Raw genomic sequence first — 56,342 nt, 5'->3', positions numbered from 1 at the left:
GCCATCTGGACCAGCAGCCGGGCGGTGGAGGCCATTGACCAGCGTCTCCAGTACCTGGCTGAGCAAGAAGGAGACGAACACCTTCCCGACCCGGACGAGGCACTGGCTGCTGAACTGCAGCGGCAGCTACGGGATCTCGACCTCATCGCAGGCTACTCAAAAGATCTTCGCTACTCCCCTATGGGACTGGGTGTCGACACGTCAATCCGACTCCGCGTCGCGCTACGCGCTCCCCTCTCCAGCCAGTCGACGGAGCGAGGTGTGGCTGACCACCCAGGCGTGGTTCCAGTTCGAAACGCTGGAGCCGCCGGACCAGATCAATTGAGACAGCACACGCCGTACATCCCTCCGGGACCAGATCACCTGAGGTTTCCGACCGTCAGACGTCTCAACTGATCAGATCGCCACAGGTCACAGCACCATCAGAAGACCAGATCCTTTGAGATGGGACACGAGACTGGGTCAACCGACGTAACCCTGTTGAAACGTGGCTTGGGCAAAGTGAGAGTCCCGCTAAGGAGTGTGGAGTTCCCCGCAGGATCGCGGTACATCGGTCTGGAGAGCTGTGACTTTGCTCGACAGGTGTCGCCTGATCGAGCTTTCTGTCGCTTGGAGTTTCGGCGTGCGTGGATGAGCTGCCGGGGGCCCGGCCGACCACTGCGCGCCGCCCGCTACCATCCCTTCGTATGACGAGGCGGGGGTGGCGGCTGGGTGCCGTGGCGGGGGTGGCGGTGCTGGCGGCGATCTGCGCCTCCGGTCCAGAACGCCCAGAGGTCATCCGCACGGCGTCGGACCTCGGCCCCCTCCCGGCCGACCGCTACGGCTACACGCCGCTGGACTACCAGCGATCGCAGCGGGCATCGGCGTTGCTGATCCGGGAGTGCATGGCGGAGCGCGGCCACCCGGACTTCCCGCTCGACCCCCGCTACCCCAGCGACCCCGTCGTCGCCACCGCGGTCAGCACCGACTACGGCGTCCTGGATCTCGCCACCGTCCGCCGCTGGGGCTACGGCTGGGACCCGGAAAAGTCCCTGGCCCTCCGGCCGAAGGGTCGCCGGATGACCAACGCCGAGTATGCGGACTTCCCCGCCTGCAGCGCCGAGGCGAGCCGGCGGCTGATGCGCGGCATCGACCTCAAGCGGGACTGGCTCTACGCAAGCACACGGGCGATCGAGGTCGACAAGGCGGTCAAGCGCGACTCGCGCCTCCGCGCGGCCTGGGATGTGTGGTCCCGCTGTGTGGCAGAACAAGGATTCACCCGCTATCCCGACCCCGTCGCGGCGTACACGGACACCGCCTGGCAGCGGGGCGGGGACGGTAACACCCGGCATACGCAGCGGGAGCGGGCCACCGCCGTCGCGGACGTCACGTGCAAGCGCCGCCACCATACGGCCGAGCTCTGGCACTCCGTACGGGCGCAGAAGCAGGCGGTAGACATCACACGGCACCGCGACCGTTACGCCGCCGGGCTGCAGGCGCTGCGTGCGTACCGGGCCAACATCGCCGAGGTGCTGCGGAAGCTCGGCTAGCGGGGGCGCCTACGCATTACGGTGAGTCCCGCGAGCGCCGACGAACACGCGGCAGCCGCCCAGCGCACTGGTCTTGTGCCCCGCGCATTCCGTCACCCCGAGCACCGCACTTCGTCGGTTCCCCGACTGGCCACGGGAGTTCCCACAGCACACTGCCCTTGCCCGCCTGCGCAGGCTCGTGGTCGGGGTCATGGATGGGGCGACCACGAGGCAGCTCGCGAGACTGTTTCGACTTCGTGGCCATGGTCGGGGCTCCGCGGTCGGGGGTTTGATCGGGGCCCACGGGTTTTCTGATCAGCAGACGAAGACCGCCACGGCTCAAGGATTTGCATGACCAACCCCGCTCTGAGCACCCTGGCCCCCAGCCCTGCTGAACCCCTGCGTCACCAGGTGCTGGCCGGACTCGCCCAGCACCGCATCGCCACCACCAGCCAGTTGCGCCGGATGCTGCGACCGGACGGCACGCGGCAGTTGCTATCCCGCGTGCTGAACGGACTGCGCTCCGACGGTTTCATCGACTGCACGGTGCTGCCGGACGCGAACCGTGCCCGTACCAAAGCCTGGTATCTCACGCAGGAGGGCGCGCGGTTGCCCCCGGGACCTGCCGGTCCTGCGGGGGCGGCCGCCCTACCCCATCACCTCGGATACGGCGGCGTCGCTGAAGACCCCGCACACGCTCGCGGTCGTGCGCACCCATCTGGCCTTTGCCACAGACGCCCGTCGGCTCGGGCACGAGCACGGCCCCTGGGACTGGGCCCCGGAGGTGTCTCACTCCATCGGAGAGGACGAGCAGCTCGTGGCCGACGCTGTCATGTACTACGCCGTCATCGAAAGCGAGCAGCGTCGAAAGCTGCGCGCGTTCGTGGAAGTCGTCCGCACCACGATGAGCAGCGAGCGGCCGGCCGTGAAGTAGATCGAGTACGCCCGTCTGTTCCAGTACGAGGCCCAGCCCGTCGGCCGCCGCAGGCCCTGCCTGGCTCCGCTGGTATCCGGTCTTTCCGCGCGTGCTCTTCGTGCTCACTGATGCCTCCCGGGCCAGGCTGGACGATCGGATGAGCGATCTGCAGGCGATGGTTGCTCAGCACCCCCTCGTGGCGGCCCTCGCCCGCGAAGTTCGGCTCGGAGCCGCCGTACTGGAAGACATCGAACAGCACGGTCCCGCCCAGGCCGTGTGAGTGCCTCTGGCCGGCGGCAAGCCGCGTCCACGGACCGACCTGCAACATCTTCGCTGAGTCTCCTACGCGAACGGGAGGCGCTGAACGGCCGGGCCGAATGAATGCGAACAGCGCACGCGAGGTACACCTGATCTAGAGGCCAGCCATTGAATGGCCACTCGCTACATGTTCATCTTCTGCACGCCCTCCACCCGACCGATCCGCCGGAGGGCGTTCCCATGCCCGGTCCTGCCGGCCATGGGGCGAGCCCGCCGAACTGATGGAGGCGGACACCGACCAGTGGTGGGTCTGGAGGTAGTTGCGGGACTAACTAGTGCCGCATCAGGCAACGTTCGCCCTCACCAGGGAGAGCTAGCCTGGCCCACCCATCGCAGGGAGTGTCAGTAGGCAGTGCGATGCTGACGCCAACAACTCCGCTCATGGTGATCAATTGGGGAGCCGATGCTTGGCGAACGCTCAGGGTCTGACTTGTCCTCGGTCGGCTTCGACTCTGCTTGGTGTGCCACCGACCTGGGTGAATACCGATCCTGCCGCTACACCTATGAGTACTACCCCTACGAGAGCCTGCCACCTCTCGACTCCACCGAGTTCACGGGCGCCTTTCAATGGCTCGGTGGTACCGGCGCACCTGTTCCCGAACAGGTCATGGCGCTCAATCGCTTGGCAGAGAACCTTGCAGCCAAGGGCTTGACGCTGCCTCGGGACTTCGTCACCTTCCAGTCGGACTCGAAACTGCACTGCTCACTGGATGAGGTCTCGGTCACCTGCTGCTGGACCGATATCTCAGAGCCCCTGCCCAGTCCGGTCGAGCCTGGTGCCTTCCTCGTGCGATTCCTGCGGGATCAACAGGACTGCGTCATCTGGTACCTCTACCTCCGTCCTTCGGGTGAGGTGTTCGTGGTGCACTCCTATCTCGACTACGAATACGAATACGAGGCACGGCGCGATGGGGAAGAGACGGAGACCGATCTCGACGATCCGGAGGAGCAAAGGGCCGTAATCCTCTGGTGTGCACCTTCGTTCGAGGAGTTCGCCCGTCGGTTCTGGATCGAGAACCGTCTCTGGCACGCCCTCAACGGCAATGACCTGTCCGGACTCGAGCCTCAGGTGCGTGACTACTTGCGCCACTACGCGCCGCCCGGGATACCCGCATGACCGTGCATTGAACGAGATCATGTGCGGATGGCAGAGCGGGTACGCGTTCGCGAGATCGAGGGCGACGAGGGGCAGCGCCTGCTGCGGATCATCCGTAGAGGCACTGGTTCGGTGGTGATCTGGCGGGGGCCACAGATGGTGCTGTTATCAGCGCAGGGCATGCCCGTGGCAAAGATCGCCGAGGTGACGTTCACCAGCCCGGACCGGGTCCGGACGTGATCCACAACTTCAACGCCGACGGCTTCGACTCGCTCTACCCGAAGTACAGGGGCGGCCGGCCCAGAGTGTTCAGCCTCCCGGAGCGCAGGGAGATCAAGAAGATCGTCAAGTCCAGGCCGGCCGAGCACGGCTTGCCGTTTTCGACCTGGAGCCTGGCCAAGCTGGCTGACTTCCTGGTCGCCGAGGGAGTGGTCGACGACATCAGCCACGAGGGCCTTCGGGTTCTGCTCCGCGAGGAGGGCGTCTCGTTCCAACGCATAAAGACCTGGACGACCTCCCGCGACCCGGACTACGCCGCCAAGAAAGCCCGCGTCGAGCACCTGTACACGATCGCCGATGACGAGGTCATACCCGACGACGGCGAGCCCGAAGTCATCTTCTGCATGGACGAGTTCGGCCCACTGAACCTCCAGCCCCATCCGGGACGGCAGTGGGCCGAACGCGGAGGACTGCACAAGGATCCCGAGCGGGAACCCGGCCCCGCCGACGGGCGACCTGCACTCGCTCGCACGGGGTCAGGTATCTGCTCGCCGCCTACGACTTGGGCAAACACAAGCTCTACGGTCACATCAAGCCGAAGAAGAACCGCATGAGGTTCCTGGACTTCTGCCGCTATCTGCGCAGCCTCTACCCGCCGAAGATCCGGATCGCGATCGTGCTCGGCAATTTCTCCCCGCACCTGACCACGAAGAAGGACACCCGGGTCGATGACTGGGCCACGGTCAACAATGTGGAGCTCGCCTACACCCCGACCAACTCCCCTGGCTGAACCGTATCGAGGCCCGGTTCACCGCTCTGTGTTACTTCACGCTGGCAACCACACCATGGCAGCCGCGGCACGTGCCCGGGACGGCCGGATCGTCACCGCGGTGAACGCCCACCACTTCGCGGGAGGACCGTGCGCTGAGCTGGTTTGCATCGGCGCGGCAGCCGCCCAGGGCGCCTACGAGCTGGACACAATCGTCGCCGTGGGCGACCGCGTCCGAACTGTGCGAATCACCGACTTGCTGCCCGAAAGCTTCGTCTGGGCCGACCACCAGCTCGAGGCCGAGTAAGCCGCGCCACTCAGCCCGAAGTGACAATGCTGGTCGAATGGCCCGAAGGCGCGGAAGCACCCAGCGACTACTGGCTGTCCAAACTGCCCGCCGACCACCCGGTGGCTGAACTGGTCCGTCTGGCCAAGATCCGCCGGCGCATCGAGCACGACTACCGGGATCTCAGGCACGGCCTCGGCCTGGACCACTTCGAGAGACGCTCCTGGGCCGGATGGCATCACCACGTCACCCTGGTCACCGCCGCCCACGCATTCCTCACCGAACAGCGCCTGGCCCCAAAAGCCGATACGGCGGACTCACCCTCTACTAGACCCTCGATGCACTCCAAGACCTGCTGAACTGCTGGACCGGCACCTGCACCTGCACCACCTGCCACCAGTCCCTCCTCCGGGCCAGACGCCAACCAGCAAGATCCACCTCAACTTAACGGAGTCCTACTAGTGGGTCCGGCTCGAGCCGCCCGGGTGGGGGCCGTCGAACGACACTGCAGCCAATGACACGTACGGGGGTGTGGGCCGGTTGCGCCTCAGCTGAGGGCCTTGTCCCACCGCGAGCCGGTGGGGATCATTACCGCGTGCAACACCGAGAGGAACTCCACGAACTGCTCGTACGCGCCGGGCTCACGGTCGTCGAGGACGTGCGCCCGGGCAGCCTGTTCCCGCCGGAGGCCGGCTGGCGCATCGCGCAAGGGATCGCGGCGCCGGGCGGCGCGGCCCGGGAAGCGCTCGACGCCACGTGGTGGCGCCGCCTTGCGGATGCCGACGGCGGGTTTCTGGTCGCCGTCCTCGGGCACCGGGTCGGCGGCAACGACTCATGGTGGACCCGGGTCCGCTACGTCGGTGGCGGTGTGCCGGAGTTGACCGGCAACCTCGGGTTCGTGGCGCTCTCCCTCGACGGGCAGGTGCTGCTGGCGGAGGTGCCCGGCGCGGACGGGCCTCGGGTGACGGCCCTCGACCGGCTGCCGGAGCGGCTGGAGGAGGCCGCGGCGGCCGCCGGGCGCGAGACGGAGGTCGAGCGCGCCGAGGTGTGGGCGGCGGTGCCCGGCCGGCCGGCGTGGCCTCTGCACTGGGCGGAGGGGATCGGGTCCAATCCCGCCGCGCCGGACGAGCTGCTGATCCGGCTGCTGGATGTGGCGGAGGGCTTCCTGCACGGCTGCGACCGGCCTGCCGTCCTCGAAGCCGCCGTGGCGCACCCCGATCCGCGGGTGCGGTCGAGGCCCGCCGACACCTTCCGGCCCAAGCTCACGTCCGATCAGTGGGTACGCCTGGTCCGCGCCGAACCGTCGTCGAGCCGGCGCGTGCTCTGGGCCGAGCATGCCTGCGCCTGGGGCGTCGAACTCCCCGTGGACCTGTACGACGACCTCCTCGCTGGCCCGTCCCGCGCCCAGGCCGCCGAACTGCCCGGGCTCCCCGCCCACCATCTCCCCAGCCTCGTGGCCGATGCCGATCCCCGGGTGCGGGCGACTGGCTGCGCACGGTGGGACGACCTTGCCGCGCCGCTGCGGGAGCAGCTGCTGGCCGACACCGACGACGCGGTGCGTACGGCGGCGCTGCTCGCCCATCACACCGGCGTCCCCATGCCTCGCGAGGTCTTCACCGCGCTGCCCGCGCCCCGACGAGCGCTCGAACAGTGCCGTCTCGCGCCCGGGTTGGAGGCGGAGCTGGTCCGAGGCGGGGACGCGGAGGTACGCCGGGCGCTGGCCGCCAACCCACGGCTCGGCGCGCACAGTGTCGCCGTCCTGGCGCAGGACCCCTACGACGACATCCGCTCGGTGGTGGCGCTGCGACCTGACCTCACCGAGGAGCAGCGTGCCGCGGTGCGCTACGACTTCGACCCGACGTCGATGTCGCGCACTGTGCCCTGGATCGAGAGCCTGCACGGCGACACCGACGCAATGCGCCGCCTGGCCGTATCGTCCCATCCGCTCATCCGCCGCAGCGTGGCCCGTGCCCGGCATCTTCCAGCGGACGTCGTGGAGCGTCTGGCCAGGGACGAGGACCGGACGGTCCGCCTGTTCCTCGCCGAGTCGTGCGACGACGCGCCGGCCGAGATGCTGCTGGAGGTCTGGCGCTGGTGGGACGGCAGCTTCAGTTACCCCGGCCGCCCCCGCAGCCACCCCAACTTCCCCCGCACAGGCCTGCTGCGCTACATCGGCGACCCCGTCGGGCGGATGCGCCGCCTGGCCCTCGACGATCCGGAGTCCACACCCGCCGACGTCGCGCGTCTCGCCCGCGATCCCGAAGCCGAGGTGCGCTGCCGCGCGGCTGAGGACCCCCGGCTGTCACCGGCCGACGCAGTGCGGCTGCTGAACGACCCGGCGGACTACGTCCGCGGGACCGCGATACGCAATCCGCAGCTTCCGGCCCGCGTCCTTGCAGGGCTGCTGCACGACCGCGCCACGGCATGCGAGGCGGTCACCAACCCGGCGATCCCGATCCCCGTCCTGCACCGCATCCTGGCCGCGGCAGCCGGGGCGGCCTGACGCTGAACTCCGGCACACCTCAGCCAGTACAGCGGTGCGTGCGTATGCCAGGTGCGTGCTGCAGAGGGTCTCGACCAGGCATTGCGACAGTTGTCTCGCCGAGACGGCAGTTAGCGTGACGAGCCACATCCCGGCGGCCTTCGAGCTTTTACTCACCACGCTCGATGTCTTCGCCACCAGCCGGTTCCCAATATGGGAACCGCCCATGACCACCCATACCGATGACACTGTGACTGAGCGGCGCAGTTGGCCAGCCTGAGCGGCCGTACCAAGGTCAGCTCCTGTGGGGCGTGTACATGATCACGACCATGCCTGGGGCGCAGCCAGGGCGTCGGTGACGTCCCAGCGGCCGTATCGGCGGCCATGCCCCCGGCGATCGATCTGCGGCGGCCTGAGCGGGAGCGCCCGGGCCGTCTGGTCAGGTGTCCTGGCAGGGGGTGTAGAGAGCGGCGGTTGCCGCGGCTTTGCGCGCCAGGGCCTGGCGGAGGTCTTCGGGGGTGAGGACTTCGGCGTCCGGGACGAAGGCGAGGAGGGTGTCGGGCATGCAGAAGAAGACCTGCGCCACCAACCCGACGAGGTCAGGCGACTGCCGCGCGGCAAGGCCGATGGCCGCTACCGCTGCTGCTCCTGCGGGGCATCACTGATCTTTGAAGCCCCGGCCCGCCCCCGGCTCCCGCTTCACGCCGCGGTTCCGCTACGACACTGGCGGCCGCCGACGCTGCACAACGCCCAAGCCGGCCCCGGAAATCCAGGCAGTCCACAGCCCAGTACCGCCGGCTTCAAAGCCCGAGACCCCGGCGCCCTCAGCTCCTGCGCGCCACGCTGTGAGGCGGCGGCGGTGGAACTGGCGCCGGTTCCTTCCGTGTCGCTGGCGCCGCTGACCTTGCGCACCAGCCGGGGCCCGTGTGCAATGCCGCTGGGCCCTGGTGGCGTGACTGCGCGATCCCACCACAGCCCCGCTCGGGTCTCCTACCTGTGCCGTCTCAGGAGGTTGGTGCCCCGGCTGTGATCATTGAGCCGCCGGGAAATCAGTGGTGCGGGCAGAGTGCGGGGGCGATGACCGACCACCGCTCCCGACGACTCGTGCTGGCGGCCGGGAGCTTTCGGTCCCGGCCGGTCGCTCCGATCGTGGCTCCGAGGCTCATCGGCTCACGCCGACCGCACCGGACCACCGATGTCCTACGTGCCGTCCGATTGCGGGGGCCGGCGTGAAGGCGCCTACCGCCCCGCGCCCTCTTCCAGGTTTCATATCAGCGAGCCACCCACCTGTCCGTCGCGCTGCCGCTGACGGCTTCACCCAGCACGCCCCGGCTGGGAACCGCTGCCCTCATCCGCCGAGACCAGCCCAGTGCCAGGTGGGGTCGGGCGGAGCGGCTACGACGTGCCCCGGCCGGGCACCTGCCGCCGCCCGGCCACCTGACCCCGCTGCGCGGCTTCCGCGATCAGCCCCTCCAGCAGGGCCTCGAAGAGGCCGGCGTCACGCCACTGTCGGAAGCGGTTGTGGACGGTCGACCAGGAGCCGAACTTGCGGCATGTCCTGCCACGGCCCGCCGGTCTTGAACCGCCAGATCACGCCCTCGGACTGCTGCCGCAGCCGCTCGGAGTACGGGCCGTACTCGCCGATCGGCAGGTACGGCCCGATGAAATCCCGCTCTTCGTCCGTCAGTTGCACTCGCGTCCCGCAAGAAGGACTTGTGGTCCAGGCCCCGACACGAGGGCGAATCCCGCAGATTGACCACGACTCGCGCTCTGGGCGAGGGCGGCAGCTTCAGTCACGACGACCACGCCTAAGCTCAACCCCATGACCGCGTTCGACGTCCTCACTCGCCTCGTCCCTCCACCGTCGCAACCACTGTGGGCGAACGGAGACTGAGGCAAGGTGGAGGCCGCTCTCGGCGTAGAACTTCCCTCGGACTTCAAGCAGTTGGTCAGAGCCTACGGGGCCTACCACTTCGCCGAGTTCTTGACGCCACTTACGCCCTTTGGCGGGCGAGACCTGCTGGTCGGCCCGGCGAAGCGGCTGCTGGACCAGGAACGCAACTTCCGGGACAGCGACCCCGAAGACTGCCCGTACCCCTTCTACCCGGAGCCGGGCGGACTCCTGCCGTGGGCAGGAACCGACAATGGGGACCGCGTGTGCTGGCTCGCTGACAGGAAGACGGACGAGTGGACGGTCGTCTGCTGGAATCCGCGGGGCTGGTACTACGACGCCCATCCTGTGGGTGCAGTCGAATTCCTGCTCGGCCGGCTGTCGGGACACATCAGCACCAACATCTTTCCTGATGTTTCTTAGTTTGCGGAGGTGGACTGAACCGCTGCTCATCGGGCATCGTCTCCGGTCTTGTCGCCCGCACCAACTCCAGCCACCTCGGCCGCGTCGGCAGCCGCACGGATGCTCGCGACGGCGTCGCGTCGGCCAGCGAGGGCCACTGAGGACGAGCCGGCCGATCAAGCTCCAGCGCGACGGCGGTTCCCGCAGATTGATCACGACTCGATACGCGCCCAAGATCACGAAGTCACACTGGAATACTGGAGTACTGGAGTACTGGACGGTCCATTCCAAGGGGTTCAGTGGTTCCCGCGTCGAGCGTGAATACCGCACGCCCACGGTCAGGCGCTGGTCGGTGCTGCAGATGCCAGTCGTGCTGCTGGTGGTTCGGTTCCTCCTTCTCAGCGCAGTTGCTCGGCCAGTCCGACGATGATGCCCTCCGGGCCACGGAGGTAGCAGAGCAGATAGCTGTCCTCGAACCGGGCGATCTCGCCCACGAGTTCGGCGCCGTGAGGGCGCAGGCGGGCAACGGTGTCCTCGATGTCGTCGACGGCGAACATGACACGGTGCGTGCCCAGAATGTTGTGCGGCCGATTGCGCGGCCCGGCGCTGATCACCGCGGGGCTGCGGTACTTCGCCAGCTCGAGCCGGCTGTGACCGTCCGGGGTCCGGACCATCGCGATGTCACAGCGGACGCCGTCGAGTCCGGTGCACTGGTCGGCGAAGAGGCCCTCGACCTCCGCCCTGCCCTCCAGCTCCATACCGAGTTCCACGAAGAACGCGATGGCGGCATCCATGTCCTCGACGACGATGCCGACGTTGTCCATCCGCTGAATCGCCATGCTGGTTTCTCCCTCTTCCTCGTGCGGCCGGTGGTGGCCGCCGATGTCCCTGGGACGGAGCCGGTGGCACGTTCTCGACATCCGCAGACCGCCGAACCCCGAAAGATCTGGATCGCGCCCCAGCACCGCTACTGCGGACCCGCGAGCCAGGCCCCACCACCGAGGGTGAGTGCGGCGCAGGTGGCCGCTCCCATGAAGACGGTCAGCCGCGGCGTGCGGTCCCCGCTTTTCAATGATTCCTCGACGATTCGCAGCGTGCGCTTGAGCATTGCGCCTCCCCAGTCAATTCATCCATTCATTCGCCGACGTGCTGGCGCGGTGCGCGGTCACCTCCCACGGCTCGCTGGTGAACCCGCAGGTACCGGCGCGGGCGATCACGGTGTCCGGGGCGCCGGCCGTGGACAGGTGCAGGGCGGTCCCGTCGTAGACGAGCCGGATCCCGTCCTCCTCAAGGTCTCGTCGCCGTGAGGCCTGACTCAGGAGGTCGCGCAGGTCCCGGATCTTCAGCCGAGCCATGTCCTCGTCACTTCCGTGAAGTCCTCGTCGCGCGAGGATTCGCGAATCCACCTGCCGGTCACGGTCATTCCCCGAGGCCGAAGCGCCAGAATTGTGTGAAGCGGTCCAGCACGAGTTCGGCGTCGATCTCGTCGTTCCAGACGCCTTCGAGGCAACAGCGGGACGGTGTCGAGGCGTTCGCAGATCACGACGCTCTCGGGCTGACGGGTCAGGTAGCAACGGCTCTCGTCGGCGAACGGCCCGCCCAGGCCGTACTTCCCGTACAGCTTGCGTCAGGCGTTCGCGGTTGTCGTCGGAGAAGGCCTCCAGCCGCTGTACGTAGCCCTCCTGCTGCTCGGCACTGACGCACTTGAGGACGACCGGGAGGATCTCCTCCGACACAGCGCGGTCGTAGCCGGGGCAGCCGGTCACGGATACGAAGATCCGCTCGGCTGCCTCTCGCATCGTGGGCCTGTCGGATGGTTCGGGCTCAGATACGGCGCAGATACGGGTGAGACTGCTCGTGGTCGACTCACCGCAGGCGTCGCAGCCTTTCGAGCCCGTCGGATGATCTCGCGCACCTGGTGCCCTCGACCGAGTTGCTTGCTCACAGAGAGGAAGATAGCGTTACGGGCAGTAATAAGCCTGTTGCGTCGCATGAGCGCTAGGTGCCCCGCGACTCCGAGCTTGATTTAGTTCACCTGCGGTGCAGTAACTCGGTGTGCACAGAATTCCTGTTCGCGCCAGTGAGTATGGACCTCATCGAGGAAGCGCTCACCCACTCCGCATACTCCGCGACTCCGGACTCAGAAATAGTTCAAGGAGATCCGCCATGCCCGAATTTCTCCGTTCGCACTCCCGTCGAAAATTCATCTCCACTTCGGCCGCCGCTGTGACCGTGGCGGCGACAGGGGCTCTCGGTCTACGATCCTGGGAATATTCAGGTAAGCCGGTCTCGGCAAGTGAGAGGAAGAGCATCCGCCCCTTCCACGTGAACATTCCGGAGACGGATCTGGCCGATCTGCGTAGACGCATCAAGGCCACGCGATGGCCCGACCGGGAGACGGTCCACGATCAGTCCCAGGGTGTCCAGCTGGCCACGATGAAGGAACTCGCCCATTACTGGTCAACGGCGTACAGCTGGCGGAATATCGAGGAGAAACTCAACTCTCTGCCGCAATTCATAACGGAGATCGACGGACTGGACATACATTTCATCCACGTTCGCTCTCGCCACGCGAACGCCTTGCCGATCATCTTGACCCATGGCTGGCCTGGCTCCATTCTGGAGTTTTTGAAGGTCATCGGGCCGCTCAGCGACCCCACAGCCCACGGAGGGCGCGCCGAGGACGCCTTTCACCTCGTCATACCGTCGATGCCCGGTTACGGCTTCTCGGAGCGGCCGACGACTACGGGGTGGAATCCCGACCGCATTGCGCGCGCCTGGGCCGTGCTGATGGAGCGTCTGGGATACAAGCACTACGTTTCCCAGGGCGGTGACTGGGGTGCCGTGATTTCAGACAAGATGGCCGTGCAGAAGCCCGCAGGGCTGCTCGGGATCCACGTCAATTTCCCGGCCACCGTCCCGCCCGACATCGCACAGAAACTCGCCTGCGGTTACCCGGTGCCAGCCGATCTCGGCCCCGACGAGAAGGCCGCCTACAACAAGCTGGCCACCTTCTACAAGACTGGATCCGGCTACTCGGCCATGATGGTCACCCGTCCGCAGACCGAGGGATACGGACTGACAGACTCGCCCGTCGGACTGGCCGCCTGGATGTACGACAAGTTCGCGGCATGGACGTACAGCGGCGGCCACCCCGAGCGCGTACTCACCAAGGACGAGATGCTCAACGACATCACTCTCTACTGGGTGACGAACACCGCTGTCTCCTCGTCGCGTCTTTACTGGGAGAACAACGCCAACAACTTCAACGCCGTGTCGGTGTCCATCCCGGCCGCCATCACGGTGTTCCCCGGCGAGATCTACCAGGCCCCTCGAAGCTGGGCGTCACGCGCCTACCACGACCTCTCCTACTACCACAAGGTCGACAACGGCGGCCACTTCGCGGCCTGGGAAGTTCCGGGCATCTTCACGAACGAACTCCGGGCGGCGTTCACGTCACTGCGTATCTCTCAGAGCAAGGCCGGAAAGTAAGCCGGGTATGGCTCTCACACCTGTGCCATGTCCTCATTATCGCAGGTCAGAGGCTATTTCGCAGGGATTTGCCATGAGGTGTACCGACAGCCCCGGCCCGGCCGGCTCGGCGACACCCGCGCCGCGGCGGGGGCGGCTGCGCCACACTCGCACGACCACCCACCACGCGGTGACCTCCTCCGCCCGTCCTCGCCGGTCTCCAGTACGGCCGCCACGGGGACGCCAGTGGCCGCTGGCCGTCCACGTCCTGGCCGCGAACGTTCAGGACCGCGACGGCGCCAGGCATCCGTTGCTGTGGCTCGCCTCGATCACCCAGGTGTCCGGAAGGTCTGGGCCGACCAGAGCTTCGCCGGCCGTCTGGTCGACCGGATGGCCCAGGCTCTCGGCCGTGAACTCGAGATCGTCCGCAAGGACCCCGACCAACGGGGCTTCCAGGCTCAGTCGAAGCGGTGGGCGGTGGAACGCACCTTCTCGTGGCTCACCGCCCACCGGCGCCTGGCCAGGGACTACGAGGCCAGCCCGCCCCGATCAAAGACCATGATCCGGTGGGCGATGATCGGCCTCAGGGTCCGCCGGCTCACCCGGCTGGGGCCGCCTCCCGGCCGGGGCCGCGCCCGTTGACCCGAAGTTCGGCGTGATCGCGAGGCACGGACAGCACCCACCTCGGTCCGGCTCGTCCTCGTCTTCAAGGAGCAACGGCAGCATCGCTTCGAGGCCCTCGTCAGCGATCTCCGGGACGGTCCAGTCGTTGCGCCGTGCGTGCTCGATGAACCTGGGGTCGAGCGCGACGTGGTAGTTCCGTACGTAGTGGGCCAGGTCGGAGTACCACAGCCACCGCCCATCGGTGAGCAGGTGAAGCCCACCGATGACCGCGCCGGTCCCACTCAGCACGTCGGGCACCATCGACGGCGTGGCGATCAAAGCCGCGCCCCCGCGGAGGTACCGAACCAGATCACCTTCATGCTCCGGCGCGGTGGCCCGCACAGCGGCCCGGATCGACGGCCCGTCCGGCCTGCCGTACTCCAGTTCCTTGAAGCCGCCGACGAAGGGGAACCTGTCGAAGATCACGTGGCTGAGCCTAGAACACCCTCCGAGAGGCCACGGACCCAGATCTCACACGCGGTCTGCCGCGCATGAGCAGTTGATTCACAGCCCCGAGAGCTGGTGAGCCGCTGAATTCTCGCTGACTGTGGCGTCGTTCCTGACGGACGCAGCGATGTCACTGGGCAGTGCGCAGTGGGCCTGGTCACTAGTGCGGGAAGTGGCGGGGTGGGCGAGTGACTATGGATTCGCGGAACTCGGCGATTCGCGCATGGACTTGGCGCATCAGGTGGGTGTCCTCGATGCGATCCAGGTAGAGGCAGCGGGCTGCCAGGCCCGGCAGGTCGAAGGCGAAGTACAGGGACATCAGCGGGTTCACGAACAACTCGCTGCCCCGGGTGCGATCAGTGAACCGGACGTCGCCGAACGAGCCGCGCACGGCTGCCGCGATGGAACCGTTCACGATGCTGGGGTGCTCCGGGGTGTGGTGCTGAGCGTGTGTCACCGCGTCAAGGTAGAGAGCGCCCTCACGGGTGGCGCGCGGTATCGAGAAGGCGCCGAGGTACGCGCCGTCGCGCTCCAGCGTGGCGATATTCTCCAATACCTGCACATGGTTTACGCCGTGGTACGCGTCCACACCGAAGCCGACGGAGACGACGAGCCGGGTCGGCACACCGTCCAGCGCGGCCAGCGCCGCCACGCTGGCCAGGTCCTCTTCCGGAGTACCGAGTCCCGCTTCGTCACCACGCAACAGAATGTCCGTACCGCCGTCAACCAGCACCACAGCGTCGACGTCGTGCAGCTCGATCAGCGCTTGGTAGGCGGCGCGCAGCGGACGAACCCCGGTCTGGGGGAAGGCGTACACGGTGAACGGGTAGCCGTGCCGGCGCAACTACTGAGCAAGGGTCCGCTCGGGGAAATAGCTCTGGTGCACAGCGGAGTTGGGGGTGACGGCGGCCAGGTCGGGGGCGACCCAGTCGTCTATCGGAAGACCCTCGAGTGCGCTGAAGGAGAGGTTCGCGAGATACACCTGCTTGCCCTGGTGCAGGAGGGAAAGAGCCACCGGCAGGCCGGAGTAGATGTCGAATCCACCACCCGCGCCCGCGACGAGGATCCGTTCGGCATCGGCAAGCCGAGTGAAGAGCGGGTTGGAGTGGAGAGACGTCATGCCGATCATTGTCCCGGGACCCGCCACCGGGCGCTCCCAAGTTCTCGCCCGACGACGGAGCCGCGGAGCAACAGGAATGAAAGCCTCCGAGGCTCGGCCGTCAGAGTCGACCTGCTGCGGTGACGGGCCCCGGCTGACACCCGCTCATGAGACACCTGAAACAGCTCACATAAACGGCGAGCTGGTCGTATGGGATGCCGCGGGCCGCCTCGCGTTCGAGTGGTTGCGGAACCGGCTTGCCCGGCGCGGTGCCGGGGCTGCCCGGCCGCGGAGGAGTGGCCGACCCACTTCGTCGCGTTCGATCTGCTGCGGCTGTCCGGGACGGACACGACCGGGTGGCCGAACCGGCGGCACCGAGCCGCGCTGGAGTCCGTGTTCGCCGCCCGCCAGTTGTCGGCGTCGTGGGCGCTGTGCCCGTCGACCACCGAGGCTGACGTCGTGCACGAGTGGCTGCCGTGTGCGTCGGCCGGGATGCACCACCACTCCCGCCCGGGCAACGGGTGCTGCAGTGGGCGGATTTCTCGCTCCGGCCCAGCGCGGCCGTCCCTGGACGGGCTGGTCTTTCTCCGCCGGGTGGAGCACCAAGAAGACGCTGAACGTCACGCTGGTGCGACCCGAGCTGGTGGTGGAAGTCGGCGTCACGTCGCCCGCGACGCCTCCGGCAGACCTCAGGTTGCTTCAGACGGAGCACTCGCCCCGTCGTACGAGACGGAGCACTCGCCCCGTCGTACGAGACGGACATCGGGGGTCAGGCTCCCCGCACGAGTCTGTGGGCCAGGAGAGCCGGAGTCGGCGGACCTTTCGTGGCCGGCGCAGGGGCCGCGGCTCACGTGGCACGACGCCGTCGCGACACTGCCCGTCGGGGACGCCGCACCATACGGCCGGGACTGCCCCAAGGCCGGTGACGCAGAGCTGCTGGAGCAGCCGGCTCAGCGGACCGGCGGAGCTTAGTGCTGCGAGCAGGGAGCAGAGAGAGCGGAGGGCACCTCAAAGGGGCGGGTCGTGCGCGTCTTTCGCCAGACGGTGGTGTAACACGCCGCCTGGCGCTGCCTGGTGGGGCTCTCTTCGGATAAGACGCGGTCGCACCACGGCGCGCTCGACGGGCCCACCGCTGACCCGACCAGCTCGGCATCCTCCATCTTGCCCACCACAAACCTGCCGAACTTCCCGGTGGTCAGTCGCAGCGCGTCACCCTCATCCGGTTGATCACCGCGCCGCCGCCGCGGCCCTACGTCACAGTCTGGTGAGCATGGATCGCACTGCGTGGGCCCGTAACCTGGCCGGCATCCGGCCGATGACCGGCGTCGGGCTGAATTGCGCGCCGAAGGTTCCGGCGACCAGGCACCCGTACGAGTGGCCGATGATCCGAATATGACATATGGGGCATGTGTGACAAGATGGTACGCGTGCCATTGAGTGCTGGCGGGAACTTCTTTGCTGAGCCCTCGACTGGGAGGGTTCAGACAGGCGAGAGGAGTGCATCATGATCGCCAAGCTGCTCGGCAGACTGTCCTTCACCCGCCACTACGGTGCGTACGGGGCCCATGAATGGGATGCGTACGCCGGCGACGACTCGGTCTGACCGCACTGTCGGCGGGCGCCTCCGCGTGCCCGCCGGCTCCCAGCCACGCTGCCGACGATATCGACCTGGACGGGGACGAGAGTCAGGCACGATCTCATGGGCCGAATGAATGAGCCGCCGCGGTTGCCGGATGGCAGCTTCGCGGCCTGGAGCCGCGACCGGCTTGCCCTGGCTCGCCGTGGCGCTGACGAGTGCGGGGACGTCTGGCAGCTGGAGCCGGGTGTCTACGTAGCCGCTACGGCCGAGCCGTGTGAAGCAGTCCTGCGCCGCGCGCAGGACTTCCCCAAGGCATCCTCACCTCTCTTCCCGCCGCTGAAGCGGTCGGGCGGAGCACCGACGTCTGAGGAGCGTGCGCGCGCTCACGCCGCCCGCATGCGCGGACTGCGCCCGCAGGCGGTCGCAGCGCGGATCGGTGAGATCGCGCCCAGTGCCGCTCGATTTGCTGACCAGTGGCCCACGGGCCAGGACGTCGAGATTCTGCCCCCGGTCCGGCACGCCCTGGCAGAGATCGGCGTGCGCTACCTCTTCTCCGAAGACGCTCCCACCCTGCTGCCCTTTGCCTCACAGCTCTTCCTGGCCCGGGAGGTGCTCGTACGTCCCTCTCGCTGGGTATGGCCGCGCTGGATCCCCACACCGGCACGGCGGTTCCGCACACGGCAGCAAGTCGCCTTCGTCAACGGTTTGCGGCCCATCGTCCGCCGGCGCCGTTCATCGGGCCGGCTCGGTGACGACATGCTGGGACAGATGCTCCGACCCTCCGCCCGCTACGGCCTGCTGCCGGAAGAGGCCGTCATCGACACTCTCCCCGGGATCACCGTCGCCACCTTCGAGACACCTTCCCGGGCGGCCGGATGGATCCTGCTCCACCTGGCCCGATACCCCCAGGCAGCGGGACGCGTCGCGGCCGAAGCCGCCTTGCTGCCCGCGGACCCGGCCGCGACGACCAGCACCCACCTCGACCGCCTGCAGTACACCCAGGCGCTGGTGCGCGAGGTGCTGCGACTGCACCCCCCGAGCTGGCTGCTGACCCGGCGCGCCACGCGAGAGACTCAGCTTGCCGGCTACACCATCGACGCCGGGTCCACCGTTCTCGTCTGCCCCTACACCGCCCACCGCGACGCACGGGAACACTCCGATCCGGACCGGTTCCAGCCCGAGCGCTGGCTCGATGATTCGGGCTCGCCGGCGAAACCGGGGGCCTTCCTCTCCTTCGGCACCGGGCCGCACGGCTGCGAGGGAGCCGCTCTGGCCATGGCGATGCTGACGCTCCTGACCGCACAGACCGCCCGCCGCTACCACTTGAGCGAGCCGCCCGGACCGGAGCCCAGCTACCAGGTCACCACCTTGGAAGGTCTCGCAACGGTCGGCTTGCGCCTGCGCGCCACCTTGCGCACCTGAGGGCAGGCCTGCTTGCGGTGACAGGCCGCGTCCACCCGCCAACAGCGAACGTTGAACAAGTTCGAGTGCCGTTCCGCACACGCTTGGATGACCAGCTCATGGCCTCGGCTCATGGCCCCGGCTCATGGTGCGCTCATCGCGTGTCGCTGGTCGAACTCGTCGGCGAGCATGCCCATCATGACGAGTTCGTGGTACCGGCCGGCGAAGTAGACGTGTTCCCGCAGGCGCCCCTCCTCAGTGAAGCCGAGCCGACGGGTGAGTGCCAGCGATGCCTCGTTGTGGGCGAAGATCGCTCCTAGACATTTGTGATAGCGCCGCTCGGCAAACATGAAGCGCATCAGCAGCACTACGGCTTCTGATGCGTAGCCCTTGCGCCGGTGGTCAGCGCCGATCGTGATATCAAACTCGAACCAGCCTGAACGAGGGCCGGTGCGATGTGAGCCGACGGCGCCAACCAGCTCTCCCCTGGCCGTCGTTTCGACTGCCAACCGGAAGTGGTCGTCATCGCACGTGGCAACGGCTTGCTCCTTCGCCCAGGCACGGTAGCTCTCGGCGGACCGCGGTAGATCCAGCCGGCTCCCTCGCCGCCCGTCATCGTCGGCAAAGCGCGCGAACGCTGTCCAGTCGTCGGGCTCGACAGCGCGTAGGCGTACCCGTTCACCAGTCCAGGACGATGCCATGCCGTATTCGATCACGCTCCAGTGCGCGCGAGGCCGAGAGGCACGCCGAGGCAGGTGAGGTTCGCGTGCGGTACGCCTGCATGATCTGCCCGCGCTTGCCGTGGCGGATGTCCCGGGCGAGTTTGTGATGGAACTCCCGCACCGTGAGCTGTCGGTTCATCAGAAGCCGGGGGCGGAGCCGGTGAAGAACCACAAGGCGGCTGTGTACCACATCAGTGCGATGGCGACGACCAGGGCGCCGCCGACGGCCGGAAGCGCCCAACCGGGCAGTCGGCGGCTGTGCACCACCAGCACCTTGGCGACGAACGCGCCGTACAGGACGCAGCCCGTGATGGAGTGCACCGCCACCCGGCTGCTGGTGAAATCAACTCCGTAGGCGGTGATGCACTGGTAGGCGATGGGCAGCGAGAGCAGAAAGGCAAGGAGGCCGATGAGCCGGTGTGCGGGGTGCACCCGGTGCGGCGCGGCCCCCGCTCCCGGTAGGCGCCGGTACATCCACAGCCCGAGCAGCAGTTGGACGACCGCGAGTCCCATCAGAGCGCTGCCCAGGCGCGCCTTGAGTTCGAAGACTCCGACGCCGTGCTGCCCGAACAGGCCGCTGGTGTAGTCGGGTGTGTGCGTGCGGCCGAACACATATACCCCCACCGCGACCGCGACCGGCAGCAAAGCAGCCAAGAAGCCCGCCACCGTTCGTGCGGGCCGCCGCGTCCGCGCGCCCATGTGCCCGGTCATCAGTCCCCGATCGATCGGGGACGGCCTTGCTGCCGGATGCGTTGACGACGTACCACTGTGGCGCCGGACGCCCTGGTTTCCTCACCGTTGGTGTCACCGGCCGTCGTGTCAGTGACCAAGCAGTGCAGCGGGTGCCCGGTGCGGGTCACTTGAGCGAGGTGGAGCGTCCGCCCCTTGGTGTCGTCCAGGACGGGGCCGAGCTCGCTGAAGTGGACCGTGGCCGTGCCAGGGTCGGGGGCCGTGCTGTCGGGTGCGGCCGTGCCGATGCATTCGGGGATGCCCGCCGCCGGCGCTCCAGAGGTGGGCCTGGCGCAGGCGGACGGGATCGTCCGGCTGGGACAGTCGCTTGCGGCAGCAAGCGGCGTGGCGGAAACCGCCGGCACTGTCGCCGCGGCCATTCCTTTCATGAGCGCTCCATGGTGTCGGACGGCGCATCCAGGCAGCCGCGGGAAACGAGGCCGGCGGACCTCTTCTCCCAGTTGGCCCCTGGTACTCGGGTCCTGTCCACTCCAACTGGTCCGCCTGGGCTGTCGCTGCTCCATTGACGAGGTCCGCGTTTACGGTGGCACGGCCGGGTGCGGGACCCGGGCCGCATGGCGATCAGCCCGGCGACCGACAGCGGCCCCGAGCGCCACCCGCTCACCGTCACGACCGGGGTGCGCCCGCGTCAGCCCCAGGTCCGTCCTTCGGTCAGCCGTCGGGTGAAAGCCGCAACGACCGGTCTCGGGGGCCGGCCGACGCGGCTGTCGCTCTCCATACCGTTGGCGGAGCCACCGAACGAGCCGTGAACAGCCTCACCGAGTCTGCGGCGATCAGCCACGGCCCGCACGGCATCCGGGTCAACGCCATCGCCCCCCGGCACCACCCGAACCGAGATGATCACCGACTGGCAGCGGCACCACCCCGAGATCGTCGAGGAACTCAACGCCAGGACCCCGCTGCGCCGCGCCGCCGAACCCGACGAACCCGATGAACCCGACGAACCAGCACAGGCCGCAGCCTGGCTGCTCAGCGACCGCGCCTCCTCCATCACCAGCGTCGTCCTGCTGGTGGATGGCGGCCTCAGCAGGTAGCCGGTCACTCGGTGGGACGCCGGTGGTACCCGGTCCCGGGTGAAGGGCAGCGCCGCCGTACACCCTTCTGACCGCGCCCCACCGCTACGCGATCGCGCGCACTGCGGCCTCGGTCAGGGTGGTCGCGGTCCGTACGGCGCTGGTGATGGCCTCGTCGGGGTCGAGCCCGCACAGATCGGTGAGGGTGAAGAGCGCCTCGGCGCTCACGACCACCGCGAGGTCCCGCTTGAGCTGGGTGAAGCCGTCCGGGTCCCTCGCGCCGAGCGTGTCCTCCAGAGGGAGGAGCGCATGGTCGATGAGTCCGAAGCGAATGCCCGGTCGCGTGGGCACCGTCTCGGGCCGGGTGATGGTGGCGGCGATCATCGCGCGTACCGAGCCCTGGCGGGCGAGGATACCGCGGAGGAGGAACTCGCAGGCGAAGGTGACGCGTTCGACGGGGTCGGTGGAGTCCGCGACCGGCGCGAGCGCCTCGGCGGGAGGCGGCCAGACGCCGGCCAGTGCCTCGCTGATCAGCGACGGAAGGTCGGGGAAGTACCGATAGGCGGTGGCCTCGGAGACGAGGGCCGCGCGGGCGATCGCGGGCATGGTCACCTCGGCGCCCGTGCCGGTGAGATCCCGGGCGGCCGCCACGATCGCCGTTCGCGTGCGCTGCTTCTGGTTGGTGCGGCCGGTGCCCGCCTGCGCCGTCATCGTGGGACTCCTCCTGTTGACTCACCCGCATTTTAGCAGCCATCCCTCGTCGTGAGAGTTGACTTGCATTATGGCACTCGACTCCCTAATCTCATGAGAGTCAACTCTCACGAAGGAGAAGCGATGAGCACGGTTTCCGTGGTCGGCCCGGACGACGGCGAGACCATCCAGCTGGGCCCCACACAGATGCGCATCCTCGAGGACGGCAGCACCACCGGGCACCGCCTCGGAATCGGAGAGATCACCATCGCCCCGCACACCCAGGGCCCGCCCCAGCACCGTCACGCCCAGCACGACGAGGGCTTCTACGTCGTCTCCGGCACCGTGCACTTCACCATCGGGGAGACGACCCACGTGGCCCCGGCCGGCACGCTCGCCATGATCCCGCCCGGCGCCCCGCACACCTTCGCCAACCTCGGCGACACGCCCGCGGTGATGCTCAACACCTTCACGCCCGACCTGTACGTGCAGTACTTCCGCGACCTGCGGAACATGATCGCGGGCGGCCGGGAACTGACCCCGGAGTCGACCGTCGCGGTGATGAGCCGCTACGCCACCGTCCCCACGACCGACTTCGCGTGACGGCAACCTCCCCCTCGACACAGCCCGCTTGAGGAGCACCGCATGACCCGCAGCACCCACACGCTCACGCTCGACCAGGGCACCCTCGGCGTCACCGTCGATCTCTTCGGGCAGGAGGGGCACCCGTTCCTGCTGCTGCACGGAGGCGGCGGCCCGCAGACCGTCACCCCGTTCGCCGGCCTGCTGGCCGAGCGGCGTCCGGCCAGGGTGTTCACCCCCGTGCACCCCGGCTTCGACGGCACTGCCCGCCCCGAGTGGCTGACCGACGTCACGACCCTGGCCCAGGTCTACGCCCAACTGCTCGACGTACTCGACCTGCGGGACGTCGCCGTTGTCGGCAACTCGATCGGCGGCTGGATCGCCGCCGAACTCGCGACCCTGAGCAGCCCTCGGGTCAGCAGTGTCACCCTCGTCAACGCCGTCGGCATCCCCGTCCCCGGCCACCCGATAGCCGACATCTTCTCCCTGACGCCCGTCGAGCTGTCCCGCCTGTCCTTCCACGACCCCTCGAAGTTCCGCTTCGATCCCAGCAAACTGACCGAGGCGCAGCGCGCGGTCATGGCCGCCAACCGTGCGACCCTGCAGCTCTATTCGGGCCCACACGCCATGGCCGACCCCACCCTGACCGACCGTCTCGCCAAGATCACCCGTCCGAGCCTGGTCGCGTGGGGCGCCAGTGACCAGGTCGTGGACGCCGGCTACGGACGCGCGTACGCGCAGGCCATCCCCGACGCGGAGTTCCGGCTGCTGGAAGGCACCGGCCACATGCCCCAGACCGAGACGCCCGAGCGGTTCCTCCCGGTGCTCTGGGACTTCGCCGCAGCCCACGCCACCGACCGGCCGCGGCACTGACCCCGGACAGGGCGGCCGACGTGTCTCAACCCGGCCGCAGCAGACCCGCGTTGGTCCTGGCCGTCTGCTGCCTGAGCGTGCTCCTGGTCAGTCTCGACACCACCATCCTGAACGTCGCCCTGCCCTCGATACAGGAAGACCTGCACAGCTCCGTGTCGGGCCTGCAGTGGACCCTCGACGCCTACACCATCGTGCTGGCCTCGCTGCTCATCCTGGCCGGCTCCACGGCCGACCGCGTCGGGAGACGGCGCGTCTTCCTCCTCGGGCTCGTGCTGTTCACCGGCGGATCGGCGCTGTGCAGCCTGGCACCATCGCTGGACTGGCTGATCGTGTTCCGCATGGCGCAGGCGGTGGGCGGCTGCATGCTCACCCCGGTCGCCATGGCCATCCTCGCCAACGCCTTCCCACAACCGAGGGAGCGGGCCAGGGCCATCGGCGTGTGGGGCGGGGTGGTGGGCATCAGCATGGCGGCCGGGCCGATCCTCGGCGGCGTACTGGTCCAGACGGCCGGATGGCGGTCGGTGTTCTGGCTGAACGTGCCGATCGGGCTGGCCGCGCTCCTGCTCACCACCCTGTTCGTCCCTGAGTCACGCGCGCCACGGCCCCGCAGGGTGGACCCGGTGGGCCAACTGCTGGTGATCACCGCGCTCGGCACACTGACGTACGCCATCATCGAGGCACCGGGCCGGGGCTGGACCTCCCCCACCATCGTGATCTGCCTGATCACCGCGGCCGGCGCGCTGGCCGCCTTCATCCCCTACGAGAAGCGACGCGCCGAACCGCTGGTCGACCCGCGCCTCTTCCGCAGCGCGCCCTTCAGCGGGGCGACGGTGATGGCGGTGTGCGCCTTCACCGCACTCGGCGGCTTCCTGTTCGCCAACACCCTCTATCTGCAACAAGTGTTGGGGCTCAGCGCCCTGAGCACCGGGGTGCACCTGCTGCCGATGGCGGTGCTGTCACTGGTGTGCCCGCCACTGGCCGGGCGGATCGTGGGCAGCCGCGGCCCGCGCATCCCGCTGCTGCTCGCCGGGGCCGGCATCACGGTCGGCGGCCTGCTGGCCATCGTCGCCACCCGATCCGCCGAGCGCTCGGACATCCTGCTCTACGCGGCGTACGCACTGTTCGGACTGGGCTTCGGCTTCGTCAACGCGCCCATCACCCACACAGCGGTCTCGGGCCTGCCGCGCGCCCAGGCCGGGGTGGCCGCCGCGATCGCCGCGACCAGCCGTCAGGTCGGCGCCGCGCTCGGCATCGCGGTGACCGGCGCCGTGATCGCCGCCGGGGCACGCCCGGCCGCCTGGTGGATCATCGCCGGCTGCGGTCTGGCCATCCTCGCCCTGGGCATCCTGACCACCGGCCCCTGGGCAGCCCGCACGGCCGCGGGAGACGATCCCTCCGAACCCGTCCGAGTACCGCGCGATCTCCTGGACGCCCGTTGACACCCCCTGCACAGATCATCGCGGTCAGCGAACTTCCCGCTGCGGCCTCGACGGAGAGGCAGCCGGACATCCGGAGAGCACCGGCTGTCAAAAGCCCTTCGCCGCACGCGAGTTGACTGCATATCGCCACAATGCACTCCGCTATGCTCAGCCCGGAACACCGAGCTAACGAACGACGACTGATCGAACGACGGCCGGCGGGCGCCCAGTCCACCGGGAAGGAAACGTGAGAGAGCGCGTGATACCCGGAGATGGCGATCACCAGGCGGCAACGCGTTCGGAACGAGGCTCAGGGCGGCTGATCGCCGGTCGGTATCTCCTTCACGACGTTCTCGGCAGAGGCGGGATGGGCACGGTCTGGCGCGCCCACGACCAGCTGCTGGACCGCCCGGTCGCGGCCAAGGAACTGCACATCCTCACCCAGGGCGACGAGGAGCAGCGCATACGGGTGCGCCGCGCGGTCCGTGAGGCGCGCGCGGTCGCCCGGGTGCCGCATCCCCATGTGGTGGGCGTCCACGACCTGGTCGAGTCCGAGGACCGGCTGTGGATCGTCATGGAACTCGTCGAGGGGCCCTCGCTGGCCCACCGGATCGCCGAGAGCGGGCCGCTCACGCCGCAGCACACCGCCGCCCTGGGTGTGCAACTGCTCGACGCGCTGGAGGCCGTGCACGCGGCCGGCACCCTGCACCGTGATGTCAAGCCAGCCAACGTCCTGCTGCGCCGCGACGGCGACGCCGTCCTCACCGACTTCGGTATCGCGGCCCTGGACGACGGCGAGTTCCTGACGACCACCGGTGAACTGATCGGCTCCCTCGAGTACATGGCACCCGAGCGGGTGATGGGATCGCCGGTCGGCCCGGCCTCCGACCTGTGGTCCCTGGGCGCGACCCTCGCCACGGTCTGCGGCGGGCAGTCCCCGTTCCGCAGACCGGCACGGCCCGCGACGCTGCACGCGGTGGCGTACGAGGGACCCGTCCTGTCGGAGCGGCTCGGCCCGCTGCGCCCGGTCGTCGAGGCACTGCTGCGCAAGTCCCCCGACGAGCGCCCTTCGGCGGCCACCGCCCGTTCCGCGCTGCGGCGCGTCGCGGCGGGAGAGGCGGACGCCGGGCCACTGCCGTCACCGACCGTGCGCGTGTTCCAGCCTTCTGCCGCGTCGGCCGACGTGGACACCGTGACCAGCGGCCAGGAGCGACTCGTCCCGGCCGGGGAGCCCGTACCGACGGCCCTGCACACCACGTCGCTCAGGCCCGTGCCCCGGCAGTCGTCCCGGGGACCGAAGCGGCTCTGGTGGGCACTGGCCGGTACGGCGGTGCTGGCGTCGGGCGTCGGCGGTGGTCTCTTCCTCACCGGGGCGCTGCCGCTCAAGAAGGACCCCACGACGGCGACCATCAGTCAGGTCGTCCGCTCGACGACCGGCTGGCAGTCGGTGACCCGACTGACCGTCCAGCAGGGAGACCGGGTCACCGTACGGTTCGTTTCCGGAGAATGGACGGTCGACTACCGGAACAAGCCCGTGACCGGGCCGACCGGCTACGACGCGCTCACGGACCAGTCGCTGGACGGGGCGAAGAGCTGCAAGATCAAGCCGGCGGCGCCGTTCGGCACCCTGCTGGCACGCCTCTCCGACAGTCAGGACGCCCCCGTCCATACCGTCGGGCGGAAACTGACTTTCCGGGCGGCTCAAAACGGCCCCCTGCAACTGGGGATCAACGACGCCGCCGGGTCCTGCTCCGAGGACAACAGAGGTGCGCTGACCGTAGAGGTGAGGGTCACACACCAGCCTTGACGGGCGGCCGGCGCGCACCGGACGCACGTGGCTCCTCCCTCGCCCTGCCACCTGATCCTCCCCCCCTGCCGCCATGCAACCTGTCTGCAACCAAGCCAGGAGTTGACTGGGCCGGACCGACCGACCCTCGCGCGAAGCGGTCACATCCGTTTCCGCGCATCAAGGCAGGGACACGCCATGGACCAGCAGGAGACGACGGACGCCGCCCCGCGCGTGGAGTTGACGCCCTCGGCCGCCGAGTTGCTGCGGCAGCTGCGGGCGGTCCACGGACCGTTGATGTTCCACCAGTCCGGCGGCTGCTGCGACGGCAGTGCGCCCATGTGCTATCCGGAGGGCGAGTTCCGCACCGGCGGCTCCGACGTGCTGCTCGCCGAGCTGGACGTCGAGGGGCTCGACGAGCCGGTGACGTTCTGGATGTCGAAGAGCCAGTACGAGCTGTGGAGCCACACGCGACTGATCGTCGACGTCGTGGCGGGCCGCGGCAGCGGTTTCTCCCTGGAAGCACCCGAAGGAGTGCGTTTTCTCATCCGTTCCCGCGTCGTAGACGCCTAGGCCCCGCACAGGTCGTCACAGTCTGCTGCAATCCCCCTGAGTTCCAAGACAGTTGACGAGACCTCAGGGGGCACCGTGACACCTCGCGACGGACGACTCAGAACAGCACTGACGGTTCTCACGGCATGGAGCGCGCTGGCCGGTGCGGCCCTGGTGGGGGCGGCACCGGCCAGCGGCGTGGAAGGCGCCCACACCCGGAACGGCACGGTCGCCGACGCGGAGGCTCGCGCCGGCAAGGCCGTCGCCCCGGGCATCACGTACAAGGAGTTCGACCTCCCGGCCGCCCAAGGCGTGGCGCGCGCACACGTACTGAGCGTCGATCTGAGCAACCGTCATGTGCGTGTCGATCTCCTCCACTCCGCGGCCGTGGCCTCCCGAGCGGCCGTCTCCCGGCTGGCCGAGGCGCAGGGCGCCGTCGCCGGTGTCAACGGTGACTTCTTCGACATCTCCGAGGCCCAGCATCCTGGGGTCGAGGCCACGGGCGCGACCGTGGGTCCCGCGATCGCGAACGGCCGCACGCTGAAGGCGGCGGTCCCCGACGGTCAGCGCTTCGGCCCCGCCCTGCCGCCCGGCACGACCACGAAGAACGTGCTCGGCGTGGGCCTGGACGGCCGGGCGCGGCTGGACAGCCTGGCCCTCGACGGTTCCGTGCGCAGCTCCCGTGGGCGGTGGGCGCTCGGTGGGCTCAACCAGTACGCGCTGCCGCAGGGTTCCATCGGCGCGTTCACCTCGGCCTGGGGCGGTGTCTCCCGCAAGCGGGCCGTCTGCGGCACCGACATCGACCGCGCCGCGCCCTGCAGCTCGGACACCTACGAGGTGACGGTCCGCCGCGGCCGGGTCGTGTCGACGGCCTCCACACCCGGCGGCGGTCCCGTCGCGTCCGGCACCACCGTGCTGGTGGGGCGCGAAGCGGGCGCGCAGCGGTTGCGCGAGCTGGCGAAGGGGCAGGCGGTCCGCGTTCAGCACTGGCTCGTCGCGGCCGGCACCCGAATCCGGTACCGCTTCGCCGTCGGCGGCTATCCGGTCCTCACCCACGGGCAGCCGCTGCCCGGTCTGAACAACACCACCTCGGCCGTACGGACCGCCGTGGGCATCGCGAACAAGGGGCGGCGCCTGCTTCTGCTCGCCCTCGACGGTGCGCCCGCCTACCGCGGCGGACTGACCATCGCGGAAGTGGCGCACACCATGCGGACATTGGGCTCCGTCGACGCGTTCAGTCTGGACGGGGGCGGCTCCACGACCATGGTCGCGCGGATGCCGGGAGCGGGCGCGGTGAGCGTCCTCAACCACCCCTCCGGCGGCGCCGAACGCCCGGTCCCCAACGGCATCGGAGTGTTCTCAGGCAGCTGACACGGCGCCTGACACGCACCTGGACCCGCACGTCAGGGGCGCAGGCTGCTCACGATGTCCGCCGTCGCGGTGAGTCCGTTCTGAATGGTCGGCCCCATGGTGGTGCTCGACAGATAGAAGCCGAGCAGTACGCAGACCACCGCGTGCGAGGGTTTCAGCGCGCCGTTGCGCAGGAAGACCACCGCGAGGATCAGGAGCAGTACCACCACAGAGATGGAAATGGCCATCGTCAACCTCCTCCGCCACGTCGACACCGCGGCTTTCGGCCGCAAGTGTCGCGTAGCGGAGGGTTCGGCCGGGCGGCTGACGTGTCCTCCGAACGTGTGGTGTCTACGCCCACTCGCACACCAGCGCGGGCACCTGCTCGTGCGCGTCTACTCGTGCGCGTCGAGGAAGGCTTCGAGCCCGGCGAGGTCGTCGGTGTTGAAATAGTCGAGGTCGGCGGCCAGTAGTTCGCCCCACAGGGCCTCGCGCGCCGGGCCCGCCAGGTCGGGCGTGGCCCAGAACCGCACCTTCTGGTGGCGTCGGTGCGCCGACGCGATGATGCCGCGCAGCTTCGCACGCTCGGCGTCGGGGAACGGACCGTCGCCCAGCCAGGTGAAGTTGAGCGTCCAGTTGTCCGAGATCAGCGGGATGAAGGAGGCGGGGGCCGCGCTGCCGAGGTCGGTGAGCCGGCCGTCGTAGAAGGCGCGCCGCACGCTCTGCGCCTCCATGGGCGTACGGGCGGCGCGGTCACCGGAGATCACCGCGGTGATCGGCCCCGGGCGCACCCGGCCGTGCGCGTAGGTGGTGAACAGGTGTGGGTAGCGGCTCAGATGGCGGTCGAGTTCGAGGTACGTCGACGAGCCCTCGGTCTTGATGTCGATGAGGAGTTGCAGGGGCGTGCGGTATCCCCGGTAGACCGAGCCGTGGTTGGCCTTCACACGGGCGGCCAGGGGCGCGAGGTAGAGGGATTCGAGGGTGCGGGTCGGGTCGAGGTCGACCGGGTCGTGGGCGACGAGGAGTTGGTCGCCGACGAGGTAGATGTCGGCCTCGACGCTGCCGAAGCGGTGGTCGAGGGCGTCGAACAGGGGTCGCGGGTGCTCGTAGTCGTTGTGCGCGTGGGCACGCCACAGGGGGCGCGTGTGGTGCTTCTCCTCCCCCGCCAGTGCTCGCGAGGCGGGCAGGGCGACCGAGCCCGCTAGGGCGGCGCCGAGGGTGGTGAGGGCTCTGCGACGGGTGGTGAGGGCCATGCTCTGCCTCCCTGAGGGGTGCGCTACGGAACTCAGCGAGTATGCGGTCCTCGGAGACCCAACAAACCTTGAGCTGAGGGGAGTTGGCCGGACTGCCGCTGTCTGTTCACTTCACCCGCGGTGCGCACACCGAGAGGCCCGCCCCTGGTGGGACGGGCCTCTGGCAGATGTACTCAGGGGGCTTGCAGGTCCACCAGTTCGGCCAGCGCGGCGCGGTGGGCTCCCGCCGTGCCGTACGCGATCGAGTCCGCCTTGGCCCGCTTCAGATAGAGGTGAACCGGGTGCTCCCAGGTCATCCCGATGCCCCCGTGCAGTTGGAGGGCCTCCTCGGCGGTGTGGACGGCGACGGACGCCGCGTACGCCTGCGCGACGGCGACCGACACGTCGGTGTCCGCGCTGCCCGTCGCGAGCGCGTCGGCGGCACCGCGGGCGGCGGCGCGTGTGTTGACGACCTCCAGCCACAGCTGCGCGAGCCGGTGCTTGAGCGCCTGGAATCCGCCGACGGGCCGGTTGAACTGCTTGCGTTCCTTGAGGTACCGGACCGTCTCGGTCAAGCACCAGTCGGCGAGTCCGAGTTGCTCGGAGGCGAGCAGTCCTGCGCCGCTGCGCAGGGCCCGTCGTACGGCGGGTTCCGCGGCGCCGAGACGACGTGCCCGCACCCCGTCGAAGGTGACCCTGGCGAGCGGCCGGGTGAGGTCGAGGGACACCTGCGGGGTGACCGTCACGGCGTCCCCGTCCACCGCGTACAGTCCGCCGTCATCCGCCGGAACCAGCAGCACGTCGGCCACCGCCGCGTCCGCGATCCCCGTCAGCTCCCCGTGCAGGAAGCCGTCCTCGTTCCGTACGGCCTGGTGGGCGCCGCCGGGTGCCACGGACAGCGCGACGGCGAGCACGCCGATCGTCCGGCCCGACGCCAGCGCCGTCAGCAGCGCGGCGGCCTCCTCGCCCTCGCAGGCCAGCAGCGCCTCGGTGGCGACGACGGCGCTGGTCAGATACGGCACCGGCGCGACCGCACGCCCCAACTCCTCCAGCACCACGGCGACTTCGCGGTGAGTGGCGCCCTGGCCGCCCAGCGACTCGGGTACGAGCAGGCCCGCCAGGCCCATCCCGTCCGAGAGCGCCTTCCACAGCTCGGGATCGTGCGGGGTGTCCGTCTCGGTGCGGGTGATGACGCCCGCCGCGTCGCAGTGGTCGGAGAGGAGGTCGCGGACGGCGGCACGCAGCGCCTCTTCCTCCTCCGAGTACAGCAGATCGGGCTGGGTGCTCTGTGTCGCCGGCGTAGTCGTCGTTGTCGTCGTTTTCATCGGGCGAGGTCCTTCCACGCGACGTCCTTGTCGGTGCGCGGCTCGGACGGCAGGCCCAGCACGCGTTCGGCGACGATGTTCAGCAGGACCTCGCTGGTCCCGCCCTCGATGCTGTTGCCCTTGGAGCGCAGATAGCGGTAGCCGGCGTCGCGGCCGGTGAAGTCGACCAGTTCCGGTCGGCGCATCGTCCAGTCGTCGTACAGCAGCCCCTCCTCGCCGAGGAGTTCGACCTCAAGGCCGCTGATCTCCTGGTTGAGGCGGGCGAATCCGAGCTTCATCCCGGAGCCCTCGTGGCCGGGCTGGCCCGCGACGAGCTGCTGGCGCAGCCGTTCGCCGGAGAGCCGGGCGACCTCGGCCTCCACCCACAGCTTCAGCAGCCGCTGGTGCACATCGTGGGTGCGCAGTTCGGGACGCTCGCGCCAGGTCCTGGAGACCGGGCCGATCATGCCGCCCTCGCGGGGGATGCGCATACCGCCGATGGAGACGCGCTCGTTCATGAGCGTGGTCTGCGCGACCCGCCAGCCGTCGCCGACCTCACCCAACCGGTGCGCTTCGGGAATGCGGACGTCGGTGAGGAAGACCTCGTTGAACTCGGCCTCGCCGGTGATCTGGCGCAGCGGCCGCACCTCGACGCCCGGGTCGGTCATGTCGCAGATGAAGTACGTGATGCCGCGGTGCTTGGGCACGTCCGGGTCGGTGCGGGCGATGAGGATGGCCCAGCGGGCGAGGTGGGCGCTGGAGGTCCACACCTTCTGCCCGTTGACCACCCAGTCGTCGCCCTCCCGGACGGCACGCGTACCGAGCGCGGCCAGGTCGGACCCGGCGCCGGGCTCGCTGAAGAGCTGGCACCAGACCTCCTCGCCGACCCACAACGGCCGCAGGAAGTCCCGCTTCTGTTCCTCCGTGCCGAAGCCGAGGATGGTCGGCGCGGCCATGCCGAGGCCGATGCCGATGCGCCGCGGGTCGTTGTCGGGGGCGCCGGCGGCCTCCAGTTCGGCGTCCACGACGGCCTGGAGGGTGCGCGGGGCGCCGAGCCCGCCGAGGCCCTCGGGGTAGTGCACCCAGGCGAGTCCGGCGTCGAAACGGGCCTTGAGGAAGTCGAGGCGGTCCGTGGTCGCGGGCGGGTGCGCCGCCAGCAACTCCTTCGTACGGGTGCGCAGTTCGGCTGCGTCGGTCATGCGGCTGCTCCGTTCTCGAGAGAGGGCACCACGACGACCCGGCCGGTGGTGACACCGTCGCCGACCCGCTGCACGGCGGCCGCGCCGCCGCCCAGCGGCACTCGCTCGCTGACCAGGGGCTTGATGGCGCCGCGCGCGGCCAGCTCGGTGAGCTGCTCGTGGCAGTGCTGGATCAGCTTGGGGTTCTTGGTGCCGTACAGGCCCCAGTGCAGGCCGAGGATCGCGTAGTTCTTCACCAGGGCGTGGTTGAGCGCCGGGCTGGGGATCGAGCCGCTGGCGAAGCCCACGACGACGATCCGGCCCTCGAAGGCGACGACCTTGGTGGACTGGGTGTACGCCTCACCGCCGACGGGGTCGTAGATCACGTCGGCGCCCCGGCCGCCGGTGGCTTCCTTCACGGCGGCGATGACGTCCTGGGTACGCCGGTCGATGACGACGTCGCAGCCCAGCTCGCGCGCCACGGCCACCTTGTCGGCCCCGCCGACCACACCGATGACGGTGGCGCCCGCCGCCTTGCCCAGCTGCACGGCCGCGCTGCCGACTCCTCCGGCGGCGGCGTGGACGAGCAGCGTCTCGCCGGCTTCGAGACGGGCCCGGCGGTGCAGACCGAACCACCCCGTCTGGTAGCCGATGTGCAGGGCTGCGGCCTCGGCGTCGTCGAGGGTGTCGGGCGCGGGCAGCAGGGCGGCGGCGTCCGCGACGGCGTACTCGGCGAGACCGCCGTGCGGCAGCGCGGGGTTGGCCAGCACGCGGCGTCCGTCCTCGGTCTCGCCGCAGATCTCCACACCGGGCGTGAACGGCAGCGGCGGCCTGACCTGGTAGTGCCCGCGGCACATCAGCACGTCCGGGAAGTTGATGTTCGCCGCGCGCACCTTGAGCAGGACCTGCCCCTCACCGGGCACCGGTCGCTCCACGTCCTGGAGCTGCATCACCTGGCTCGGTTCGCCGAGCTGGTGCACTTGCCATGCCTGCATGCGGGGCCTCCACGGGACTGCTCTGTCTGACCGGGCTCGATCGCATACTAAGCGGTCGCTTGCCGATCAGGGAACAGTCGTGTGCGTCACGCCCTCACGGACGGGCCGGACGCGCCCTCACATGCATCCGCTCCCCCTGCGGCCCGAACAGGCTCAGGAACTCCACGGGCCCCTCCCCCGTCGACCCGAACCAGTGCGGCACCCGCGTGTCGAACTCGGCGGCCTCCCCCGGACCGAGCACCACATCATGGTCGGCCAGCACGAGCCGCAGCCGCCCCGACATCACGTACAGCCACTCATAACCCTCGTGGGTCCGGGGTTCCGGCTCGAGCTTGCGCTGCGGTTCGAGCACCTTGTACGCCTGGAGTCCGCCGGGCTGCCGGGTGAGCGGCCAGTGGGTGCGGCCGCCGCGCACGATCGGCTGGGCGCGTACGCGCGGGTCGCGCACCGGGGGCGCGCCGACCAGCTCGTCCAGGGGTACCTCGTGGGCCCGGGCGATCGGCAGCAGGAGCTCCAGACTGGGCTTGCGCAGCCCCGACTCCAGCCGCGACAGCGTGCTCACGGAGATGCCGGTCGCCTCGGACAGGCCGGCGAGTGTCGCGCCCCGCTCCTTGCGGATGCGCCGCAGTCTCGGCCCGACCTCGGCCAGCACCTCGTCCGTCCGTGCCTCGTCATCCATGCCCTTGCTCATGCCCATATTGCAGATTCGGCAAAGCTGTTTGTCAATGCGGCACCGGTCGGGCGACCGTCTGCGGTGGAGGTGGTCACCATGACCGACATGACCGAGAGGTACGAGGCCGTCGTCGTCGGAGGCGGCGCGGCCGGCCTGTCCGCCGCACTGGTCCTCGGCCGGGCCCGGCGCCGCACGCTCGTCGTCGACGCCGGCGAGCCGCGCAACGCGCCCGCCGCGCATCTGCAGGGCTATCTGACCCGGGACGGCATGCCGCCCGCGGAGTTCCTCGCCGCGGGGCGCGAGGAGATCGCGCGGTACGGCGTCGAGCTGGTCCGGGACCGGGCGGTGGACGTGTCCCGGCAGGACAGCGGCGAGTTCCTCGTGACGCTCGCGGCCGGACGGACCGTGCACGCGCGGCGGCTGATCCTCGCCACCGGACTGGCGGACGAGCTCCCGACGGTCACGGGGGTCGCCGAGCGCTTCGGCCGGGACGTGCTGCACTGCCCTTACTGCCACGGCTGGGAGGTCCGCGACCAGTCCTTCGGGGTGCTGGCCGCCACGCCGATGAGTGTCCACCAGGCACTGATGGTCTCCCAGTGGTCGAAGGACGTCACCCTCTTCCTGCACACGGTCGCCGAGGGGGAGCTGACGGCCGACGACACGCGCCGGCTCGCCGCCGCCGGAGTCGTCGTGGTGCCCGGTGAGGTCGCGGGGCTCGTCGTCGAGGGCGACCGGCTCACGGGGGTCCGGCTCACGGACGGTACCGTCCACGACCGCTCGACGCTCTTCGTGGCGCCGCGCGCGGTCCCCCGCAACGACCTGTTCGAGCGGCTGGGCGCCGAGCTGCGCGAGACCCCGTTCGGCACGTACCCGGTGGTCGACGAGACGGGCCTGACGACCGTGCCCGGCGTCTGGGCGGCGGGCAACGCGGTGGGCTTCGCCGAGCAGGTCGTGAACGCCGCGGGCGCGGGCTACCGGGCGGCGGCCACGCTCAACGGTGAGCTGCTCCTCGCCGACCTCGACGCCGCCTGAACGCTCCGCTGGAAGGACCGGGACGTGCCGTCGATCGTCCGCGGCGCCATCGTGGCCGGTCGCGCCGTTCCCCGCGCCCCTTCAAGGCGCGAGAGGCGCGCCCGCCGCGGAGCGGCTGATGTGACCGGCATCCCGCGCCTGCACCGTGACCGGCCGGACAAATCCTGGCCCCGGAGCTGACCGCCCGGGTGTGGACGGCGGCCCTCCGTAGCACCATGGCTCCATGCTGCTCGCCCGGCTCGCCCATGTGTCCCGGGAGGTCGCCGCCGCCTCGGCGCGGTCCCGGAAGACCGCTCTGCTCGCCGAGCTGTTCCGGGACGCCGACGCGGACGACGTGCCGATCGTGATCCCGTATCTGGCGGGCCGTCTCCCACAGGGGCGGCTCGGCATCGGCTGGAAGCTGCTGAGCGGGCCTGTGCCGCCCGCGCCCGAGCCCTCGCTCACGGTGCGGGACGTGGACGCCCGGCTGACGGAGGTCGGCGCGGTCACGGGCGCCGGCTCGCAGGCGGAGCGCAGGCGGCTGATGGACGAGCTGCGGGCGGCGGCCACCGAGGACGAGCAGCGGTTCCTGTTCGGGCTGCTCACCGGCGAGGTGCGGCAGGGCGCGCTGGACGCGGTCGCGGTCGAGGGGCTCGCCGAGGCGACCGGCGCGCCCGCCGCGGACGTACGGCGGGCGGTGATGCTCGCCGGATCGCTGCAGACGGTGGCGCAGGCGCTGCTGACGGACGGCCCAAAAGCCCTGGACGACTTCCGGCTCACGGTGGGCCGCCCGGTGCTGCCCATGCTCGCCCACAGCGCCACGTCCGTGTCCGAGGCAGTGGAGAAGCTGGGCGCGTGTGCCGTCGAGGAGAAACTCGACGGCATCCGCGTACAGCTGCACCGCGACGGCGACGACGTACGGATCTACACCCGCACCCTCGACGACATCACCGACCGGCTGCCCGAGCTCACCTCCGCGGCGATGGAGTTGAAGGGCACCCGGTTCATCCTGGACGGCGAGGTGATCGCGCTGGACGAGGACGGGCGGCCACGCTCCTTCCAGGAGACGGCCGGGCGGGTGGGTTCGCGGGTGGATGTGGCCACGGCCGCGAAGAGCGTGCCCGTCTCCCCCGTCTTCTTCGACGCGCTGTCGGTCGACGGGCGGGATCTGCTGGATCTGCCGTTCGCCGAACGGCACGCGGAGCTGGCGCGGCTGGTGCCCGAGCCGATGCGGGTGCGGCGCGCCCTCGCCCACGGGCCCGAGGACATCCCCCCGGCACGACGATTCCTCGCCGAGACGCTGGAGCGCGGTCACGAAGGCGTGGTGGTGAAGGCCCTGGACGCCCCCTACAGCGCGGGCCGGCGCGGGGCGTCGTGGCTCAAGGTCAAGCCCGTGCACACCCTCGACCTGGTGGTCCTGGCGGCCGAGTGGGGCCACGGACGGCGCACCGGCAAGCTCTCCAACCTGCACCTCGGGGCCCGCGCCGCGGACGGTTCCTTCGCGATGCTCGGCAAGACCTTCAAGGGCATGACGGACGCGATGCTGGCCTGGCAGACCGAGCGCCTCCAGGAGCTGGCCGTCGAGGACAGCGGCCACGTGGTCACCGTACGGCCCGAACTCGTCGTGGAGATCGCCTACGACGGTCTGCAGAAGTCCACCCGCTACCCGGCCGGGGTCACCCTGCGCTTCGCCCGCGTGGTGCGCTATCGCGAGGACAAGACGCCCGCGGAGGCCGACACGGTCGAGACCCTGCTCGCCGCACACCCGGAGGTGGCTCCGTGACGGGGAAGCGCAGTGCGGGACTGCTGCTGTACCGGCGCGCCGCCGACGGCCCGGAGGTGCTGCTCGGCCACATGGGCGGCCCGTTCTTCGCGCGGCGGGACGCCGGGGCGTGGACCGTGCCCAAGGGCGAGTACGAGCCCGGCGAGACCGCCTGGGACGCGGCGCGCCGGGAGTTCCAGGAGGAACTGGGGCTGCCGCCGCCCGACGGCGAGGCCGTCCCGCTCGGCGAGGTCGAACAGAAGAACGGCAAGGTCGTCACGGCCTGGGCGATCGAGGCGGACCTCGACCCGGCGGCCATGGTCCCGGGCACCTTCGAGATGGAGTGGCCGCCGAAGTCGGGACGGCGCCAGGAGTTTCCCGAGCTGGACCGGGTGGAATGGTTCGGCCTGGACCGGGCCGCGGAGCTGATCGTGCCGGCGCAGGCGGCGTTTCTCGACCGGCTGGCGGAGCACTCGGACTGAGAGCGACCTCCGCGTTGCGCCGCACCTCGCCGCGCGGGAGGGTCGGAAAACAGGCTCGAGGAACAGCCCGCTTCAGGAGGTCGGCCATGCCCATCGCGACGGTGAACCCGGCGAACGGCGAGACGCTCAAGACGTACGACGCGCTCGGCGCCGAGGAGATCGAGCGCAGGCTCGCCACGGCCGAGACCACGTTCCGCGACTATCGCACCACGTCCTTCGCCGAGCGTGCACGGCTGCTGCACAGGGCAGCCGACCTTCTCGACGAGGAGCGGGACGACATCGGCCGGGTGATGACCACGGAGATGGGCAAGCCGGTCAAGCAGGCCCGCGCGGAGGCCGCCAAGTGCGCGAAGTCGATGCGCTGGTACGCCGACCACGCCGAGGAGCTGCTCGCCGACGAGGAGCCCGCCGGCTCCGACGTCAAGGACTCCGGCGCCTCCCGCGTCCTGGTGCGCTACCGGCCGCTGGGCCCGGTGCTGGCCGTCATGCCGTGGAACTTCCCGCTCTGGCAGGTGGTCCGGTTCGCGGCGCCCGCCCTGATGGCGGGCAATGTCGGCCTGCTCAAGCACGCCTCGAACGTGCCGCAGACCGCCCTCTACCTGGAGGACCTGTTCCGCCGGGCGGGCTTCCCCGAGGGCGCTTTCCAGACGCTGCTGATCGGCTCGGGCGCCGTGGAGGGCATCCTGCGCGATCCCCGGGTCAAGGCGGCGACGCTGACCGGGAGTGAACCGGCAGGGCGCGCCGTGGCCTCGGTCGCCGGGGACGAGGTCAAGAAGACGGTGCTGGAGCTGGGCGGCAGCGACCCGTTCGTCGTCATGCCGTCCGCCGACGTGGACCGGGCGGCGAGGACCGCGGTGACGGCCCGGGTGCAGAACAACGGGCAGTCGTGCATCGCCGCCAAGCGGTTCATTGTGCACACGGACGTGTTCGACGCCTTCGCCGAGCGCTTCACGGCGGGCATGAAGGCGCTGAAGGTCGGCGATCCGCTGGACGAGGACACCGACATCGGCCCGCTCTCCACCGAACAGGGCCGCGGTGACCTGGAGGAACTCGTCGACGACGCGGTGGAGAACGGCGCGACCGTGCTCTGCGGCGGCGAGCGCCCCGAAGGCTTCACGGAGCACGGCTGGTACTACGCGCCGACCATCCTCACCGACATCACCCCCGAGATGCGCGTCCACCAGGAGGAGACCTTCGGGCCGGTCGCCACGCTCTACCGCGCGGCCGATCTGGACGAGGCGGTGGCACTCGCGAACGACACGCCGTTCGGGCTGAGTTCGAACGTCTGGACGAACGACGAGGCCGAGGTGGACCGGTTCGTACGCGACCTGCAGGCGGGCGGCGTGTTCTTCAACGGGATGACCGCCTCCCACCCGGCGTTCCCGTTCGGCGGGGTCGAGCGGTCCGGCTACGGGCGTGAACTGTCGGGACACGGAATCCGCGAGTTCTGCAACATCACCACCGTATGGCACGGAGCGTAAGCGTTCCGCAGCTACCATCCCCCTGTGAACCGCGAAGTGACCCTGCCTCTGATCGTCGACGACCGCGGCACGTTGCAGGTGGCGGCCGCCGACGTCAGCAAACTGCTGCGCACGGTGGGCGGCCGGTGGCTGCACCTGGTGGAGGCCGGCCAGGACGGGCTCGACGAGGACACGGTGGCGACGTTGACCATCGAACTCGCCAAGCTCGCCGACCGCATCGACGTGGCCTGCATCGCGCACAGCAGCGGGACGACGTCCGACTGACGGCGCGCGTCAGCCCGGTCCGCGCGCCGGGCCGACGCGCCCTCAGGTCGGCCGCTGGTCGAGTTCCCACAGGGCGTGCCAGAACTTCGCCTCATAGCTCTGCAGCAGCCGCCCGTACCGGAGGACCTCGGTCTCCCCGATCCGCCCCGCGTCCAGCCCCGCCTGTACAGCCGTGAGCGCCTTCCGCTCCAGCTCCGGGGCGGGTGCCGCGAACAAGTCGAAGAAGCCGCACACCTCGCCGCCGAAGCCGTAGTGGCGGCGCAGGGCTTCGGCGATCACCGCGCAATAGCCGCCCCACGTCGTGAAGTTGCCGCTCAGGGCGAGCACCACGTCGGCCGGTGAGCCGTTCAGGGCCAGCCAGGCGACGTACGCGGGATAAGCCTGGCAGTCCGCGAGCGGCTCGTAGGACGCCGCTCGCGCCTCGTCCACCCCGCAGGCGGCGGCGAACACATCCAGCCTGTCCTGGGCCAGAGCCTCACCCTCCGCGAGCGTGGTGAAGAAGGCGGCGCTCTGCGGCTCGACGTCCGGACGCTCGACCAGATGCAGGAACGCGCGGCGGTCCGCGGCGATCACATGGCGCTGTTCCAGGGCGAGGGCGGCGAGCGTGGAACGCTGGGCCGCGCCCCGGGCGATGAGGGGCAACAGCCGGTTGGCGTGGGGGTCCGGGGCGAGCTTCCCCGTGGTGTCCTCCAGCAGTTCCCTGGCCGTGCGCACCATGGCGTACTCCTTCGGTTCGGCCGTCCCGGGGCCTCTTCCCTCGTACTCCTGCACCCTCCCAAGAATCCCCGGAATGGAGTAACCCGACGAGAGATCCCCACGCTTCCGGGTGATCGTGGGTGGACCACCCCTGTGGGTGAACCACCCCCGAGGGTGAACCACTCTTCCGCCGGGGGACGAGAGTTCCCCGGAAGGCGAAAGAAGGCGCGCGTCATGGCGACTTTGTGCAGACCTTCGGTCTCCGTACCGGAATACGTGATCACGATGGAGGAGACGCTGGAGCTGGCTCGCTCCCGTCACGAGGACCACCCGCAACTGCCGTTGGCACTCCGACTGATCGAGAACACCGGTGTCCAAACCCGGCACATCGTGCAGCCCATCGAGGAGACGCTGAAACACCCGGGCTTCGAAGAACGCAACAAGGTCTACGAGAGTGAGGCCAAGGCCCGCGTCCCCGCCGTCATCCAGCGGGCGCTGGATGACGCCGAGCTGCTCACCACCGACATCGACATGATCATCTACGTCTCGTGCACCGGGTTCATGATGCCCTCGCTCACGGCCTGGCTGATCAACTCGATGGACTTCAGCAGCGACACCCGGCAAATACCCATAGCCCAGCTGGGCTGCGCGGCAGGCGGCGCCGCGATCAACCGGGCCCACGATTTCTGCACGGCGTACCCCGACGCCAACGCACTCATCGTGGCCTGCGAGTTCTGCTCGCTCTGCTACCAGCCGACCGATCTCAGCGTCGGCTCGCTGCTCTGCAACGGCCTGTTCGGCGACGGTATAGCCGCCGCCGTCGTCCGCGGCAACGGCGGCACCGGCGTCCACCTGGAGCGCAACGGCTCCTATCTGGTCCCCAAGACCGAGGACTGGATCATGTACGACGTCCGCGCCACGGGCTTCCACTTCCTGCTGGACAAGCGGGTTCCCGGGACGATGGAACCGCTCGCCCCCGCCCTCCACGCCCTCGCGCGACAGCACGACTGGGACGCCTCCGAACTGGACTTCTACATCATCCACGCGGGCGGCCCCAGGATCCTCGACGACCTCAGCAAGTTCCTCGAGGTCCCGCCGGAGGCCTTCCGCTTCAGCCGGGCCACCCTCACCGAGTACGGGAACATCGCCAGCGCCGTCGTCCTGGACGCGCTGCGCCGGCTGTTCGACGAGGGCGGCGCCGAGCACTCCGCACGCGGACTGCTCGCGGGCTTCGGCCCCGGCATCACCGCGGAGATGGCCCTGGGCCGCTGGCAGGACACCAACGACGAGACGGTGTGAACGGAAATGACCGAGAAGACGATCACCGGGCCACTGCCGCCTGTCCGGCACTGGCCCGCCCTCGACCTGAAGGGCGTGGACTTCGACCCGGTCCTGACCGAGCTGATGCGCGAGGGACCGGTCACCCGGATCCAGCTGCCCAACGGCGAGGGCTGGGCCTGGCTGGTGACCCGCCACGACGATGTGCGCAAGGTCGCCAACGACCCACGCTTCGGCCGCGAAGCGGTCCTGGAGCAGCAAGTCACCCGGCTCGCCCCGCACTTCATCCCGGCCCGCGGCGCGGTGGGCTTCCTGGACCCGCCCGACCACACCCGGCTGCGCCGCTCGGTGGCCGCGGCCTTCACGGCACGCGGGGTGGAGCGGGTCCGCGACAAGGCCCGGCGCACGCTCGACGAGATGGTCGACGAGCTGCTGCGGGTCGGACCGCCCGCCGATCTCACCGAGGCGGTCCTCACTCCCTTCCCCATCTCGGTCATCTGCGAACTGATGGGCGTCCCGCCCGACGACCGGCGGGGCATGCACACCTGGACGCAGCTGATCCTGTCCTCCGCGCACGGCGCCGAGGTCAGCGAGAAGGCCAAGGACGAGATGGGCGCCTACTTCAGGAAGCTCATCGGCGCCCGGAGCCACAGCAGGGACGAGGACGTCACCTCGCTGCTGGGCGCCGCCGTGGGCCGGGACGAGATCGATCTGGAGGAGGCCGTCGGACTCGCCGTCCTCCTCCAGATCGGCGGCGAGGCCGTCACGAACAACAGCGGGCAGATGTTCTACCTGCTCATGACCCGCCCGGCGCTGGCCGACCGGCTGCGCTCCGACCCTCGGATCCGCCCCCAGGCCATCGACGAGCTGCTGCGCTACATCCCGCACCGCAACATGGTCGGCCTGTCACGGATCGCGAGGAAGGACGTCGAGATCAGCGGCGTACTGATCCGGGCCGGCGATCCGGTCTACGTCTCGTATCTGGCCGCCAACCGCGACCCGGAGGTCTTCCCGGACCCGGAGCACATCGACTTCGAGCGCAGCCCCAACCCGCACGTGGCGTTCGGCTTCGGCCCGCACTACTGCCCGGGCGGGATGCTGGCCAGGCTGGAGTCGGAACTCCTGGTGGACGCGCTTCTGGACCGGATGCCGGGGCTGCGGCTCGCCGTCCCCCCAAGTCAGGTCCCGTTCAGGAAAGGCGCGTTGATCCGTGGCCCCGAGGCTCTGCCCGTGACGTGGTGAGCGACCGATGACCATGACCGAAGGACTCCTCGTACCACCCGGTCACGGCCGGATCGTACAAACCCCCGCCCAGCACGTGACCTTCAAGGTGACCGGCTCGCACTCGCGCACCGCGTCCACCTTCGAGGTGCTGGTACCGCCCGGCTTCGACGTGGGCGCCCACGTGCACTCGCGCAGCGAGGAACTGTTCTACGTGCTCGAAGGCGAGCTGGACGTGCTCGCCTTCGAGCCCCGGATCCGGACCCCCGACAACTGGCAGAAGTGGGAGTCGAGTTCGGGCAACCGGGCGGTACGGGCAACCCCGGGCACGGTCATCGTCGTGCCCCCGGGCTGTCCCCACGCCTTCGCCAACCCCACCGAGACCCAGGCGAAGATGTTCTTCCAGGCCTCCCCGCCCCCGGACCACGAGCGCTACTTCGAGGAGCTGCTGGAGATCCTGGGTTCGGGCGGCCCACCCGACCACGCGGCCATCGAGGAACTGAGGGCGCGATACGACATCGAGCAGCTCACCCCTCTGAAACACCGCTAGCCGCAGCGCCCCTTCCCGGGGGCGCGGGGTGACTACCGAATCGGCATCCCGGAAAGCGTCCGGGCGATCACCAACCGCTGGATCTCACTCGTACCCTCGAAAATGGTGTAAATGGCCGCATCCCGGTGCATCCGCTCCACCGGGTACTCGCGGGTGTAGCCATTTCCACCGAGGATCTGGATCGCCTGACCGGTGACTTTCTTCGCCGTCTCACTGGCGAACAACTTGGACATCGACCCCTCGGCCGCAGTGAACGGCTTCCCGTTGATCGCCATCCACGAAGCACGCCACACCAGCAGACGCGCCGCATCGACCGACGTACGCATGTCGGCGAGCTGGAACGCGACACCCTGATTGTCGATGATCGGACGCCCGAACTGCTCACGCGTCATCGCATAGTCGAGGGCGACCTCGTACGCGGCGCGGGCCGTGCCCACCGCCATGGCCCCGACGGCCGGACGCGACGCCTCGAACGTGGCCATCGCGGCGTTCTTCACCCGCTCGCCGCCACCCGCCTTGGCGCGCTCCCGGGCGCGGGCCAGGCGCTCGTCCAGCTTCGCCTTGCCGCCGAGCAGGCAGGAACCGGGGATGCGAACGTTGTCGAGGACCACCTCGGCGGTGTGCGAGGCGCGAATGCCGTGCTTCTTGAACTTCTGGCCCTGGGAGAGGCCCGGCGTGTTCGGCGGCACGATGAAGGAGGCGTGCCCCTTGGAGCCGAGGTCCGCGTCGACGACCGCGACGACGACATGGACATTGGCGATGCCACCGTTGGTCGCCCAGGTCTTGGTGCCGTTGAGCACCCACTCGTCCTTGGCCTCGTCATAGACGGCACGCGTGCGCATCGAGGCGACGTCGGAGCCGGCGTCGGGCTCGGAGGAGCAGAAGGCCGCGACCTTGACATCGCTCGCGTCACCGTACATCTGGGGGATCCAGGTGCCGATCTGCTCCTCGGTGCCGTTGGCGAGGACGCCCACGGCGGCGAGGCCGGTGCCGACGATCGACAGGGCGATGCCCGCGTCGCCCCAGAACAGCTCCTCCATGGCCATGGGTATGCCGAGACCGGTCGGGTCGAAGTACTGCTGGGCATAGAAGTCCAGGGAGTAGATGCCGACCTTCGCGGCCTCCTGGATGACCGGCCAGGGAGTCTCCTCGCGCTCGTCCCACTCGGCGGCCGCGGGGCGGATCACATCGGCGGCGAACCCGTGGAGCCAGTCGCGGACCTCCCTCTGTTCGTCGTTGAGCTCCATGGTGAACTCGGCCATGTCCCCTCCAGCACTGCACTAAAGTGTTACTTGCGGTAACTGGAGTCTGTTACTGATCAGTAGTAAAAGTCAACTCCCGCGTTCCGCTCGGCTGCCCGTTCGATACGCATGGGCCGATGAGTGTTACTTTGCGCAGGCGTCACCGAATCACCACGGGTGGGGAGAGATCATGGACACCACACAGCGGACCGATCAGCAGAGGTCCGCCGACCGCCGCCGGCGCGAGCTGCTGGAGGCCGCCGACAGAGTGGTGCTCCGCGACGGCCCCGGGGCCTCGATGAACGCCATCGCCGCCGAGGCGGGCATCACCAAGCCGATCCTGTACCGCCACTTCGGCGACAAGGGCGGACTTTACGCGGCCCTGGCCAAGCGGCACACCGACGCCCTCCTCGGAGCGCTGCGGGCCGCGCTGGACGCGCCCGCGGAGCGTCGGGAGCGGGTGGAGGCCACGCTCGACACGTATCTCGCGGCCATCGAGGCGCACCCTCAGGTCTACCGCTTCCTGATGCACCCCACGGAGGGCGCCTCGTCCGCCGACCAGGGCTTCGACCTGGGCAAGCACTCCGCGCCACTGCTGCGCCGCATGGGCGAGGAGTTGGCCGAGGTCATCGAGGAACGGGTGGATCTCGGACCGGGCAGTCAGCAGCTGGCGCGGGTGTGGGGGCACGGGATCGTCGGCATGATGCATGCCGCCGGGGACTGGTGGCTCGGTGAGCAGCCCTGCTCCCGGGCCGAGTTGGTACGGAGTCTGGCCGACCTGCTGTGGGGCCGGCTGGCCGCGGCCGGCGATCGTGTCGGGGGTCCTGGGTTCTGAGGTCGGGTGTCGGCTGCGGGTTGTTCGTGGCTGGTCGCGCAGTTCCCGCGCCCCTGACAGCGGGGCGCTCAGGTCGGCGCCCCTCCAGGGGCGCGGGGGCCTGCGCGCTCAGCCGAAAACGACCCGCAGCCCGACCGCAACGCTCAGCGCCCCCAAGACGCCCGCGCCGCCTGCCTCATCACCCGGCGCCGGCGCCACCCACTCAGCCGGTCCACGTACAGACCACCCTCCAGGTGGTCGTACTCGTGCTGGAGGCACCGGGCGAACCACCCCGTGCCATGGACCAGCACCGGCTCCCCGTCCACCGTGAAACCCTCGACGACGGCGTGGTCGTACCGCTCCGTCCCCGCTTCCAGGCCGGGCAGGGAGAGACAGCCCTCCGGCCCGCGCAGCACCACTCCGTCCGCCTCGACGAGACGGGGGTTCACCACGTGTCCCAGATGGCGGACATCCTCGTCGTCCGGGCAGTCGTACACGAAGACCCGCGAGGCGACGCCGACCTGGTTCGCGGCGAGGCCGACGCCCTGGGCGGCGTTCATCGTCGCGAACATGTCCTCGACGAGTCGGGCGAGTTCGGGGCCGAAGTCCGTGACGTCTTCACACGGCGTGTGCAGAACGGGGTCGCCGAGCAGAGTCACCGGGCGGACGCGCCCTCGGGTGCCGGGGATGGAGCCGTGTCGCATGGCGGCAAGGGTACGGTCCTCATGGGCGCGCGAACGTCGCGCGGGCACCGTGGAGGTGCCGCGATTCGGGCACGTGAGTGGATCTCGATAGGCTGAGGCCCACACGGTGCCGGGGGCAGAGGCGCGGCGCGTACGCAAGGAGGATCGAGAAACGATGTCAGGCAACTCGGACCCGCTGACGCCGCGGGCCAAGCTGGCCGTGACGGCGGGCAAGGCGGCGGCGGCCGTCTCGCGGGCCGCCGGACGCGGCAGCGGATCGGTGATCGGTGGCCGGGTGGCACTCAAGCTCGACCCCGATCTGCTGGCCAGGCTCGCCACCCACCTGGACGTGATCCTGGTGTCGGCGACCAACGGTAAGACCACGACCACCCGGCTGATCGCGGAGGCGCTGCGCGCCGCGGGCCCGGTCGTGTCCAACGCGCTGGGCGCCAACATGCCGGCCGGTATCACCTCGGCTCTCGCCGGGGGTTCGGACGCGAAGTTCGCGGTCATCGAGGTCGACGAGAAGTACCTCGCGGGTGTCGCCCGCGACACCGACCCGAAGTGCATCGCGCTGCTCAACCTCTCCCGCGACCAGCTCGACCGGGCCGCCGAGACCCGGATGATGGCCGAGCACTGGCGCGAGGGCCTGGCCGGTTCCAAGGCCGTCGTGGTCGCCAACGCCGACGACCCGCTCGTCGTGTGGGCCGCTTCCTCCTCGCCGAACGTCATGTGGGTGGCGGCCGGTCAGATGTGGAAGGACGACGCCTGGTCCTGCCCGTCCTGCGGCGGTGTGATGCAGCGCCCCGGCGACGACTGGTTCTGCGGCGACTGCGGCTTCCGCCGTCCGACGCCGACCTGGGCGCTGTCCGGGGACCACGTCCTCGACCCGCACGGCTCCGCGTGGCCGATCCACCTCCAGCTGCCCGGCCGGGCCAACAAGGCGAACGCCGCCTCGTCGGCCGCCGTCGCCGCGGTCTTCGGGGTGCCCCCGCAGGTCGCCCTGGAGCGCATGTACCAGGTGCAGGCGGTCGCCGGACGCTACGACGTGGTGCAGTTCATGCAGCGCGACCTGCGTCTGCTGCTCGCCAAGAACCCCGCGGGCTGGCTCGAGACGTTCTCCCTGATCGACCCTCCGCCGACCCCGGTCATCCTGTCCGTGAACGCGCGGGGCGCCGACGGTACCGACACCTCCTGGCTGTGGGACGTCGACTACACCCGTCTGACCGGGCACCCCATCTTCGTGCTCGGCGACCGCAAGCTCGACCTCGCCGTGCGTCTCGAGGTCGCCAACCAGTCCTTCCAGGTCTGCGAGAACCTCGACCAGGCGGTGCAGCTCGCCCCGCCCGGTCGCATCGAGGTCATCGCGAACTACACCGCATTCCAGGATTTGAGGCGTCGTGTCGGCAACTGAGCAGCCACGGAGGACCAAGAGAATGAGTGACAACAGCCTGCGCCTGGTGTGGATCTACCCGGACCTGCTGAGCACCTACGGCGACCAGGGCAACGCCCTCGTCGTGGAGCGCCGGGCCCGCCAGCGCGGTCTCGACGTCGCCCGTCTCGACGTACGCAGCGACCAGCCGATCCCGACGTCCGGCGACATCTATCTGATCGGCGGCGGCGAGGACCGGCCGCAGCGGCTCGCCGCGGAGCGTCTGCGCCGTGACGGCGGTCTGCACCGCGCGGTGGGCAACGGCGCGATCGTCTTCTCGGTCTGCGCCGGCTACCAGATCCTCGGCCACGAGTTCATCAACGACCTCGGGCAGCGCGAGCCCGGCCTCGGCCTGCTCGACGTGGTCTCGACGCGCGGCGAGGGCGAGCGGTGCGTCGGCGACGTACTCGGAGACATCGACCCGCGCCTGGGCCTGCCGCAGCTGACCGGCTTCGAGAACCACCAGGGCGTCACCCACCTCGGCCCCACGGCGCGTCCGTTCGCGCAGGTGCGGCTCGGCAAGGGCAACGGCACCGGCGACGGCACCGAGGGCGCGTACAACGACACGGTCTTCGGCACGTACATGCACGGGCCCGTGCTCGCCCGCAACCCGCAGATCGCGGACCTGCTGCTGAAGCTGGCGCTCGACGTGAACGCGCTGCCGCCGATCGACGACCGCTGGTACGAGGCGCTCCGGGGCGAGCGCATCTCCGCGGCACAGCAGCCCGCCTGAACGGTCGGCCAACAACGGACAAACGGTACGGATGCCCACAGGGCGCGCTCGAGGGATACCTCAAGCGCGCCCTAGGCGTTTCCGGCACGGTGTACCCAGGTCGGGCCCGCCTGACCGGGTGTCCGCTCACTTGTGCGGCCGCGTCCACCAGGCGGACGCCCGCTACGGCACCACCCCGTCCCGCCGGTAGGGTGACCGGGATTCCAGCCGGACAGCGTGGTCCGGTACCCGGCCCACGTTGAGAAGGTATTTCGGGCTATGCGCATTGGTGTCCTCACGTCCGGCGGCGACTGCCCCGGCCTGAACGCCGTCATCCGGTCCGTCGTGCACCGCGCCGTCGTCGACCACGGCGACGAGGTCATCGGCTTCCGGGACGGCTGGAAGGGGCTTCTGGAATGCGACTACCTGAAGCTCGACCTCGACGCGGTGAGCGGCATCCTGGCTCGCGGCGGCACGATCCTCGGCTCCTCCCGGGTCCAGCCCGCGCAGCTGCGTGACGGCGTGGAGCGGGCCAAGGGCCATGTCGAGGAGCTCGGCCTCGACGCGATCATCCCGATCGGCGGCGAGGGCACGCTGAAGGCGGCCCGGCTGCTCTCGGACAACGGCCTGCCGATCGTCGGCGTGCCGAAGACCATCGACAACGACATCGCCGTCACGGACGTGACCTTCGGCTTCGACACGGCCGTCGGCGTCGCGACCGAGGCCCTGGACCGGCTGAAGACCACGGCCGAGTCCCACCAGCGGGTGCTGATCGTGGAGGTCATGGGCCGCCACACCGGCTGGATCGCCCTGCACTCCGGCATGGCCGCGGGCGCGCACGCCATCGTCGTCCCCGAACGCCCCTTCGACATCGAGGAGTTGGCCGCGCGGGTCGGCGAGCGCTTCGAGGCGGGCAAGCGGTTCGCGATCGTCGTCGCCGCGGAGGGGGCGAAGCCTCGCCCGGGCACCATGGAGTTCGACGAGGGCGGCAAGGACGTCTACGGGCACGAGCGCTTCGCCGGCATCGCCCGGCAGCTCTCCCTGGAGCTGGAGGAGCGCCTCGGCAAGGAGGCCCGGCCGGTGATCCTCGGGCACGTCCAGCGCGGGGGGACGCCGACGGCGTACGACCGCGTGCTCGCCACGCGGTTCGGCTGGCATGCGGTGGAGGCCGCGCATCGCGGCGACTTCGGGAAGATGACCGCGCTGCGGGGGACGGACATCGTCATGGTGTCGCTCGCGGAGGCGGTGGAGAGCCTGAAGACGGTTCCCGAGGAGCGGTACGCGGAAGCGGAGTGCGTGCTCTAAGGGGTTCGTTCGGCCGCGGGTTCGTCGTGGCTTGTCGCGCCCACGCGGCGGAGCCGCACAGTGACACAGCCCCGCGCCCCTGACGGGGCGCTGCACTGACCCCGGTCACCGTTGTGGCCGGGGTCGGTCCTACTCTGGTTCGGACAGACAGCGCACAACGTACGAATCAGGAGCCGGCGGATGGATCACAGCGGGCACGGCATGACCATGGATCTGCCGCCGTTCACGCTGGGGCGGGGGCTCGAGTGGTCCGCGGACCCGTTCTTCCTCGTCGCCTGCCTGGTGGGACTCGGCCTGTACGGCTGGGGGGTCGTGCGACTCGCGCGGCGCGGTGACACGTGGTCGGTCGGGCGGACCATCGCCTTCGTGCTCGGCGTGCTGACCGTGATGCTCGTGATGTGCACCAAGCTGAACGACTACGGCATGGTCATGTTCAGCGTGCACATGGTGCAGCACATGGTGATCAGCATGCTCTCGCCGATCCTGATCCTGCTCGGAGCGCCGATCACACTGGCGCTGCGCGCCCTGCCGGTGGCCGCCACGCGAGGCAACAAGGGTCCGCGTGAACTGCTGCTGATGTTCCTGCACAGCCGCTACATGCGGATCATCACGCATCCCGCGTTCACGATCCCGCTGTTCATCGCGAGCCTGTACGCGCTGTACTTCTCCCCCATCTTCGACTTCCTGATGGGCTCCAAGACCGGGCACATCGTGATGATGTGCCACTTCCTCGCCGTCGGCCTGGTCTTCTTCTGGCCGATCATGGGCGTCGACCCCGGACCGCACCGGCCGGGCTATCTGATGCGGATGCTGGAGCTGTTCGCGGGCATGCCGTTCCACGCGTTCTTCGGTATCGCGCTGATGATGGCGTCCGCGCCGATGGTGGAGACCTACAAGAACCCGCCCGCCTCGCTCGGCATCGACGCGCTCTCCGACCAGAGCGCCGCGGGCGGCATCGCCTGGGCGTTCAGCGAGATCCCCTCCGTCCTCGTGCTGATCGCGCTGCTCTTCCAGTGGTACGCCTCCGAGAAGCGGCAGGCCCGCCGCACGGACCGGGCCGCCGACCGCGACGGCGACAAGGAACTCGAGGCGTACAACGCCTATCTGGCCTCACTCAACGCACGCGGCCGCTGAATTAACTTTGCAATTCACCTTGCGTGCAGGGCTTTTCGGTTCAGTAGCATGGGGGGACAACGGGGGAAACCGCAGGGGGAGCGGTCATGTCAATTCGTGCGTCCATGCAAAGGGCGGGGATTTCCGCCGCCCGAAGGCTCGCTCTACTGCTGGTTTCGGTACTGATAGTCAGCGGGTGCAGCAAATCCGATCAGTTGTTCGTAGTGCGGGCCGTGGCGGCGGGGGTTTCCTCCGCCTCCCCCTTCTTCAAGGAGGACCGACAGCTCGGCACGGACATCCATCTGCCCGAGGCCCGGCCCAGCGGTGGTGTGCAGGCCAGTAACAGCCCCGGGCTGTACGGCGGGGCCCCTGACGGCAGCGGCGGAAGCGGCTCACCGGCGCCGGCGCCCGAACCCGGTACCGCACCCGGCTCAGGCACAGGCACCGACACCGGCGTGTGGGGCGGCACCACGAAACCCGGCACCTGCGCCGTGGCGAAGTTGAAGAAATTCCTCACGGACCCCAAGAACTCGGTGAAGGCCCAGGAATGGGCGCGGGTCCTGCATATAAGCACCGATCAGATCCCGAGTTATATCGATCAACTCACACCCGTCGTACTGCGTCACGACACTCTCGTGACGAATCACGACTACAAGGACGGCAAGGCGGTTTCGTACGCCGCACTGCTGCAGGCCGGAATCGCCATTCTGGTCGACCAACAGGGACTGCCCGCGGTGAAGTGCTCCTGCGGCAATCCGCTGCTCCCCTTCGAGGGAAAGGCCTCGAAGACCGACGTGCGGTTCAAGGACGGCAACAAGCAGTGGGCCGACTACCGGCAGAACCGCGTCGTGGTCGTCGAGCCGCCGCCCGGGGCGCAGGAGATCCACAAGCTCCAGCTCGTCGACGTGCACGACCCCGACCGGGGGATCGCCCGCCCGGTGGGCAGCGACGGCAGCCAGGACAAGTCCTTCGACACCCAGCAGAAGCACGCCGTGCCACCGGTCACCGGCATGACCTTCGCCGAGGCGACCCGGCGGCTGACCGACGCGGGGCTGGGCATGTCGTACGCCGGTGACACCCTGCCGGCCGACGACGCCCGGGTGACGGCGTCCCGGCCGACCGAGGGCAGCCAGGTCGCCTGGGGCACATCGGTCGTCCTGTCGGCGCCGTCCGACAGCCCGCCCGAGAGCGGCGGGGGTCCGACCACGCCGTCGGATTCCGGCACGAGCACGGGCGGCACGGGCGACACGAACGGAACGGGCTCGGATCCCGGGACGACCACGCCCACCCCGTCCGGGGGATCGTCCGGCCCCTCGTCCAGCCCCTCGTCCGGCGGCGCGTCCGGCAGCGCGTCGGCGGGCAGCGCCTCGCCGTCCGACAGCGGCACCGGATCGGGTGTCCCTACGGACACGGGCACCTCCACCCCCACGAAGCCCGCCACGCCCACGAACACGGGCGGCGGCACGACGTCCTCCCCGTCACACACCTCTCCGACCGGCTCACCTGCGAGCAGTGCCCCGATCACCCCCACGGCCACTGCCCCGACCGTGCCGACGACCGAACCGACCTCGCACCGACCGACCTCGACCAAGCCCACCGTCAGCAGCGCGCCGCCGCCGACTGAGCCCGTGTCGAGCACACCGCCCGCCCCGGTCGACCCGGGTACGAGCGACTCCGCGCCCGGTGGGCCCACCGAGAGCGCGGCCTGACCCACGTACGACAACGCAGAACCCGGGGGCAACCGGATGACAGCAGGATCAGCGCAGTCGGGAGTGGGCCGGATCATCGCCGGCCGGTATCTGCTTCTGAAGCAGGTCGGCTCCGGCGGGATGGGCCACGTCTGGCTCGCCCACGACCAGCGGCTCGACTGTGACGTGGCGCTCAAGGAGATCAGGTTCCGCGATGTCCGGGAAGGGAGTGAGGAGCACGAGTCGCGGATCGCGCGCGCCCGCGCCGAGGCCCGGCACGCGGCGGTGCTGCGCGGCCACCCGCACGTGGTGACGGTCCACGACGTCCTGGAGCACGACGGCCTGCCGTGGATCGTGATGGAGTACGTGGCGGGCGCCGAGGACCTGCGGGCGTGGCTCGCCCGGCGCGGCCCGCTGGCCCCCGACGAGTGCGCCCGCGTCGGCCTCGCGGTGCTGGACGCGCTGACCGCCGGGCACGAGCGCGGCATCATGCACCGGGACGTCAAACCGGCCAACATCCTGCTCGCCCCGGACCGCGCGGGTACCCCCGGCGCACGCATCCTCCTCACCGACTACGGCGTCTCGGTCCAGCCGGACTCCCCCGAGACCCGCTGGACCCGTACCTCCGTCCTGGTCGGCACGGCCGGCTATCTGGCGCCGGAACGGGCGCAGGGCGGGCAGCCGACCGCGGCGTCCGACCTGTTCTCGCTGGGCTGCACTCTGTACTTCGGTGTGGAGGGCCACGGCCCCTTCGACCGCGACAGCCACCTCGGGGCGCTCGCCGCGGTGGTCTCGGAGGAGGCGCCGCCGTCCCCTCGGGCCGGTGCGCTGGGGCCGATCATCGACGCGCTGCTGGTCAAGGACCCCGGCCTGCGGATCTCCGCGGAGCGGACGGCGGCGGCCCTGGCCCGGATCATCCTGCCCGAGCCCCATCCGCCGACCCAGGTCGACACCGGCTCGCAGCCCGCGTGGGCGGGGCTCGTCACCTCCGACGGGCCCGGCGGTCCGGCGCCACCGGGCCGGACCCCGGGCGGCCCGTCCAGGGACCACGACTACGCGCCGCCCGCACACGACCAGAGCCCGTCCCCCGCCCGGGACCAGGGGCCGGCCCAGGACCAGGGTTTCGCGGCGCCGGGTGTGTACGTCCCCACGGCCCAGGCCTCTCCCGCGCCGGCGCACCACGCGGCGTACACACCCATGGCACAGGCAGCCGGCACCCGTGCCGGTGCCCCGGCCGCGTACGCGCCGAGCCCGGTCCAGGGCTTCGGTCCGCCGACCCCGTACCCCCCGGGGCCCGGTGCCGGTTTCGGTCCGCCCAGTTACCTGGGCCCTGCCGCACCCGCCCCGGAGCCCGGCGGGGGGCGCCACAAGCGGACGGTGCTCCTGCAGGTGACCGCGGCACTGCTCCTCGCGCTGTCGCTGACGGCGGGAGTGCTCTGGGGTATGGCCCGGTACGGCGGAACGCGGACGCCCATGGCCCCGTACGGCGCCCAGGTCGGGCTCTCCGCACCGCTCAAGAAGGGCGACTGCGTACTGAGCGACCCGTCCCCCGCACCGTCCTCGGGTACCCCGCGTCTGCAACTGGATCCGAGCTGCGGAGCGTTGCGCCCCGACGGGCAGGTGATGGAGCTGTACAAGGCCCGCTCCTTCGAGGAGGCCGGCAGCGACGGACCGGACCAGTGCGCGGAGCGGACGAAGGCGACCGCCGACAAACTCGCCTGGCATGTCCAGAGCCTGGCCGTGGTGCCCACCCGCGAGGGCTTCGACGCCACCGGCGGCAACGTCGCATGCCTGCTGGTCGGGAAGCACGGTCCGGTGTACGGCAGGCTCGGCGCCCTCCGCCCGTACGGGATGGCATTCCAGGACGCGACCCAGATGCAGCAGGACGACTGCCTCGGCCATGCCCGCGGTGACGCGAGCGAATACACCCACTACGAGCTCGTCTCCTGCGACCAGGACCATGTGGGCCTGGTCTTCCGGATCACGCACCTCACCACCCTCACACCCGGCAAGAAGCCCGATGCCGAGGCGGACGCGCAATGCGCGGCCGACGCCCCGCCACAGCAACGCGGCTATCCCGCCGACACCTATGTGAGTCATGGCCTGCGCAGCACAGGACTGTGGAGGAAGGGGTACTACCTGGTGGTCTGCAGCATCGAGCGTCTGGACAAGGCCCGCATGCACGGAGGCGAGTAGCACACCCGCCCCTGGCGAACCACGCCCGTTCGGGTGAAAATGGGCGCAGGCCACGGCCCGCGTCGCGGACCCCGCCGGGAGAAGGGTGTACTGCGATGCCCGGTTCGACGAAGGCGATGGGGGTGCTCACCGTCGGCGGACTCGTCATGGTGACGGCCTACACGGTGGCGCTCGGCAGCAACGGCTGGCTGTGGTTCGGCTGGGTGGTGCTCGGTCTGCTCACGGTCGGCATGGTCGCCTCGCGCAACGCGTGACTGCGCGCGGGTCACTGTCACTGTCTGGGCAGCGGTCCCGCCGAGTGCACCCCCGGCTGGTACTTGGGCAGCCGGGCGGTGATCTTCATGCCCGCTCCCACCGCGGTCTCGATGACGAGGCCGTACTCGTCCCCGTACACCTGGCGGAGCCGGTCGTCGACGTTGGACAGTCCGATGCCGCCGGAGGGGCTCACCTCCCCGGCGAGGATGCGGCGCAGCCGGTCGGGGTCCATTCCGGTGCCGTTGTCCTCGATCACGACCAGCGCCTCGGCGCCCGCGTCCTGGGCGGTGATGCCGATGTGGCTCTTGTCCGCCTTGCCCTCCAGTCCGTGTTTGACGGCGTTCTCCACGAGGGGCTGGAGACAGAGGAAGGGCAGCGCGACCGGCAGCACCTCGGGGGCGATCTGCAGGGTGACCGAGAGGCGGTCGCCGAAGCGGGCTCTGACCAGCGCCAAGTAGTGGTCGATGGCGTGCAGTTCGTCGGCGAGGGTGGTGAAGTCGCCGTGCCTGCGGAACGAGTAGCGCGTGAAGTCGGCGAATTCCAGAAGCAGTTCGCGGGCGCGCTCGGGGTCGGTGCGGACGAACGAGGCGATCACCGCGAGCGAGTTGAAGATGAAGTGCGGGGAGATCTGGGCGCGCAGGGCCTTGATCTCGGCCTCGATCAGACGGGTGCGGGACTGGTCGAGGTCGGCGAGTTCCAGTTGCACGGAGACCCAGCGGGCGACCTCACCCGCGGCCCGGACGAGGACGGCGGACTCGCGGGGTGCGCAGGCGACGAGCGCTCCGTGGACGCGGTCGTCGACGGTGAGCGGTGCGACGACGGCCCAGCGCAGGGAGCAGTCGGGCTCGTCGCACTTCAGCCGGAAGGCCTCACCGCGGCCGGTCTCCAGGGGGCTGCCGAGCCGTTCCATGATCTCGGTGCGGTGGTGCTCCCCCAGGCCGTCCCAGGCGAGGACGGTGTCCTGGTCGGTGAGGCACAGGGCGTCCGTGCCGAGCAGGGTGCGCAGTCGTCGGGCGGACTTGCGGGCGGTCTCGCCGGTGAGGCCCGCGCGCAGTGGGGGCGCGGCCAGCGAGGCGGTGTGCAGGGTCTCGAAGGTGGCGTGTTCGACGGGGGTGCCGAGGCCGCCGAGGTTCTCGGGCCGCGTGGTACGCCTGCCGAGCCAGAACCCGGCGGCGAGCAGCGGGAGCACGGCGACGCAGAGGCCCGCCAGGAATCCGCTCATGCCGTCACCGCCCCGCTCGATGATCCGCTCATGCCTTGGCCTCCCCGCGTGCGTCGGCGTCCGCGCGCCGGTCTCCTCCGGCCAGTTCTTCCGGCAGGTGGAACCGGGCCAGGATCGCCGCCGTCCCGGCCGGCACCCGTCCGGCCGTGGCCAGCGACACCAGGATCATGGTGAGGAACCCGAGCGGCACCGACCAGAGCGCGGGCCAGGCGAGCAGTGCGTGCAGCGCGCCCGAGCCCGGATAGCCCGCCATGGTCGCCGCGACCGCGACGAAGGCGGCGCCCCCGCCGACGAGCATTCCGGCGGCCGCGCCCGGCGGGGTCAGCCGCCGCCACCAGATCCCGAGGACGAGCAGCGGGCAGAAGGAGGACGCGGACACGGCGAAGGCGAGTCCGACGGCGTCGGCGACGGGCAGTCCGCCGACGATCACGCTCGCCGCGAGGGGTACCACCATGGCGAGTACGGTGCCCAGCCGGAAGTGGCGTACGCCGCGCGAGGGCAGCACGTCCTGGGTGAGCACCCCGGCCACCGCCATGGTCAGTCCGGACGCGGTCGACAGGAACGCCGCGAAGGCCCCGCCCGCCACCAGCGCGCCCAGGAGATCCGCGCCAAGGCCGCCGATCACGCGGTCGGGCAGCAGCAGGACGGCGGCGTCGGCGTTCCCGGTGAGGCTCAGTTCGGGGGCGTACAGGCGGCCGAGTGCCCCGTAGACGGGCGGCAGCAGGTAGAACGCGCCGATCAGGCCGAGGACGGCGACCGTGGTGCGGCGGGCGGCGACGCCGTGCGGGCTGGTGTAGAAGCGGACGACGACGTGCGGAAGTCCCATCGTGCCGAGGAAGGTGGCGAGGATCAGTCCGTACGTGGCGTACAGCGGGCGTTCCTCGCGGCCCGCCGCGAGCGAGGTCGACATGCCGCCGTTGCTGCCCCGGTCGGCGGCCGGGACGGGGTCGCCCTTGGCGAAGGTCAGCCGGGTGCCGCGCTCGATGTGGTGGACGCCCGCGGGGAGTCGCAGCCGCTCGCCGTCGTAGCGGTGGCCGTCGACCTCGCCGGTGGCCGTGACGCCGAGCGGGGCCGAGAGCCTCAGGTCGAGGCCGGCGTCGACGCGGACGACGCGCTGCTCGCGGAAGGTCGCGGGTTCGGCGAAGGCCTGGCGCGGGGCGCCGTCGGCCTGCCAGGCGAGGACCAGGAAGAGCGCGGGGACCAGCAGGGCGGTGAGCTTGAGCCAGTACTGGAAGGCCTGCACGAAGGTGATGCTGCGCATGCCTCCGGCG

At 69.9% G+C, this 56,342-nt stretch carries 49 protein-coding genes and 7 pseudogenes (2 of these 56 only partly in view); 34 read left to right on the top strand and 22 right to left on the bottom strand.

Going from position 1 to position 56,342, the window contains the following annotated elements; genetic code table 11:
- The 8 genes and pseudogenes from ACZ7M2_RS24750 to ACZ7M2_RS24715 all read left to right on the top strand — a co-directional run.
- Positions 1-396: the 3' portion of a hypothetical protein gene (locus ACZ7M2_RS24750; protein WP_471597102.1), read on the top strand. It extends 228 nt beyond the left edge of the window; the window shows 396 of its 624 coding nt (coding positions 229-624); its start codon lies beyond the left edge, outside the window; its stop codon occupies positions 394-396.
- Positions 397-686: 290 nt separating this feature from the next.
- Positions 687-1,529 carry a hypothetical protein gene (locus ACZ7M2_RS24745; protein ID WP_471597101.1) on the top strand — a complete coding sequence of 281 codons (843 nt, stop codon included), beginning with the start codon at positions 687-689 and terminating at the stop codon, positions 1,527-1,529.
- Positions 1,530-1,859: 330 nt separating this feature from the next.
- Positions 1,860-2,704 (top strand): annotated as a pseudogene (locus ACZ7M2_RS24740) (replication-relaxation family protein).
- 441 nt (positions 2,705-3,145) lie between these two features.
- A complete protein-coding gene (locus tag ACZ7M2_RS24735; RefSeq protein WP_471597100.1) occupies positions 3,146-3,859 on the top strand; it encodes a hypothetical protein in 714 nt (237 codons plus the stop codon).
- A gap of 27 nt (positions 3,860-3,886) precedes the next feature.
- Positions 3,887-4,900: pseudogene (locus ACZ7M2_RS24730) on the top strand (IS630 family transposase); the annotation flags it as partial.
- Positions 4,876-5,133 carry a hypothetical protein gene (locus ACZ7M2_RS24725; protein WP_471597099.1) on the top strand — a complete coding sequence of 86 codons (258 nt, stop codon included), beginning with the start codon at positions 4,876-4,878 and terminating at the stop codon, positions 5,131-5,133. The pseudogene ACZ7M2_RS24730 and the gene ACZ7M2_RS24725, both read left to right, overlap by 25 nt.
- Before the next feature lie 14 nt (positions 5,134-5,147).
- Positions 5,148-5,471: pseudogene (locus ACZ7M2_RS24720) on the top strand (IS701 family transposase); the annotation flags it as partial.
- 236 nt (positions 5,472-5,707) lie between these two features.
- On the top strand, positions 5,708-7,615 hold the full coding sequence (locus ACZ7M2_RS24715) for a hypothetical protein (protein WP_471597098.1): 1,908 nt from the start codon (positions 5,708-5,710) through the stop codon (positions 7,613-7,615).
- Between the two features lie 418 nt (positions 7,616-8,033).
- Here ACZ7M2_RS24715 and ACZ7M2_RS24710 read toward each other — a convergent pair whose 3' ends face one another.
- Complete coding sequence (locus ACZ7M2_RS24710) at positions 8,034-8,159, bottom strand: WCX domain-containing protein (protein ID WP_471597097.1); 126 nt, start codon at positions 8,157-8,159, stop codon at positions 8,034-8,036.
- Positions 8,160-9,031: 872 nt separating this feature from the next.
- Positions 9,032-9,338: pseudogene (locus ACZ7M2_RS24705) on the bottom strand (transposase); the annotation flags it as partial.
- A gap of 156 nt (positions 9,339-9,494) precedes the next feature.
- Here ACZ7M2_RS24705 and ACZ7M2_RS24700 point away from each other — a divergent pair.
- The gene (locus tag ACZ7M2_RS24700; protein WP_471597096.1) at positions 9,495-9,908 is read left to right on the top strand and encodes an SMI1/KNR4 family protein; all 414 of its coding nucleotides are present in this window, start codon (positions 9,495-9,497) and stop codon (positions 9,906-9,908) included.
- Positions 9,909-10,285: 377 nt separating this feature from the next.
- On the opposite strand, the gene ACZ7M2_RS24695 is transcribed toward ACZ7M2_RS24700, so the two are convergent.
- From ACZ7M2_RS24695 to ACZ7M2_RS24685, 3 genes are all read right to left on the bottom strand, one after another.
- Positions 10,286-10,726, bottom strand: a complete 441-nt coding sequence (locus ACZ7M2_RS24695; RefSeq protein ID WP_037694117.1) for a VOC family protein — start codon at positions 10,724-10,726, stop codon at positions 10,286-10,288.
- Positions 10,727-10,854: 128 nt separating this feature from the next.
- Positions 10,855-10,995 (bottom strand): hypothetical protein, encoded by a 141-nt coding sequence (locus tag ACZ7M2_RS24690; RefSeq protein ID WP_471597095.1) that lies wholly within the window; start codon positions 10,993-10,995, stop codon positions 10,855-10,857.
- 13 nt (positions 10,996-11,008) lie between these two features.
- Positions 11,009-11,242 carry a hypothetical protein gene (locus ACZ7M2_RS24685; protein ID WP_471597094.1) on the bottom strand — a complete coding sequence of 78 codons (234 nt, stop codon included), beginning with the start codon at positions 11,240-11,242 and terminating at the stop codon, positions 11,009-11,011.
- An 811-nt stretch (positions 11,243-12,053) separates the two neighbouring features.
- Here ACZ7M2_RS24685 and ACZ7M2_RS24680 point away from each other — a divergent pair.
- On the top strand, positions 12,054-13,379 hold the full coding sequence (locus ACZ7M2_RS24680; RefSeq protein ID WP_471597093.1) for an epoxide hydrolase family protein: 1,326 nt from the start codon (positions 12,054-12,056) through the stop codon (positions 13,377-13,379).
- A gap of 528 nt (positions 13,380-13,907) precedes the next feature.
- On the opposite strand, the gene ACZ7M2_RS24675 is transcribed toward ACZ7M2_RS24680, so the two are convergent.
- Together ACZ7M2_RS24675 and ACZ7M2_RS24670 are read right to left on the bottom strand one after the other, a co-directional pair.
- Positions 13,908-14,447 carry a hypothetical protein gene (locus tag ACZ7M2_RS24675; RefSeq protein WP_471597092.1) on the bottom strand — a complete coding sequence of 180 codons (540 nt, stop codon included), beginning with the start codon at positions 14,445-14,447 and terminating at the stop codon, positions 13,908-13,910.
- Positions 14,448-14,628: 181 nt separating this feature from the next.
- Positions 14,629-15,588 (bottom strand): annotated as a pseudogene (locus ACZ7M2_RS24670) (DUF1152 domain-containing protein).
- A gap of 1,687 nt (positions 15,589-17,275) precedes the next feature.
- Between ACZ7M2_RS24670 and ACZ7M2_RS24665 the strand changes: the two are divergent.
- On the top strand, positions 17,276-18,568 hold the full coding sequence (locus ACZ7M2_RS24665; RefSeq protein WP_471597091.1) for a cytochrome P450: 1,293 nt from the start codon (positions 17,276-17,278) through the stop codon (positions 18,566-18,568).
- 122 nt (positions 18,569-18,690) lie between these two features.
- Here ACZ7M2_RS24665 and ACZ7M2_RS24660 read toward each other — a convergent pair whose 3' ends face one another.
- The 3 genes and pseudogenes from ACZ7M2_RS24660 to ACZ7M2_RS24650 all read right to left on the bottom strand — a co-directional run.
- The gene (locus ACZ7M2_RS24660) at positions 18,691-19,263 is read right to left on the bottom strand and encodes a GNAT family N-acetyltransferase (RefSeq protein WP_471597090.1); all 573 of its coding nucleotides are present in this window, start codon (positions 19,261-19,263) and stop codon (positions 18,691-18,693) included.
- Positions 19,264-19,407: 144 nt separating this feature from the next.
- The gene (locus ACZ7M2_RS24655; protein WP_471597089.1) at positions 19,408-19,980 is read right to left on the bottom strand and encodes a DUF6529 family protein; all 573 of its coding nucleotides are present in this window, start codon (positions 19,978-19,980) and stop codon (positions 19,408-19,410) included.
- Positions 19,981-20,533: 553 nt separating this feature from the next.
- A pseudogene (locus ACZ7M2_RS24650) lies at positions 20,534-20,664 on the bottom strand (IS630 family transposase); the annotation flags it as partial.
- Positions 20,665-20,746: 82 nt separating this feature from the next.
- On the opposite strand from ACZ7M2_RS24650, the pseudogene ACZ7M2_RS24645 reads away from it, so the two are divergent.
- Positions 20,747-21,053: pseudogene (locus ACZ7M2_RS24645) on the top strand (SDR family oxidoreductase); the annotation flags it as partial.
- Between the two features lie 84 nt (positions 21,054-21,137).
- Here ACZ7M2_RS24645 and ACZ7M2_RS24640 read toward each other — a convergent pair.
- The gene (locus tag ACZ7M2_RS24640) at positions 21,138-21,743 is read right to left on the bottom strand and encodes a TetR/AcrR family transcriptional regulator (protein ID WP_471597088.1); all 606 of its coding nucleotides are present in this window, start codon (positions 21,741-21,743) and stop codon (positions 21,138-21,140) included.
- 123 nt (positions 21,744-21,866) lie between these two features.
- On the opposite strand from ACZ7M2_RS24640, the gene ACZ7M2_RS24635 reads away from it, so the two are divergent.
- The 6 genes from ACZ7M2_RS24635 (at position 21,867) to ACZ7M2_RS24610 (ending at position 28,304) form a co-directional block, all read left to right on the top strand.
- Positions 21,867-22,325, top strand: a complete 459-nt coding sequence (locus ACZ7M2_RS24635; protein ID WP_471597087.1) for a cupin domain-containing protein — start codon at positions 21,867-21,869, stop codon at positions 22,323-22,325.
- Positions 22,326-22,367: 42 nt separating this feature from the next.
- On the top strand, positions 22,368-23,177 hold the full coding sequence (locus tag ACZ7M2_RS24630; protein ID WP_471597086.1) for an alpha/beta fold hydrolase: 810 nt from the start codon (positions 22,368-22,370) through the stop codon (positions 23,175-23,177).
- A gap of 20 nt (positions 23,178-23,197) precedes the next feature.
- Positions 23,198-24,616 (top strand): DHA2 family efflux MFS transporter permease subunit, encoded by a 1,419-nt coding sequence (locus ACZ7M2_RS24625; RefSeq protein ID WP_471597085.1) that lies wholly within the window; start codon positions 23,198-23,200, stop codon positions 24,614-24,616.
- A gap of 226 nt (positions 24,617-24,842) precedes the next feature.
- A complete protein-coding gene (locus ACZ7M2_RS24620; RefSeq protein WP_471597084.1) occupies positions 24,843-26,402 on the top strand; it encodes a protein kinase domain-containing protein in 1,560 nt (519 codons plus the stop codon).
- 177 nt (positions 26,403-26,579) lie between these two features.
- Positions 26,580-26,954, top strand: a complete 375-nt coding sequence (locus ACZ7M2_RS24615; protein ID WP_403686162.1) for a DUF779 domain-containing protein — start codon at positions 26,580-26,582, stop codon at positions 26,952-26,954.
- 75 nt (positions 26,955-27,029) lie between these two features.
- Positions 27,030-28,304 (top strand): phosphodiester glycosidase family protein, encoded by a 1,275-nt coding sequence (locus ACZ7M2_RS24610; protein ID WP_471597083.1) that lies wholly within the window; start codon positions 27,030-27,032, stop codon positions 28,302-28,304.
- A 32-nt stretch (positions 28,305-28,336) separates the two neighbouring features.
- Here ACZ7M2_RS24610 and ACZ7M2_RS24605 read toward each other — a convergent pair whose 3' ends face one another.
- From ACZ7M2_RS24605 to ACZ7M2_RS24580, 6 genes are all read right to left on the bottom strand, one after another.
- Positions 28,337-28,531: a hypothetical protein gene (locus tag ACZ7M2_RS24605; RefSeq protein ID WP_352046738.1), complete on the bottom strand. Its 195-nt coding sequence runs from the start codon at positions 28,529-28,531 to the stop codon at positions 28,337-28,339.
- A gap of 147 nt (positions 28,532-28,678) precedes the next feature.
- The gene (locus ACZ7M2_RS24600) at positions 28,679-29,536 is read right to left on the bottom strand and encodes a phosphatidylinositol-specific phospholipase C/glycerophosphodiester phosphodiesterase family protein (RefSeq protein ID WP_471597082.1); all 858 of its coding nucleotides are present in this window, start codon (positions 29,534-29,536) and stop codon (positions 28,679-28,681) included.
- A 173-nt stretch (positions 29,537-29,709) separates the two neighbouring features.
- Positions 29,710-30,840: an acyl-CoA dehydrogenase family protein gene (locus tag ACZ7M2_RS24595; protein WP_471597081.1), complete on the bottom strand. Its 1,131-nt coding sequence runs from the start codon at positions 30,838-30,840 to the stop codon at positions 29,710-29,712.
- Positions 30,837-32,018 (bottom strand): acyl-CoA dehydrogenase family protein, encoded by a 1,182-nt coding sequence (locus ACZ7M2_RS24590; RefSeq protein ID WP_471597080.1) that lies wholly within the window; start codon positions 32,016-32,018, stop codon positions 30,837-30,839. The genes ACZ7M2_RS24595 and ACZ7M2_RS24590 overlap by 4 nt, the downstream gene beginning before the upstream one ends.
- On the bottom strand, positions 32,015-32,992 hold the full coding sequence (locus ACZ7M2_RS24585; RefSeq protein ID WP_352046734.1) for an NADPH:quinone oxidoreductase family protein: 978 nt from the start codon (positions 32,990-32,992) through the stop codon (positions 32,015-32,017). The genes ACZ7M2_RS24590 and ACZ7M2_RS24585 overlap by 4 nt, the downstream gene beginning before the upstream one ends.
- A gap of 94 nt (positions 32,993-33,086) precedes the next feature.
- The gene (locus ACZ7M2_RS24580; RefSeq protein ID WP_470057353.1) at positions 33,087-33,683 is read right to left on the bottom strand and encodes a helix-turn-helix domain-containing protein; all 597 of its coding nucleotides are present in this window, start codon (positions 33,681-33,683) and stop codon (positions 33,087-33,089) included.
- Positions 33,684-33,770: 87 nt separating this feature from the next.
- Between ACZ7M2_RS24580 and ACZ7M2_RS24575 the strand changes: the two genes are divergently transcribed.
- The 5 genes from ACZ7M2_RS24575 to ACZ7M2_RS24555 all read left to right on the top strand — a co-directional run bounded on the left by ACZ7M2_RS24575 (position 33,771) and on the right by ACZ7M2_RS24555 (position 38,665).
- Entirely contained in the window at positions 33,771-34,697 is a 927-nt protein-coding gene (locus ACZ7M2_RS24575) for an NAD(P)/FAD-dependent oxidoreductase (RefSeq protein WP_471597457.1), read from the top strand.
- A gap of 223 nt (positions 34,698-34,920) precedes the next feature.
- On the top strand, positions 34,921-36,459 hold the full coding sequence (locus ACZ7M2_RS24570) for an ATP-dependent DNA ligase (RefSeq protein WP_471597079.1): 1,539 nt from the start codon (positions 34,921-34,923) through the stop codon (positions 36,457-36,459).
- Positions 36,456-36,920: an NUDIX hydrolase gene (locus ACZ7M2_RS24565; RefSeq protein WP_471597078.1), complete on the top strand. Its 465-nt coding sequence runs from the start codon at positions 36,456-36,458 to the stop codon at positions 36,918-36,920. The genes ACZ7M2_RS24570 and ACZ7M2_RS24565 overlap by 4 nt, the downstream gene beginning before the upstream one ends.
- 86 nt (positions 36,921-37,006) lie before the next feature.
- On the top strand, positions 37,007-38,401 hold the full coding sequence (locus ACZ7M2_RS24560) for an NADP-dependent succinic semialdehyde dehydrogenase (RefSeq protein ID WP_471597077.1): 1,395 nt from the start codon (positions 37,007-37,009) through the stop codon (positions 38,399-38,401).
- Between the two features lie 24 nt (positions 38,402-38,425).
- Positions 38,426-38,665 carry a DUF6213 family protein gene (locus ACZ7M2_RS24555; RefSeq protein ID WP_054228947.1) on the top strand — a complete coding sequence of 80 codons (240 nt, stop codon included), beginning with the start codon at positions 38,426-38,428 and terminating at the stop codon, positions 38,663-38,665.
- A 42-nt stretch (positions 38,666-38,707) separates the two neighbouring features.
- On the opposite strand, the gene ACZ7M2_RS24550 is transcribed toward ACZ7M2_RS24555, so the two are convergent.
- Positions 38,708-39,382 (bottom strand): transcriptional regulator, encoded by a 675-nt coding sequence (locus ACZ7M2_RS24550; RefSeq protein ID WP_471597076.1) that lies wholly within the window; start codon positions 39,380-39,382, stop codon positions 38,708-38,710.
- Between ACZ7M2_RS24550 and ACZ7M2_RS24545 the strand changes: the two genes are divergently transcribed.
- The 3 genes from ACZ7M2_RS24545 to ACZ7M2_RS24535 are packed head-to-tail and all read left to right on the top strand — an operon-like array spanning position 39,320 to position 42,410.
- On the top strand, positions 39,320-40,660 hold the full coding sequence (locus ACZ7M2_RS24545) for a type III polyketide synthase (protein WP_403686147.1): 1,341 nt from the start codon (positions 39,320-39,322) through the stop codon (positions 40,658-40,660). The genes ACZ7M2_RS24550 and ACZ7M2_RS24545 overlap by 63 nt on opposite strands.
- Before the next feature lie 6 nt (positions 40,661-40,666).
- Positions 40,667-41,881: a cytochrome P450 gene (locus ACZ7M2_RS24540; RefSeq protein ID WP_471597075.1), complete on the top strand. Its 1,215-nt coding sequence runs from the start codon at positions 40,667-40,669 to the stop codon at positions 41,879-41,881.
- Between the two features lie 7 nt (positions 41,882-41,888).
- The gene (locus tag ACZ7M2_RS24535; RefSeq protein WP_403686145.1) at positions 41,889-42,410 is read left to right on the top strand and encodes a cupin domain-containing protein; all 522 of its coding nucleotides are present in this window, start codon (positions 41,889-41,891) and stop codon (positions 42,408-42,410) included.
- A gap of 32 nt (positions 42,411-42,442) precedes the next feature.
- Here ACZ7M2_RS24535 and ACZ7M2_RS24530 read toward each other — a convergent pair whose 3' ends face one another.
- Positions 42,443-43,672, bottom strand: coding sequence for an acyl-CoA dehydrogenase family protein (locus tag ACZ7M2_RS24530; protein WP_471597074.1), 1,230 nt, complete (start codon positions 43,670-43,672; stop codon positions 42,443-42,445).
- 169 nt (positions 43,673-43,841) lie between these two features.
- Between ACZ7M2_RS24530 and ACZ7M2_RS24525 the strand changes: the two genes are divergently transcribed.
- Positions 43,842-44,486, top strand: a complete 645-nt coding sequence (locus ACZ7M2_RS24525) for a TetR/AcrR family transcriptional regulator (RefSeq protein ID WP_054228952.1) — start codon at positions 43,842-43,844, stop codon at positions 44,484-44,486.
- Between the two features lie 143 nt (positions 44,487-44,629).
- Here the strand turns inward: ACZ7M2_RS24525 and def are convergent, their stop codons facing one another.
- Complete coding sequence (gene def, locus ACZ7M2_RS24520; RefSeq protein ID WP_471597073.1) at positions 44,630-45,169, bottom strand: peptide deformylase; 540 nt, start codon at positions 45,167-45,169, stop codon at positions 44,630-44,632.
- A 154-nt stretch (positions 45,170-45,323) separates the two neighbouring features.
- Between def and ACZ7M2_RS24515 the strand changes: the two genes are divergently transcribed.
- The 7 genes from ACZ7M2_RS24515 to ACZ7M2_RS24485 all read left to right on the top strand — a co-directional run bounded on the left by ACZ7M2_RS24515 (position 45,324) and on the right by ACZ7M2_RS24485 (position 53,848).
- Positions 45,324-46,562 carry a MurT ligase domain-containing protein gene (locus ACZ7M2_RS24515; protein ID WP_054228954.1) on the top strand — a complete coding sequence of 413 codons (1,239 nt, stop codon included), beginning with the start codon at positions 45,324-45,326 and terminating at the stop codon, positions 46,560-46,562.
- Positions 46,563-46,584: 22 nt separating this feature from the next.
- Positions 46,585-47,313 (top strand): type 1 glutamine amidotransferase, encoded by a 729-nt coding sequence (locus tag ACZ7M2_RS24510; protein WP_352046723.1) that lies wholly within the window; start codon positions 46,585-46,587, stop codon positions 47,311-47,313.
- A gap of 258 nt (positions 47,314-47,571) precedes the next feature.
- The gene (locus ACZ7M2_RS24505) at positions 47,572-48,597 is read left to right on the top strand and encodes a 6-phosphofructokinase (RefSeq protein WP_054228956.1); all 1,026 of its coding nucleotides are present in this window, start codon (positions 47,572-47,574) and stop codon (positions 48,595-48,597) included.
- Between the two features lie 180 nt (positions 48,598-48,777).
- Positions 48,778-49,731, top strand: coding sequence for a cytochrome c oxidase assembly protein (locus ACZ7M2_RS24500; RefSeq protein WP_471597072.1), 954 nt, complete (start codon positions 48,778-48,780; stop codon positions 49,729-49,731).
- 212 nt (positions 49,732-49,943) lie between these two features.
- Positions 49,944-51,419 carry a DUF6777 domain-containing protein gene (locus ACZ7M2_RS24495; RefSeq protein WP_471597071.1) on the top strand — a complete coding sequence of 492 codons (1,476 nt, stop codon included), beginning with the start codon at positions 49,944-49,946 and terminating at the stop codon, positions 51,417-51,419.
- 36 nt (positions 51,420-51,455) lie between these two features.
- A complete protein-coding gene (locus ACZ7M2_RS24490; protein ID WP_471597070.1) occupies positions 51,456-53,594 on the top strand; it encodes a serine/threonine-protein kinase in 2,139 nt (712 codons plus the stop codon).
- Between the two features lie 95 nt (positions 53,595-53,689).
- Complete coding sequence (locus ACZ7M2_RS24485; RefSeq protein ID WP_352046719.1) at positions 53,690-53,848, top strand: hypothetical protein; 159 nt, start codon at positions 53,690-53,692, stop codon at positions 53,846-53,848.
- Between the two features lie 17 nt (positions 53,849-53,865).
- On the opposite strand, the gene ACZ7M2_RS24480 is transcribed toward ACZ7M2_RS24485, so the two are convergent.
- Positions 53,866-55,071 (bottom strand): sensor histidine kinase, encoded by a 1,206-nt coding sequence (locus ACZ7M2_RS24480; RefSeq protein ID WP_471597069.1) that lies wholly within the window; start codon positions 55,069-55,071, stop codon positions 53,866-53,868.
- Positions 55,072-55,099: 28 nt separating this feature from the next.
- On the bottom strand, positions 55,100-56,342 hold the 3' portion of the coding sequence (locus tag ACZ7M2_RS24475) for a sodium/solute symporter (RefSeq protein ID WP_471597068.1). Its footprint extends 503 nt past the window's final position; 1,243 of the gene's 1,746 nt are visible here — the last part of the coding sequence; the start codon falls outside the window, past its right edge — the gene reads right to left on this strand; it ends in the stop codon at positions 55,100-55,102.

The sequence above is a fragment of the Streptomyces sp. NPDC111507 genome, assembly GCF_055638955.1.
The sequence above is the reverse complement of the archived record's forward strand: the minus strand, read 5'-3'. Positions and strand labels throughout refer to the sequence as shown.

Bases quoted from the DNA above. Each gene is read 5' to 3' on its own strand.
- ACZ7M2_RS24745 (WP_471597101.1), top strand. From the start codon at position 687: ATGACGAGGCGGGGGTGGCGGCTGGGTGCCGTGGCGGGGGTGGCGGTG.
- ACZ7M2_RS24735 (WP_471597100.1), top strand. From the start codon at position 3,146: ATGCTTGGCGAACGCTCAGGGTCTGACTTGTCCTCGGTCGGCTTCGAC.
- ACZ7M2_RS24710 (WP_471597097.1), bottom strand. From the start codon at position 8,159: ATGCCCGACACCCTCCTCGCCTTCGTCCCGGACGCCGAAGTCCTCACC.
- ACZ7M2_RS24695 (WP_037694117.1), bottom strand. From the start codon at position 10,726: ATGGCGATTCAGCGGATGGACAACGTCGGCATCGTCGTCGAGGACATG.
- ACZ7M2_RS24690 (WP_471597095.1), bottom strand. From the start codon at position 10,995: ATGCTCAAGCGCACGCTGCGAATCGTCGAGGAATCATTGAAAAGCGGG.
- ACZ7M2_RS24685 (WP_471597094.1), bottom strand. From the start codon at position 11,242: ATGGCTCGGCTGAAGATCCGGGACCTGCGCGACCTCCTGAGTCAGGCC.
- ACZ7M2_RS24680 (WP_471597093.1), top strand. From the start codon at position 12,054: ATGCCCGAATTTCTCCGTTCGCACTCCCGTCGAAAATTCATCTCCACT.
- ACZ7M2_RS24665 (WP_471597091.1), top strand. From the start codon at position 17,276: ATGAATGAGCCGCCGCGGTTGCCGGATGGCAGCTTCGCGGCCTGGAGC.
- ACZ7M2_RS24655 (WP_471597089.1), bottom strand. From the start codon at position 19,980: ATGACCGGGCACATGGGCGCGCGGACGCGGCGGCCCGCACGAACGGTG.
- ACZ7M2_RS24640 (WP_471597088.1), bottom strand. From the start codon at position 21,743: ATGACGGCGCAGGCGGGCACCGGCCGCACCAACCAGAAGCAGCGCACG.
- ACZ7M2_RS24635 (WP_471597087.1), top strand. From the start codon at position 21,867: ATGAGCACGGTTTCCGTGGTCGGCCCGGACGACGGCGAGACCATCCAG.
- ACZ7M2_RS24630 (WP_471597086.1), top strand. From the start codon at position 22,368: ATGACCCGCAGCACCCACACGCTCACGCTCGACCAGGGCACCCTCGGC.
- ACZ7M2_RS24615 (WP_403686162.1), top strand. From the start codon at position 26,580: ATGGACCAGCAGGAGACGACGGACGCCGCCCCGCGCGTGGAGTTGACG.
- ACZ7M2_RS24605 (WP_352046738.1), bottom strand. From the start codon at position 28,531: ATGGCCATTTCCATCTCTGTGGTGGTACTGCTCCTGATCCTCGCGGTG.
- ACZ7M2_RS24600 (WP_471597082.1), bottom strand. From the start codon at position 29,536: ATGGCCCTCACCACCCGTCGCAGAGCCCTCACCACCCTCGGCGCCGCC.
- ACZ7M2_RS24595 (WP_471597081.1), bottom strand. From the start codon at position 30,840: ATGAAAACGACGACAACGACGACTACGCCGGCGACACAGAGCACCCAG.
- ACZ7M2_RS24590 (WP_471597080.1), bottom strand. From the start codon at position 32,018: ATGACCGACGCAGCCGAACTGCGCACCCGTACGAAGGAGTTGCTGGCG.
- ACZ7M2_RS24585 (WP_352046734.1), bottom strand. From the start codon at position 32,992: ATGCAGGCATGGCAAGTGCACCAGCTCGGCGAACCGAGCCAGGTGATG.
- ACZ7M2_RS24580 (WP_470057353.1), bottom strand. From the start codon at position 33,683: ATGAGCAAGGGCATGGATGACGAGGCACGGACGGACGAGGTGCTGGCC.
- ACZ7M2_RS24575 (WP_471597457.1), top strand. From the start codon at position 33,771: ATGACCGAGAGGTACGAGGCCGTCGTCGTCGGAGGCGGCGCGGCCGGC.
- ACZ7M2_RS24570 (WP_471597079.1), top strand. From the start codon at position 34,921: ATGCTGCTCGCCCGGCTCGCCCATGTGTCCCGGGAGGTCGCCGCCGCC.
- ACZ7M2_RS24560 (WP_471597077.1), top strand. From the start codon at position 37,007: ATGCCCATCGCGACGGTGAACCCGGCGAACGGCGAGACGCTCAAGACG.
- ACZ7M2_RS24550 (WP_471597076.1), bottom strand. From the start codon at position 39,382: ATGGTGCGCACGGCCAGGGAACTGCTGGAGGACACCACGGGGAAGCTC.
- ACZ7M2_RS24540 (WP_471597075.1), top strand. From the start codon at position 40,667: ATGACCGAGAAGACGATCACCGGGCCACTGCCGCCTGTCCGGCACTGG.
- ACZ7M2_RS24535 (WP_403686145.1), top strand. From the start codon at position 41,889: ATGACCATGACCGAAGGACTCCTCGTACCACCCGGTCACGGCCGGATC.
- ACZ7M2_RS24530 (WP_471597074.1), bottom strand. From the start codon at position 43,672: ATGGCCGAGTTCACCATGGAGCTCAACGACGAACAGAGGGAGGTCCGC.
- ACZ7M2_RS24525 (WP_054228952.1), top strand. From the start codon at position 43,842: ATGGACACCACACAGCGGACCGATCAGCAGAGGTCCGCCGACCGCCGC.
- def (WP_471597073.1), bottom strand. From the start codon at position 45,169: ATGCGACACGGCTCCATCCCCGGCACCCGAGGGCGCGTCCGCCCGGTG.
- ACZ7M2_RS24515 (WP_054228954.1), top strand. From the start codon at position 45,324: ATGTCAGGCAACTCGGACCCGCTGACGCCGCGGGCCAAGCTGGCCGTG.
- ACZ7M2_RS24510 (WP_352046723.1), top strand. From the start codon at position 46,585: ATGAGTGACAACAGCCTGCGCCTGGTGTGGATCTACCCGGACCTGCTG.
- ACZ7M2_RS24505 (WP_054228956.1), top strand. From the start codon at position 47,572: ATGCGCATTGGTGTCCTCACGTCCGGCGGCGACTGCCCCGGCCTGAAC.
- ACZ7M2_RS24500 (WP_471597072.1), top strand. From the start codon at position 48,778: ATGGATCACAGCGGGCACGGCATGACCATGGATCTGCCGCCGTTCACG.
- ACZ7M2_RS24490 (WP_471597070.1), top strand. From the start codon at position 51,456: ATGACAGCAGGATCAGCGCAGTCGGGAGTGGGCCGGATCATCGCCGGC.
- ACZ7M2_RS24485 (WP_352046719.1), top strand. From the start codon at position 53,690: ATGCCCGGTTCGACGAAGGCGATGGGGGTGCTCACCGTCGGCGGACTC.
- ACZ7M2_RS24480 (WP_471597069.1), bottom strand. From the start codon at position 55,071: ATGAGCGGATTCCTGGCGGGCCTCTGCGTCGCCGTGCTCCCGCTGCTC.